46 protein-coding genes, 1 tRNA gene and 1 pseudogene (1 of these 48 running past the window's edge) are annotated in these 57,671 nt (G+C 37.9%); 34 read left to right on the forward strand and 14 right to left on the reverse strand.

The features are described from left to right. Positions 1-108: 108 nt before the first annotated feature. The 12 genes from ACFINC_RS07400 to ACFINC_RS07455 all read left to right on the forward strand — a co-directional run bounded on the left by ACFINC_RS07400 (position 109) and on the right by ACFINC_RS07455 (position 16,186). Positions 109-184 (forward strand) — tRNA-Trp (locus ACFINC_RS07400). A gap of 207 nt (positions 185-391) precedes the next feature. Next, on the forward strand, positions 392-604 hold the full coding sequence (gene secE, locus ACFINC_RS07405) for a preprotein translocase subunit SecE (protein WP_375608518.1): 213 nt from the start codon (positions 392-394) through the stop codon (positions 602-604). A gap of 20 nt (positions 605-624) precedes the next feature. Beyond that, entirely contained in the window at positions 625-1,155 is a 531-nt protein-coding gene (gene nusG, locus ACFINC_RS07410; protein ID WP_375616769.1) for a transcription termination/antitermination protein NusG, read from the forward strand. A 149-nt stretch (positions 1,156-1,304) separates the two neighbouring features. Further along, positions 1,305-1,733, forward strand: a complete 429-nt coding sequence (rplK, locus tag ACFINC_RS07415; protein ID WP_375616770.1) for a 50S ribosomal protein L11 — start codon at positions 1,305-1,307, stop codon at positions 1,731-1,733. A gap of 4 nt (positions 1,734-1,737) precedes the next feature. Next, entirely contained in the window at positions 1,738-2,442 is a 705-nt protein-coding gene (gene rplA, locus ACFINC_RS07420) for a 50S ribosomal protein L1 (protein ID WP_375616771.1), read from the forward strand. A gap of 357 nt (positions 2,443-2,799) precedes the next feature. After that, positions 2,800-3,318 (forward strand): 50S ribosomal protein L10, encoded by a 519-nt coding sequence (gene rplJ, locus ACFINC_RS07425; protein WP_375616772.1) that lies wholly within the window; start codon positions 2,800-2,802, stop codon positions 3,316-3,318. A 101-nt stretch (positions 3,319-3,419) separates the two neighbouring features. After that, positions 3,420-3,791, forward strand: coding sequence for a 50S ribosomal protein L7/L12 (gene rplL, locus ACFINC_RS07430; RefSeq protein WP_012755028.1), 372 nt, complete (start codon positions 3,420-3,422; stop codon positions 3,789-3,791). Positions 3,792-4,079: 288 nt separating this feature from the next. Further along, positions 4,080-8,231: a DNA-directed RNA polymerase subunit beta gene (gene rpoB / locus ACFINC_RS07435; RefSeq protein WP_375608557.1), complete on the forward strand. Its 4,152-nt coding sequence runs from the start codon at positions 4,080-4,082 to the stop codon at positions 8,229-8,231. A 168-nt stretch (positions 8,232-8,399) separates the two neighbouring features. Continuing rightward, entirely contained in the window at positions 8,400-12,611 is a 4,212-nt protein-coding gene (gene rpoC / locus ACFINC_RS07440; protein ID WP_375616773.1) for a DNA-directed RNA polymerase subunit beta', read from the forward strand. A gap of 556 nt (positions 12,612-13,167) precedes the next feature. After that, the gene (locus ACFINC_RS07445; protein ID WP_375616774.1) at positions 13,168-13,554 is read left to right on the forward strand and encodes a MerR family DNA-binding transcriptional regulator; all 387 of its coding nucleotides are present in this window, start codon (positions 13,168-13,170) and stop codon (positions 13,552-13,554) included. Positions 13,555-13,762: 208 nt separating this feature from the next. Then, a complete protein-coding gene (locus ACFINC_RS07450) occupies positions 13,763-14,452 on the forward strand; it encodes a nitroreductase (protein ID WP_375616775.1) in 690 nt (229 codons plus the stop codon). A 342-nt stretch (positions 14,453-14,794) separates the two neighbouring features. Continuing rightward, positions 14,795-16,186, forward strand: coding sequence for an L-serine ammonia-lyase (locus ACFINC_RS07455; protein WP_375616776.1), 1,392 nt, complete (start codon positions 14,795-14,797; stop codon positions 16,184-16,186). A gap of 131 nt (positions 16,187-16,317) precedes the next feature. Here ACFINC_RS07455 and ACFINC_RS07460 read toward each other — a convergent pair. The 3 genes and pseudogenes from ACFINC_RS07460 to ACFINC_RS07470 all read right to left on the reverse strand — a co-directional run. After that, positions 16,318-16,524, reverse strand: a pseudogene (locus tag ACFINC_RS07460) (Arm DNA-binding domain-containing protein); the annotation flags it as partial. An 898-nt stretch (positions 16,525-17,422) separates the two neighbouring features. Beyond that, the gene (locus ACFINC_RS07465; protein WP_375616777.1) at positions 17,423-17,701 is read right to left on the reverse strand and encodes a hypothetical protein; all 279 of its coding nucleotides are present in this window, start codon (positions 17,699-17,701) and stop codon (positions 17,423-17,425) included. 31 nt (positions 17,702-17,732) lie between these two features. Next, complete coding sequence (locus ACFINC_RS07470; protein ID WP_375616778.1) at positions 17,733-19,079, reverse strand: SPOR domain-containing protein; 1,347 nt, start codon at positions 19,077-19,079, stop codon at positions 17,733-17,735. A 230-nt stretch (positions 19,080-19,309) separates the two neighbouring features. On the opposite strand from ACFINC_RS07470, the gene clpS reads away from it, so the two are divergent. Together clpS and clpA are read left to right on the forward strand one after the other, a co-directional pair. Next, positions 19,310-19,681, forward strand: a complete 372-nt coding sequence (gene clpS / locus ACFINC_RS07475) for an ATP-dependent Clp protease adapter ClpS (RefSeq protein ID WP_375616813.1) — start codon at positions 19,310-19,312, stop codon at positions 19,679-19,681. 6 nt (positions 19,682-19,687) lie between these two features. After that, complete coding sequence (gene clpA, locus ACFINC_RS07480) at positions 19,688-22,039, forward strand: ATP-dependent Clp protease ATP-binding subunit ClpA (protein ID WP_375616779.1); 2,352 nt, start codon at positions 19,688-19,690, stop codon at positions 22,037-22,039. 7 nt (positions 22,040-22,046) lie between these two features. Here clpA and ACFINC_RS07485 read toward each other — a convergent pair whose 3' ends face one another. After that, positions 22,047-22,469 carry an HIT family protein gene (locus ACFINC_RS07485; protein ID WP_375616780.1) on the reverse strand — a complete coding sequence of 141 codons (423 nt, stop codon included), beginning with the start codon at positions 22,467-22,469 and terminating at the stop codon, positions 22,047-22,049. Positions 22,470-22,608: 139 nt separating this feature from the next. Beyond that, positions 22,609-23,070 carry a RidA family protein gene (locus ACFINC_RS07490; protein WP_375616781.1) on the reverse strand — a complete coding sequence of 154 codons (462 nt, stop codon included), beginning with the start codon at positions 23,068-23,070 and terminating at the stop codon, positions 22,609-22,611. Between the two features lie 145 nt (positions 23,071-23,215). Here ACFINC_RS07490 and ACFINC_RS07495 point away from each other — a divergent pair, with 145 nt between their 5' ends. From ACFINC_RS07495 to lpxB, 13 genes are all read left to right on the forward strand, one after another. Continuing rightward, positions 23,216-24,052: a cell envelope integrity EipB family protein gene (locus tag ACFINC_RS07495; protein WP_375616782.1), complete on the forward strand. Its 837-nt coding sequence runs from the start codon at positions 23,216-23,218 to the stop codon at positions 24,050-24,052. A gap of 167 nt (positions 24,053-24,219) precedes the next feature. Continuing rightward, positions 24,220-24,996 carry a 30S ribosomal protein S2 gene (gene rpsB, locus ACFINC_RS07500; RefSeq protein ID WP_375616783.1) on the forward strand — a complete coding sequence of 259 codons (777 nt, stop codon included), beginning with the start codon at positions 24,220-24,222 and terminating at the stop codon, positions 24,994-24,996. Between the two features lie 102 nt (positions 24,997-25,098). After that, positions 25,099-26,022, forward strand: a complete 924-nt coding sequence (gene tsf, locus ACFINC_RS07505; RefSeq protein WP_375616784.1) for a translation elongation factor Ts — start codon at positions 25,099-25,101, stop codon at positions 26,020-26,022. 157 nt (positions 26,023-26,179) lie between these two features. After that, positions 26,180-26,899: a UMP kinase gene (gene pyrH, locus ACFINC_RS07510; protein ID WP_375616785.1), complete on the forward strand. Its 720-nt coding sequence runs from the start codon at positions 26,180-26,182 to the stop codon at positions 26,897-26,899. A gap of 37 nt (positions 26,900-26,936) precedes the next feature. Then, complete coding sequence (frr, locus tag ACFINC_RS07515; RefSeq protein WP_375616786.1) at positions 26,937-27,497, forward strand: ribosome recycling factor; 561 nt, start codon at positions 26,937-26,939, stop codon at positions 27,495-27,497. A 717-nt stretch (positions 27,498-28,214) separates the two neighbouring features. Further along, positions 28,215-29,030: a phosphatidate cytidylyltransferase gene (locus tag ACFINC_RS07520; protein WP_375616787.1), complete on the forward strand. Its 816-nt coding sequence runs from the start codon at positions 28,215-28,217 to the stop codon at positions 29,028-29,030. Between the two features lie 15 nt (positions 29,031-29,045). Next, a complete protein-coding gene (locus ACFINC_RS07525; RefSeq protein ID WP_375616788.1) occupies positions 29,046-30,194 on the forward strand; it encodes an RIP metalloprotease in 1,149 nt (382 codons plus the stop codon). Between the two features lie 204 nt (positions 30,195-30,398). Further along, positions 30,399-32,795 carry an outer membrane protein assembly factor BamA gene (gene bamA / locus ACFINC_RS07530; protein WP_375616789.1) on the forward strand — a complete coding sequence of 799 codons (2,397 nt, stop codon included), beginning with the start codon at positions 30,399-30,401 and terminating at the stop codon, positions 32,793-32,795. Positions 32,796-32,860: 65 nt separating this feature from the next. Then, the gene (gene lpxD, locus ACFINC_RS07535) at positions 32,861-33,907 is read left to right on the forward strand and encodes a UDP-3-O-(3-hydroxymyristoyl)glucosamine N-acyltransferase (protein WP_375616790.1); all 1,047 of its coding nucleotides are present in this window, start codon (positions 32,861-32,863) and stop codon (positions 33,905-33,907) included. Between the two features lies 1 nt (position 33,908). After that, a complete protein-coding gene (gene fabZ / locus ACFINC_RS07540) occupies positions 33,909-34,376 on the forward strand; it encodes a 3-hydroxyacyl-ACP dehydratase FabZ (protein ID WP_375616791.1) in 468 nt (155 codons plus the stop codon). Positions 34,377-34,400: 24 nt separating this feature from the next. After that, the gene (gene lpxA / locus ACFINC_RS07545) at positions 34,401-35,225 is read left to right on the forward strand and encodes an acyl-ACP--UDP-N-acetylglucosamine O-acyltransferase (RefSeq protein ID WP_375616792.1); all 825 of its coding nucleotides are present in this window, start codon (positions 34,401-34,403) and stop codon (positions 35,223-35,225) included. Between the two features lie 2 nt (positions 35,226-35,227). Then, a complete protein-coding gene (locus ACFINC_RS07550) occupies positions 35,228-36,100 on the forward strand; it encodes an LpxI family protein (protein WP_375616793.1) in 873 nt (290 codons plus the stop codon). Beyond that, the gene (gene lpxB, locus ACFINC_RS07555; RefSeq protein ID WP_375616794.1) at positions 36,093-37,289 is read left to right on the forward strand and encodes a lipid-A-disaccharide synthase; all 1,197 of its coding nucleotides are present in this window, start codon (positions 36,093-36,095) and stop codon (positions 37,287-37,289) included. The genes ACFINC_RS07550 and lpxB overlap by 8 nt, the downstream gene beginning before the upstream one ends. A 20-nt stretch (positions 37,290-37,309) precedes the next feature. Here the strand turns inward: lpxB and ACFINC_RS07560 are convergent, their stop codons facing one another. The 7 genes from ACFINC_RS07560 to gltX (ACFINC_RS07590) all read right to left on the reverse strand — a co-directional run bounded on the left by ACFINC_RS07560 (position 37,310) and on the right by gltX (ACFINC_RS07590) (position 45,532). Next, on the reverse strand, positions 37,310-38,083 hold the full coding sequence (locus tag ACFINC_RS07560) for an amino acid ABC transporter ATP-binding protein (RefSeq protein ID WP_375616795.1): 774 nt from the start codon (positions 38,081-38,083) through the stop codon (positions 37,310-37,312). A 79-nt stretch (positions 38,084-38,162) separates the two neighbouring features. Further along, on the reverse strand, positions 38,163-38,870 hold the full coding sequence (locus tag ACFINC_RS07565) for an ABC transporter permease (RefSeq protein ID WP_375616796.1): 708 nt from the start codon (positions 38,868-38,870) through the stop codon (positions 38,163-38,165). Continuing rightward, positions 38,870-39,589, reverse strand: a complete 720-nt coding sequence (locus ACFINC_RS07570) for an ABC transporter permease (protein WP_375616797.1) — start codon at positions 39,587-39,589, stop codon at positions 38,870-38,872. Before ACFINC_RS07570 ends, ACFINC_RS07565 begins: the two co-directional genes overlap by 1 nt. Before the next feature lie 79 nt (positions 39,590-39,668). After that, positions 39,669-40,421: a transporter substrate-binding domain-containing protein gene (locus ACFINC_RS07575; protein ID WP_375616798.1), complete on the reverse strand. Its 753-nt coding sequence runs from the start codon at positions 40,419-40,421 to the stop codon at positions 39,669-39,671. Between the two features lie 493 nt (positions 40,422-40,914). Next, a complete protein-coding gene (locus ACFINC_RS07580) occupies positions 40,915-41,667 on the reverse strand; it encodes a transporter substrate-binding domain-containing protein (RefSeq protein ID WP_375616799.1) in 753 nt (250 codons plus the stop codon). Positions 41,668-42,541: 874 nt separating this feature from the next. After that, positions 42,542-43,837 (reverse strand): citrate synthase, encoded by a 1,296-nt coding sequence (gene gltA / locus ACFINC_RS07585; protein ID WP_375616800.1) that lies wholly within the window; start codon positions 43,835-43,837, stop codon positions 42,542-42,544. Positions 43,838-44,101: 264 nt separating this feature from the next. Then, positions 44,102-45,532 (reverse strand): glutamate--tRNA ligase, encoded by a 1,431-nt coding sequence (gene gltX, locus ACFINC_RS07590; protein WP_375616801.1) that lies wholly within the window; start codon positions 45,530-45,532, stop codon positions 44,102-44,104. Between the two features lie 111 nt (positions 45,533-45,643). Between gltX (ACFINC_RS07590) and ACFINC_RS07595 the strand changes: the two genes are divergently transcribed. The 7 genes from ACFINC_RS07595 (at position 45,644) to gltX (ACFINC_RS07625) (ending at position 55,961) form a co-directional block, all read left to right on the forward strand. Further along, complete coding sequence (locus ACFINC_RS07595; protein ID WP_375616802.1) at positions 45,644-47,926, forward strand: ComEC/Rec2 family competence protein; 2,283 nt, start codon at positions 45,644-45,646, stop codon at positions 47,924-47,926. Between the two features lie 458 nt (positions 47,927-48,384). Further along, complete coding sequence (gene rpiA / locus ACFINC_RS07600) at positions 48,385-49,089, forward strand: ribose-5-phosphate isomerase RpiA (RefSeq protein ID WP_375610643.1); 705 nt, start codon at positions 48,385-48,387, stop codon at positions 49,087-49,089. 106 nt (positions 49,090-49,195) lie between these two features. Beyond that, complete coding sequence (locus ACFINC_RS07605) at positions 49,196-49,753, forward strand: DUF2059 domain-containing protein (RefSeq protein ID WP_375610644.1); 558 nt, start codon at positions 49,196-49,198, stop codon at positions 49,751-49,753. 198 nt (positions 49,754-49,951) lie between these two features. Beyond that, entirely contained in the window at positions 49,952-51,343 is a 1,392-nt protein-coding gene (gor, locus tag ACFINC_RS07610) for a glutathione-disulfide reductase (protein ID WP_375616803.1), read from the forward strand. A gap of 68 nt (positions 51,344-51,411) precedes the next feature. Then, positions 51,412-52,791 (forward strand): class II 3-deoxy-7-phosphoheptulonate synthase, encoded by a 1,380-nt coding sequence (locus ACFINC_RS07615; RefSeq protein ID WP_375616804.1) that lies wholly within the window; start codon positions 51,412-51,414, stop codon positions 52,789-52,791. A 124-nt stretch (positions 52,792-52,915) separates the two neighbouring features. Beyond that, positions 52,916-54,577, forward strand: a complete 1,662-nt coding sequence (locus ACFINC_RS07620; protein ID WP_375616805.1) for an NAD+ synthase — start codon at positions 52,916-52,918, stop codon at positions 54,575-54,577. A 10-nt stretch (positions 54,578-54,587) separates the two neighbouring features. After that, the gene (gltX, locus tag ACFINC_RS07625) at positions 54,588-55,961 is read left to right on the forward strand and encodes a glutamate--tRNA ligase (RefSeq protein ID WP_375616806.1); all 1,374 of its coding nucleotides are present in this window, start codon (positions 54,588-54,590) and stop codon (positions 55,959-55,961) included. A 60-nt stretch (positions 55,962-56,021) separates the two neighbouring features. On the opposite strand, the gene ACFINC_RS07630 is transcribed toward gltX (ACFINC_RS07625), so the two are convergent. Further along, the gene (locus ACFINC_RS07630; protein WP_375616807.1) at positions 56,022-57,425 is read right to left on the reverse strand and encodes a DEAD/DEAH box helicase; all 1,404 of its coding nucleotides are present in this window, start codon (positions 57,423-57,425) and stop codon (positions 56,022-56,024) included. A gap of 146 nt (positions 57,426-57,571) precedes the next feature. Next, positions 57,572-57,671, reverse strand: the 3' end of a protein-coding gene (locus ACFINC_RS07635; RefSeq protein ID WP_375608554.1) for an NAD kinase. 674 nt of this gene lie beyond the right edge of the window; the window shows 100 of its 774 coding nt (coding positions 675-774); its start codon lies off the right edge, out of view — the gene reads right to left on this strand; its stop codon occupies positions 57,572-57,574.

Below are 57,671 nucleotides of genomic sequence, written 5' to 3' on the forward strand. Positions count from 1 at the left end.
TGCTATTCGTGAAGGTGGTCGTACTGTTGGTGCCGGTATCGTCTCTAAGATCATTGAATAAATAATGCTTGTTGAGCGCTTGTTAAAGGTATTTTAGTTTTAAGAATTAGGGGTATAGCTCAGTTGGTAGAGCGGCGGTCTCCAAAACCGCAGGTCGCGGGTTCAAGTCCTGCTGCCCCTGCCAAAGGGGAATAGGATTTAGATATGAGGTAGTAGATTTTTCTGCTTTTCCGCTTTTTTGCTTTTTTTTATATGGGGCTTGTTTTTTTGTGTGTGAAACGGTATTGAATAGAAAGTAAGAAAATTGCGTAAGTCTGGAAGTGGCTTTTGCATTTTTTCCTATTTATTTTGTTGTATAAAACACAATAGGGCGAGAGAGAGTAGTGTGACGATGGCATCTAGAACCAATCCGATTACCTTTATGAAGCAGGTTTATGCAGAAACAGTTAAAGTGAAATGGCCTACACGTCGTGAGACGGTTATTTCTACTATTATGGTTTTGTTGGTAACTGCATTGGCTTCAGCTTTCTTTTTTATTGTGGATCAGGTTATGCATTTTGGTGTTTGGCGGGTTATTGATCTTCTGAAATATCTTTTTAGTTGAGAATGTAAGGAAGTGGGACTGTGGCAGCTCGTTGGTATATTGTTCAGGCATATTCGAATTTTGAAAAGAAAGTAGCGGAAGCTATTGATAAGGAAGCAAAGCAGAAAGGACTTGATCATCTATTTGAAAAAATTTTTGTTCCAACAGAGCGTGTTGTAGAAGTCCGTCGTGGACGTAAAGTTGATACTGAGCGAAAATTTTTTCCTGGTTATGTTCTTGTTTGTGCTGAATTAACAGATGAAGTTTATCATCTTATTAAGAATACTCCTAAAGTGACAGGTTTTTTAGGGTCGGATGCGCGTCCTGTTCCTATTTCTGATCGAGAGGTTGAAAAGATTCTCAAACAAGTTCAGGAGGGGGTTGAGTCTCCAAAGTCCTCTGTGTTGTTTGAGGTTGGTGAACAAGTTCGTGTTGCTGATGGTCCTTTTGTTTCATTTAATGGAATTGTTCAAGAGGTTGAAGAAGAGCGCTCTCGTCTTAAGGTTGAAGTGCTTATTTTTGGGCGTCCTACGCCTGTTGATTTGGAATTTGGTCAGGTTGAAAAACTCTGATTGAATTTAGAGTAATTTTAATTACTTTAAGTAAGGAGTGGGAGGTGATTTATAGCTTTTGTCGGCTTAATGATCCGAACCACGTAACTGCAGCGGGTAGCAGGCAAAATAAATTGTCCGTATACCAGTGAAATTGAAGGCAGATTGTTATGGCAAAAAAAAGTATAGGTCAGCTCAAGTTGCAGGTTCCTGCAGGAGCTGCTACTCCATCTCCACCGATTGGTCCTGCTCTTGGGCAACGTGGTATTAATATCATGGAATTTTGTAAAGCGTTTAATGCAGCTACACAAGAAATGGAAAAGGGGGCGCCGATTCCAGTTGTTATTACATATTACCAAGATAAGTCTTTTACGTTTTCTCTTAAGACACCTCCTGTATCATTCTTTTTAAAGAAGGAAGCAAAACTGAAATCTGGTTCAAAAGAGCCTGGTAAAGTATCTGTAGGAAGCATTTCTCGCGATAAAATTCGTTCGATTGCGGAATCAAAAATGAAAGATCTTAATGCAAATGACATTGAGGCAGCGATGCGTATGGTTGAAGGTTCTGCTCGCTCGATGGGTTTGGAAGTGGTGGGCTAATATTATGGCAAAAGTAGCAAAGAGAATAAAAAATATCCGAAAAGATATCGATTTTAGTGAACTTTACGCTTTAAAAGATGCTGTTTTAATGGTTAAGGAGCGTGCTGTTGCTAAATTTGATGAAACAATCGAAATTTCAATGAACTTGGGTGTTGATCCTCGTCATGCTGATCAAATGGTTCGAGGTGTTGCTCATTTGCCTAATGGAACAGGAAGAAATATTCGTGTTGCCGTTTTTGCTCGTGGGGATAAGGCTGAGGAAGCTAAGGCGGCAGGAGCTGATATTGTGGGTGCTGAAGATTTGTTTGAAAGCATTAATAGGGGGGCGATTGACTTTGATCGTTGTATTGCAACACCAGACATGATGCCTCTTGTTGGTCGTCTTGGTAAGATTCTTGGTCCACGGAGTTTGATGCCGAATCCGAAAGTTGGTACTGTAACACTTGATGTTGCTGGTGCTGTCAAAGCGTCTAAGGGTGGTGCTGTTGAGTTTCGTGTTGAAAAAGCAGGTATTGTGCATGCTGGTATTGGTAAGGCTTCTTTTGGTGTTGAAAAAATCGTAGAAAATATAAAAGCCTTTGCAAGTGCAGTTATTAAAGCTAAACCGCAAGGTGCAAAAGGTGAGTATATTAAGCGCGTTGCTGTTTCTTCGACTATGGGGATTGGTGTTAAAGTTGATCCAGCAACAGTTCGTTCAGAGACAGTATAAGCTGATTTATAATTTTGTTTTGGGGTATGTGAACATCAAAATTGTATTTTAAATGCTGGTTTTGGTCGGTATTTAGCTATCTAAGCTTTATAGAGCTTAGGTTGTACCGGGAGAAATTCCGGAATATCCTGTCCGAGATTGTAGGTGATACTTTTAAGTATCTTAATCAGAAAAGCCTGCATGAGACTGGGGTAAAAACTGAGAGTTAAAAGACTTAAAGGGTTTGAGCCAGGGTTGCCTTTGAGCGCTGTGCGTGAAAAAGGGGACAGGATCCTCATCGGTGACATGAAATATTTTATGTTATCAAAGGTAACCAACAGGTTTGTTTTAAGCAGATCTGTTAAATGGAGAGAGACAGTGAATAGAGCGGAAAAACGCGAATTTGTTACATGGCTTAACGAGGCTTTTCGGAAGTCTGGTTCTGTTGTTGTTGCACATTATTCCGGTCTGACAGTTTCACAAATGAACGATTTGCGTTCGAGAATGGGTGAAGCTGGAGGTGCCGTTAAAGTCGCCAAAAACCGTCTTGCTAAAATCGCTCTTCAGGGCACGGAATCTGAATCGATAGTGGATTTGTTTACTGGACAAACACTTATTGCTTATTCAGAAGATCCAATCACAGCACCGAAAGTTGCTGTTGATTTTGCAAAAAGCAATGACAAATTTGTCATCCTTGGCGGTTCAATGGGTGCAACAAGTTTAACTGTAGATGCTGTGAAGTCATTGGCTTCATTGCCTTCATTAAACGAGTTGCGTGCAAAACTTGTGGGTATGGTTTCTACCCCTGCGACCCGTATTGCACAGGTTGTTAATGCTCCTGCTGGTCAGGTTGCACGTGTCATTGGAGCATATGCTCAGGAGGATAAGGCGGCTTAAGGCTGTTTGTATTCATGTTTATGGAAAAGCTTTAATGCTTTTCTGTTTTTTTGAATAAGTTTTAATAATGGTTCAAATCTTTTAATTGAAGGAATTTAAAAATGGCTGATCTAGAGAAGATCGTAGAAGACCTTTCTAATCTAACCCTTTTGGAAGCTGCTGAGCTTTCTAAGTTACTTGAAGAAAAATGGGGAGTTTCTGCTGCTGCTCCTGTGGCTGTTGCTGCTGTTGCTGGTGCTGCTGCTCCAGCTGCTGAAGAAAAAACAGAATTTGATGTTATTCTTGTTGAAGGTGGCGCACAAAAAATTAATGTTATTAAGGAAGTTCGTGCTCTTACTGGACTTGGTCTTAAAGAAGCTAAAGATCTGGTTGAAGGAGCACCCAAGCCTATTAAAGAAGGTGCTTCTAAAGAAGAGGCAGAGAAAATTAAATCTCAACTTGAAGCTGCTGGTGCTAAAGTTGAACTTAAGTAAATTTAATTTTATCGGCGAACATTTATGTTCGCCGATTTTCTTTCTTTTAATAAAGAAAGAAAATCGTGAGTAGAAAACCTTGTCCCAACGGTTTTGTAACAGTAATGGGATAGGTTTTAATTACTCATCCCGTCATCATAGAGTCAAAGAGATAAATGGCTTATGTTGGTGGGGAGGTTAGTGATGCTCATTATCGGGTGTCAAGTGAACTGGTCTGCATATGCAGGTTAATGATTATAAGGCTTTCAAGGTTGGTCTACCTTGAACAGTAAAGATCAAGGAGCGATGATGGCTCAGACTCTTGCAATGATGTCTCAATTCAATGGTCGTAAGCGGGTACGCAAATTTTTTGGTAAGATTCCTGAAGTGGCAGAAATGCCGAATCTTATTGAGGTTCAAAAAGCATCCTATGATCAGTTTCTCATGGTTGAGGAACCAGAAGGTGGGCGACCAGATGAAGGTTTGCAGGCTGTTTTTAAATCGGTATTTCCTATTTCAGATTTCTCCGGTACAGCTATGCTTGAGTTTGTTGGTTATGAATTTGATTTACCGAAATTTGATGTTGAAGAATGTCGCCAACGTGATTTAACTTATGCTGCACCATTAAAGGTCATATTACGTTTGATTGTTTTTGATGTTGATGAGGATACTGGCTCCAAAGATATCAAAGACATTAAAGAGCAGGGCGTTTATATGGGCGATATGCCTTTAATGACGACGAATGGTACCTTTATCGTTAATGGTACAGAGCGTGTTATTGTTTCCCAGATGCATCGTTCTCCTGGTGTCTTTTTTGATCATGATAAAGGGAAGTCGCATTCATCGGGAAAGCTTCTTTTTGCTGCTCGTGTTATTCCATATCGTGGTTCTTGGCTTGACATTGAGTTTGATGCTAAAGATATCATTTATGCGCGTATTGATCGACGGCGCAAGATTCCTGTTACCAGTCTTTTGATGGCATTAGGTATGGATGCGTCGGATATTTTGTCGACGTTTTATGATAAAGTGACTTATGAGCGTGATGGACAAGGATGGCGTGTTCCTTATTCTGTTGATCGCTTTAAAGGAATGAAGCTTATTTCTGATCTTATTGATGCAGATAGTGGTGAAGTTGTTGCTGAGGCTGGTAAAAAGCTAACAGTTCGTACAGCGAAGTCTTTAGAAGAAAAAGGTCTCAAGGCGGTTAAAGTTAGTGAAGATGATTTATTAGGTTGTTATTTGGCCGAAGATATCGTCAATTACGAGACGGGTGAGATTTACCTTGAGGCTGGTGATGAAATTGACGAAAAAGTATTGAAAATTTTGCTTGATGTCAGTGCTGATCAAATCAATATTCTTGATATTGATCACATGAATATTGGAGCATATATCCGCAACACTTTAAAGGTGGATAAAAATGAAAGTCGGCAGGATGCGTTGTTTGATATTTACCGAGTAATGCGTCCAGGGGAGCCTCCAACGATCGATACAGCAGAAGCAATGTTCCATTCGTTGTTTTTTGATCCAGAGCGTTATGATCTTTCAGCTGTTGGACGTGTTAAGATGAATTTGCGTATGGATCTTGATTGTCCAGATACAGTTCGCATTTTACGTCAAGAGGATATTCTTGCTGTTGTTAAGATGTTGGTTGAATTGCGTGATGGTCGTGGTGAAATTGATGATATTGATAATCTTGGCAATCGTCGCGTTCGTTCCGTTGGGGAGTTGATGGAAAATCAATATCGCGTTGGTCTTCTTCGTATGGAACGTGCGATAAAAGAGCGTATGTCATCGGTTGAAATTGATACAGTTATGCCGCAGGATTTGATCAATGCAAAGCCTGCTGCGGCAGCAGTTCGTGAGTTTTTTGGGTCTTCACAATTGTCGCAGTTTATGGATCAAACCAACCCATTGTCGGAAATTACCCATAAACGCCGTCTTTCTGCTCTTGGTCCAGGTGGTTTGACTCGTGAACGTGCGGGTTTTGAAGTTCGTGACGTCCATCCTACGCATTATGGTCGAATTTGTCCGATTGAAACACCAGAAGGCCCGAATATTGGTCTGATTAACTCCTTAGCAACCTTTGCTCGGGTTAACAAATATGGCTTTATTGAAAGCCCATATCGAAAAATTATTGATGGTAAAGTCACAAAAGAAGTTATTTATCTTTCTGCGATGGAAGAAGCAAAGCATTATGTAGCTCAAGCTAATTCTTCATTAGATAGTGAAGGCCGCTTTATAGAAGAGTTTGTTGTTTGCCGTCATGCGGGTGAAGTTTTAATGGCGCCACGCGATCATGTTGATTTGATGGATGTTTCACCAAAACAGTTGGTTTCAGTTGCAGCAGCGCTTATTCCGTTTTTGGAAAATGATGATGCGAATCGTGCGTTGATGGGATCGAACATGCAGCGTCAGGCAGTTCCTCTTGTACGCGCTGAGGCACCCTTTGTTGGTACGGGAATGGAATCCGTTGTTGCACGCGATTCAGGAGCTGCTGTGAGTGCAAAACGTAGTGGTATTGTTGATCAGGTTGATGCAACCCGTATTGTTATCCGTGCAACAGAAGATTTAGATCCTTCAAAATCAGGTGTTGATATTTACCGCTTACAAAAATTTCAGCGTTCTAATCAGTCCACTTGTATTAATCAGCGTCCTCTTGTGCATGTCGGTGATAGGGTAGAGAAGGGTGATATTATTGCCGATGGTCCATCCACGGATCTTGGTGATTTAGCTCTTGGGCGGAATGTTCTTGTAGCCTTTATGCCTTGGAATGGATACAATTACGAAGATTCCATTTTGTTATCTGAGCGCATTGTTGCTGATGATGTCTTTACTTCGATTCATATTGAGGAATTTGAAGTTGCAGCACGTGATACAAAACTTGGTCCAGAAGAAATTACGCGTGATATTCCTAATGTTGCGGAAGAGGCGTTAAGAAATCTTGATGAAGCTGGCATTATTTATATTGGTGCTGAAGTTCAACCAGGTGATATTTTAGTTGGAAAGATTACACCAAAGGGTGAAAGTCCTATGACGCCGGAAGAAAAGCTTCTGCGTGCAATTTTTGGGGAAAAGGCATCCGATGTTCGTGATACTTCTATGCGTATGCCACCTGGGACTTTTGGTACTGTTGTTGAAGTTCGCGTTTTTAATCGCCATGGCGTGGAAAAAGATGAACGTGCGATGGCAATTGAGCGTGAAGAAATTGAGCGTTTAGCAAAAGATCGTGATGATGAACAGTCTATTCTTGATCGCAATGTTTATGCGCGCCTCACCGATATGTTGACAGGTAAAGTTGCTGTAGAAGGTCCAAAAGGCTTTTCGGGTAGCAAAAAGCTTGATAGCGCGGTAATGGGGCATTATCCACGATCTCAGTGGTGGCAATTTGCTGTTGAGGATGAAAAGCTTCAAAATGAAATTGAAGCTTTGCGTAAGCAATATGATGAATCAAAAGAAGCATTACAACGTCGCTTTATGGATAAAGTTGAAAAAGTCCAAAGAGGTGATGAAATGCCTCCTGGTGTCATGAAAATGGTGAAGGTTTTTGTGGCTGTGAAACGCAAAATCCAACCAGGTGATAAGATGGCGGGGCGTCATGGGAATAAGGGGGTTGTCTCACGTATTCTTCCCATAGAAGATATGCCCTTTCTTGAAGATGGAACCCATGCTGATATCGTCTTGAATCCACTTGGTGTGCCTAGTCGTATGAATGTTGGACAAATTCTTGAGACGCACCTTGGTTGGGCATGTGCCGGGATGGGCAAGAAGATTGGCGATTTGTTAGAATTATATCAAGAAACTGGGGATATACTTCCTTTGCGCCAGCGTATTGAAAATCTTATGCCTGATGATAATCATAATGAGCCAGTCCGTCAGTATGATAATGAAAGCCTTTACAAATTGGCTTTACAGATGAAGAAAGGGGTTTCAATTGCAACACCTGTTTTTGATGGAGCACATGAATCAGATATTAACATGATGCTGGAAGACGCAGGATTAGATAGTTCAGGGCAAGTTACACTTTATGATGGTCGTACGGGAGAGCCTTTTGATCGCCCAGTAACGGTGGGATATATTTACATGTTAAAATTACATCACCTGGTTGATGATAAAATTCATGCACGTTCTATTGGTCCTTATTCACTTGTTACACAGCAACCATTAGGAGGTAAGGCGCAGTTTGGTGGTCAGCGTTTTGGTGAAATGGAGGTTTGGGCACTTGAAGCTTATGGTGCGGCATACACTTTGCAGGAGATGCTAACAGTAAAATCGGATGATGTAGCTGGTCGGACGAAGGTCTATGAAGCGATTGTACGCGGTGATGATACATTTGAGGCAGGTATACCTGAGAGCTTTAATGTGTTGGTGAAAGAAATGCGTTCACTCGCTCTTAATGTGGAGCTTGATGATGCGCGTGAACTTATTGCACAGCGCGTATTGTCTGACACAGCAGAACAATAATTCAAGGAGCGCACTGGAAAAGGCTGCGCTCTAATTAAATTTAAAAGGTTCAAAACCTTATTAAGATACTGCAGATCATTTTTAAAAATAAATGTATTTTAAAGAAGATCTGTTATAAAATAAATGAGATATTACAACAGGTTCTAAGAATCTTTGAAGGAGAACAGCATGAACCACGAGGTCATGAATCTTTTCAATCCTCAAGCGCCAGCGCAGACATTTGACTCTATTCGTATTTCTATTGCAAGTCCTGAGAAAATTTTGTCCTGGTCGTATGGTGAGATTAAGAAGCCTGAGACGATTAATTATCGGACTTTTAAACCAGAGCGTGATGGTCTTTTTTGTGCACGTATATTTGGCCCTATTAAGGACTATGAATGTTTATGCGGCAAATATAAACGCATGAAATATAAGGGCATTATTTGTGAAAAATGTGGTGTAGAGGTTACTCTTTCGCGCGTACGTCGTGAGCGTATGGGGCATATTGAGCTTGCGGCGCCTGTTGCGCATATATGGTTTCTTAAATCATTACCAGGCCGTATTTCTACACTTTTAGATTTGACTTTAAAAGATATTGAGCGGGTTCTTTATTTTGAGAATTATATTGTAACTGAACCAGGGTTGACATCTCTTAAGCTATACCAGCTTCTTTCTGAAGAAGAATATATGCTTGCTATTGATGAGTTTGGAGAAGATCAATTTACAGCTATGATTGGCGCTGAAGCTATTTACGAGCTTTTAGCTGGTATGGAGTTAGATAAAATTGCCAATGATTTGCGTCTCGAATTAGCTGAAACGACTTCAGAGTTAAAGCAGAAAAAATTGATTAAACGACTTAAGATCGTTGAAAATTTTCTTGAATCTGGGAATAAGCCAGAGTGGATGATTATGAAAACAATTCCGGTTATTCCACCGGATTTACGTCCATTGGTTCCACTTGATGGTGGGCGTTTTGCGACATCAGATCTGAATGATCTTTATCGACGTGTTATTAATCGTAATAACCGCTTGAAACGGCTAATTGAATTGCGTGCTCCTGGAATTATCGTGCGCAATGAAAAGCGTATGGTGCAAGAAGCTGTTGATGCATTGTTTGATAATGGACGGCGTGGGCGTGTGATTACTGGAGCCAATAAACGTCCGTTAAAGTCTCTTTCAGATATGTTAAAGGGTAAGCAAGGGCGTTTTCGTCAAAACTTACTTGGAAAGCGTGTTGATTACTCAGGACGTTCTGTTATTGTGACAGGTCCTGAATTAAAATTACATCAATGTGGCCTTCCTAAAAAAATGGCTCTTGAATTATTTAAGCCATTTATTTATGCGCGCCTTGATGCGAAAGGATATTCTTCAACTGTAAAACAAGCAAAAAAGCTTGTTGAAAAGGAGCATCCAGAAGTTTGGGATATCTTGGATGAGGTTATTCGTGAACATCCTGTTTTGCTCAATCGTGCGCCAACATTGCACCGCTTGGGGATTCAGGCTTTTGAACCTATCTTGATTGAAGGGAAAGCTATCCAGCTTCATCCGCTGGTGTGCACTGCTTTTAATGCAGATTTTGATGGAGATCAGATGGCGGTTCATGTTCCGCTTTCTCTTGAAGCACAGCTTGAAGCCCGTGTTTTAATGATGTCAACCAATAATATTCTTCATCCAGCTAATGGAGCCCCCATTATTGTTCCATCACAGGATATGGTTCTTGGTCTTTATTATCTTTCGATTGTTTCTGAAAAAGAACCAGGTGAGGGAATGGCTTTTTCTGATATAGGTGAGCTTCATTATGCTTTGGAAAATAAAGTTGTAACGCTTCATACGAAGATTAAAGGCCGTGTTAAGGATATCGGTAAGGATGGAAAAGAGGTTTCTAAACTTTATGATACGACACCTGGTCGTTTGATTATCGGTGAGCTTTTGCCAAGAAATCCGAATATTTCCTTTGATATTGTCAATCAAGAAATGACGAAAAAGAATATTTCTAAAATGATTGATCATGTTTATCGGCACTGTGGACAAAAAGAGACGGTTATTTTTTGTGACCGTATTATGCAGCTTGGCTTTTCTTATGCTTGTCGTGCAGGAATTTCATTCGGTAAAGATGATATGGTTATTCCTGATAGCAAGTCGCGTTTAGTTGCGGAAACAGAAGCTTTGGCTAAGGAATATGAACAGCAATATAATGATGGTTTGATTACCCAAGGTGAAAAATACAATAAGGTTGTAGATGCTTGGGGTAAATGTACAGACCGCGTTGCGGATGAAATGATGAAACGTATTCAAGCCATCGATTTTGATCCTAAAACAGGTCGTCAACGGCCAATGAATTCGATTTATATGATGTCGCACTCTGGTGCACGTGGTTCTGCTAACCAGATGAGACAATTGGCTGGTATGCGTGGATTAATGGCAAAACCATCGGGTGAAATTATTGAAACTCCCATTATTTCAAATTTTAAGGAAGGTCTGACGGTTAACGAGTACTTCAACTCAACTCACGGTGCGCGTAAAGGACTTGCTGATACTGCGTTAAAAACTGCCAACTCCGGTTATCTCACGCGGCGTCTTGTTGATGTTGCTCAGGATGCTATTATTTCAGCAGTTGATTGTGGTACAGCAAAAGGGCTTACTATGCAGCCCATTGTTGATGCAGGACAAATTGTTGCCTCTCTTGGGCAAAGAATTCTTGGTCGTACAGCGCTTGTGGATATTTTGCATCCCGTCTCTGGTGAGGTTATTCTTGAAGGTGGAGCGATGATTGAGGAAGCTGATGTCGCAAAGATTGAAGAAGCCGGAATTCAGTCAGTTCAAATTCGTTCTGCTTTAACGTGTGAAACACGTCTTGGTGTTTGTGCGAAATGCTATGGTCGAGATTTGGCGCGTGGAACACCTGTTAATCAGGGAGAAGCTGTTGGTGTTATTGCTGCTCAATCCATTGGTGAGCCGGGAACGCAGCTTACTATGCGTACTTTTCACTTAGGAGGAACTGCGCAGGTTGTTGATTCATCTTATTTAGAAGCATCCTATGAAGGTACGGTGGAGATTCGTAATCGTAATGTGGTTCGCAATTCTGAAGGCCATTTGGTTGTTATGGGGCGTAATATGGCTATCCTTATCAAGGATGAGTTAGGAAAAGAGCGCGTTGTGCATCGTGTTAGCTATGGTGCACACATTTTTGTTGATGATGGTGATATGGTTAAACGTGGCCAGCGTATAGCAGAATGGGATCCTTATACGCGTCCGGTTTTAACGGAAGTTGAAGGCTATGTAGGTTTTGAAGATATGGTTGATGGTTTGTCTGTCACTGAAACAGCTGATGAATCTACGGGTATTACGAAGCGTTTGGTGATTGATTGGCGCGCTAATCCGCGTGGTGCGGATCTCAAACCAGCCATTGTTATCCATGCAAATAAAGAAGGTGAATCCATTGCTAAATTGTATAAAGGAGGTGAAGCCCGTTATATGATGTCAGCGGAAACTATTCTTTCTGTTGAGCTTGGTGCTCATGTTAAGGCGGGTGATGTTATTGCTCGTTTACCAATGGAAAGTGCCAAGACGAAAGATATTACGGGTGGTTTGCCTCGTGTGGCTGAGCTGTTTGAAGCACGTCGTCCAAAGGATCATGCGATTATTGCTGAAGTAAGTGGTACAATTCGATTTGGCCGTGGTTATAAGAATAAACGTCGTATTATTATTGAACCAAATGATGAGACTCTTGAGGCAGTAGAATATTTGATTCCAAAAGGTAAGCTGTTTCACTTCCAAGAAGGCGATCAAATTGAAAAGGGGGATTATATCCTTGATGGGAATCCAGCTCCTCATGATATTTTGGCGATTAAGGGTGTTGAAGCTTTGGCATCTTACCTTGTTAATGAGATTCAGGAGGTTTATCGTTTGCAAGGGGTTCTTATTAATGACAAGCACATTGAAGTGATTGTTCGTCAAATGTTGCAAAAAGTTGAAATTACTGAATCTGGAGATTCTGGTTATATTCCAGGTGATAACGTTGATCGTATTGAACTTGATGAAATCAATGATAATTTGATTGCAGAAGGGAAAAAACCCGCATCTGGTAATCCCATTCTTCTTGGAATTACAAAAGCTTCTCTTCAAACGCCTTCTTTCATTTCGGCGGCATCGTTTCAGGAAACAACACGTGTTCTTACTGAAGCAGCAGTTTCTGGTAAAATTGATACTTTGCAAGGACTCAAAGAGAACGTTATTGTCGGTCGTCTTATTCCAGCAGGTACAGGTGGTACGATTTCTCAAATCCGCCGTATTGCTGCAGTTCGTGATGATCTGATAGTAGATGAGCAGCGTAAGTCTAGTAATAACGAAGTGGCTAAGGCTATGTTGACAAATATGACAACTGAATCAGTTGCTAAATAATTTAAATACAACATTCACATACTATAAAAGCGTCTGAATAGAAATTTCAGACGTTTTTTTATCTCAAAATGCAGAAATTGCATATTTCCCTGAAAAATATAATAATAAAAATTATAAGGTTGTAGTCGTTTCAAATATTCTGAGTAGTTTATTATTTGATAATGATACTGATTTTTTTATTGCGTCATTTTAAAGTTTTTTTATTTTTGAGGGTAGTATAGAAATTTTTTTTCAAGATACATGAAGTCAAAAAGCTATATTCCAAGAAAAAGAGTAGCTTATATATAAGTGAAATAACGACTAATTTCGAATTTTAGGAAAATTTTTGATTGGATATCTTCTATAAAGATTTAAAAGTCCTTATAATAGATGATTAGCAATCTTTCCTGTCATCTAAAAAAATAATTAATTTTTTACTGTATAATACTTATTTGACAAGAATGTATTTCTTCATATTTTAGAATGCAGGAAAGGAGAGGATAGAGTGCTGACTAAAGTTTTATAAAAATAGACATATTTCTTATAATAATGTGATCTATAAAGACAGAATGATAAAATGTACGAATATTATTCAATTGGAGAATTGACACGTGAGTTTTCAATAACAGCTCGAACTTTGCGTTATTATGAAGAAGAGGGACTTCTTATCCCTTTCCGGCGTGGAAGTACACGGCTTTATACACAAACGGATCGTCATAAGTTAAAACAAATACTGCGTGCTAAAAGAGTTAAATTTTCGTTGTCTGAAATATCTGATATGTTGGCTATGGTTGGAAAACCACCTGATGATGAGAAAAAACTTAAGAAATTAATTGCAGGAATTAATAAAAAACGATCTGATTTAAAGAAGATGCAACGTGATATTGATGATCTTCTACAGGATTTAGAACGCATTGAGGAGACTTTTTTTGAGAGCTTAGCAGAGTTGGGGGTTAATCGTTGATTGTGAGATTTATTTCATCTGCTTTTAGGCAATTTCTTTTCTATTAAAAAAGATAGCCATCAGTATTGCTAATGGGAGTTTTTGACACTGCGTGAAATGTGTAAATCATTTGAAGAAATAGAGGGTGTGAAAAAAGCAGCAAAGGTATTTTCACACTATATTGTCCTTGATAGGCAAAAAAATATTTTTCACAGAGAAAGAAAAGACAATGGCAGTTTCTTCTATTAGTGTTTTTCAATCTATTTTGTCGCGAAAGTCAATTCGAGCTTTTACCAACCAGCCAGTTAGTTTGGAAACAATCAAAAAAATCTTAACACTTGCAGCACGTGCACCATCTGGAACCAATATTCAGCCATGGCAAGTGATTGTGCTTACGGGAAGTGTATTACAGAAAGTAGGGCAAGAGCTTTCACAACTTGTTCTTTCGGGTGTAAAAGGGGAGCGTGAATATAATTATTATCCACGTCAGTGGCGTGAACCTTATATTTCAAGGCGTCGAAAAGTTGGTTTAGAACTTTATCAGAGTCTTGGAATAAAAAAAGGAGATGAAGAAAAAATGCTTCATCAAAAAGCACGAAATTTTTTATTTTTTGATGCACCTGTAGGACTCTTATTTACAATGGATCACGATATGGAAATAGGGAGTTGGCTTGATTTGGGTATGTTTATGCAGACCATTATGTTAGCAGCACGTGGATTTGGATTGGATACCTGTCCCCAAGCAGCTTTTGCTGATTATCATAAACAAATTCGTACGCTCTTATCTGTACCTTCTGATCAGAATATTATCTGTGGTATGGCACTTGGTTATCGCGATATGAGTGCTCCAGAAAACAATTTTGAGACAGAACGAGAACCGTTAGAAAACTTTGTACGTTTCATCGAAGCATGTCCATAAAATGTTTTATATCATTAAGCATATACTTTGAAGAACTTGGTGCATTATGAAAAATATGCTTGGTAGAATTTTTTCATTCTTATTAAATTATGATGTTGCATATTAACACTTATTTTACTACGTTCGAAACATTAAGAGAGTGATGACTCTAAGGGCATTGTTCGTTTTGAAGGTTGGCTAATGGAAAGCACTATAGAAAGAGGGTGTTGGGTGGTAGCAAGACGAGCAACATTCGTGTTTATTGCTATCATTTTTTTACTCTATCTCGCAATTTGATTTTAAACAGGACAAACGTTATAGAAAAGCGTATACTCAGACCATATTGGAGTTTTGAGGTGGTTCGTGTTTTTATCTGTTTTTGAACTTTTTAAAATTGGTATTGGTCCTTCTAGCTCACATACGATGGGGCCGATGACAGCGGCTAATATGTTTTTGCAAAGGATACGAGATTTTTCTCAGTTATCTGACAACCAAGTTTCTCGTATACGTGTTTATCTTTATGGTTCTTTAGCTTTCACAGGTATTGGTCATGCGACAGATAGAGCTATCATATTAGGACTTTTAGGAGAAAAAGCGTCTACTGTTGATCCTGATAGCATGGGATTCCTGTTAGAAAAAGTTATACGTGAAAAAAAAGTGCAACCAGAAGGCCATCCCGTTTATCAGTTTGATTCGCAACGTGATCTTATTTTTGAACGAAAGGAAATTCTCCCTGGTCATACGAATGGACTAGCATTTGAAGGGCTTGATACTGATGGGAATGTTCTTTTGCGGCAGATTTATTATTCTATTGGTGGTGGCTTTGTTGTAACTGAGGATGAATTAAGACACATGAATGGTAATATAGAATCAGAAGTGTCTGAGGTGCCATATCCATTTGATTCTGCTCGTACAATGTTATCAATGGCAGAAAAATCAGGACTTTCAATTGCTGAAATGAAGCGCTTAAATGAAGAAATAAAAATAGAGCGTTTTTCTCTTGATGCTGGGCTTGATGAAATTTTTTCAGCGATGACAAATTGCATTAATAGAGGTCTTTCACAAGAAGGTGAGTTGCCTGGTGGATTACGTATTCCAAGGCGTGCTAAAAAACTGCATGATACGCTTTTGGAAAATCAAAAGAAAAATTGCAATTATCCACTTTGGGCAAACGATTGGCTTTCGGTATATGCTATAGCAGTCAATGAGGAAAATGCAGCAGGTGGTCGTGTTGTTACAGCACCAACAAATGGGGCTGCTGGTGTTGTCCCAGCTGTTTTGCGTTACTATCTTCAGTTTAATGATGGTTCAGATCGAAAGGGAATACATAATTTTCTATTAACGGCAGCAGCTATTGGCGGTGTTATCAAACATAATGCCTCTATTTCTGGTGCAGAAGTTGGGTGTCAAGGTGAAGTTGGAACGGCATCTTCAATGGCTGCAGCAGGGTTAACCGCGGCGTTAGGTGGAACACCAGCTCAAATTGAAAATGCAGCGGAAATTGCGCTTGAACATCATTTAGGAATGACATGTGATCCTGTTGCAGGTCTTGTACAAGTTCCTTGTATTGAGCGTAATGCAATGGGGGCTGTTAAGGCGGTAACGGCTTCTTCTCTTGCATTACATGGTAATGGAAATCATTTTGTTTCTCTTGACGCTTGTATAGAAACAATGCGCCAGACTGGTCATGATATGAGTGAACGCTATAAAGAAACAAGTAAAGGTGGCCTTGCAGTCAATGCGATATCTTGTTAAGAGCTGGACATTCTTCAATCCATAACTGAACTATTGTGAGAGGGATGGCCTTGTTTTCCTGATAAAGCTTATATTTTTTGTTACTTATAAATCAACATTCAAATTTAAATTCAGCAGCATGCTTGAGATAAATTTGAGACGGGTTCAGTGGTTTTTAAAGAAACATCTCTTAAGGCACCCAATCCCATTTCACAACGACGCCCGTGAATGGTATAACGGTAAATCCATTGAGCACCTCCATCTTTACGCTTATGAAGTAGCAAGCCGGCACCATCATTATATTTACCAGCTCCTAATGTTGCGACGGATCTTGCATTAAGACGGCTCATAAGAGCCATATTTAGTCCTTTCTTATACAAATTTGATCCACACACTCATCTCACTTGTTATGTGCAAATGAGTGGTTTTGATTGATGCAAGATAAACAGATTTGAAATGAGAGAATCTTACGTTATTCGAGGGTCTAATTCAATATGAATAACGCTAAATTATCATTATAAATCAATATATTGTATTTTTAATGATTCGTAGCTTTTTGCGTGCAAGATTGGAGGGAGAGTATTGCCTCTATTGTGGTATCTAAGGCAAATTTGTTTTAAACCTGAACGATTATGATGAGATGCAAGAGAGCTTTAAAGATTTTAGTTTTTTAGAAATGAAGATCTTTTGGGCATCTGGTATGGTGAAAAAATATCTTGAAAAGAAACATCTCTCAATCTGAAATCTATTTCACAACGATACATATAAATAGTATAATGTGAAGTTTCTATGAATGGTATAAAGTCTATTGAGCATGAGCATTTTTATTTATAAAGGAAGCAAAACGAGCACTATCATTCTTTTGTCAGCTCTCAATGTTATAACGAAAATTCTTGGGGCTTAAGACTCTTTATAAAAGGCGTTTTTACGTTTTTTTCATCGATAGTATTTGTATTTTAAAATTGCTTTGCGTATTGGAGTTTAAAAAGCTTAGGAAATTTGTACAGCGCTTATGTTATAGGGAGAATTGAAGCGTTATGAAGGATAATTTTTGATATTAAATCAAAAAGTGAAGAAATATCTGGTATTTTTGTGCTCTAAAAAATGGTTTGATTGGAAGCTTGAAGGTGTCTCTAGGGATAGTTGGAAAAGCCGTTAGAACGATTCCTCCGACTTAAGAAAAAAGCATGAGTATCAAAGGATTTTTAAGATTCTAGATAATAATACAATAATTTTTTGAGATGATAACCTGTAGAGTTAAATATTTGTTGCTCCTAGACGGATTTTAATAGGCACATTACCAGTTTGACTTGCAACGCGTAAATGAATGCGTACAGGAGGCATTGTGAGACGACGATTACGCATTATTTGACAAATAAGAAGATTAACAAGAGATTGTGTATCTAATGCAGTTGAATTATATTTTAAACCAGTAAGTCTTGCAGCAGCATCGTGAAGAGAACGCAATGAAAGGAAGGATGATTGCTTCAATAAGATTTCTTTTTCATGGAATGAAGCAAAAGCATTATCTGTCATAATACTATCCTAACGCAGAATTCAAAAACTTTTAGTAGACTACAGTATAGCAGTTAAAATTTGCTTTCTTTAATGTAGAACAAGCATCAAAAGCAGATTTTTTTGATTGAAATCCTGTAAATCGTGCTCGGTAATAACGCTGCCCATTTTTTTCAAACAGCTGCATGTGTGAAGATACATCCTTTAAAGCAGAAAAAGCTGTATTTTTTGCTTTTAAAAGCAGAATTTTTGCTTGTTCTTGATTGGGCAGGGAACCAATTTGGATAGCCCATCCGGCGTTTGTGGATAAAGAGGCCGTTACAATTTTATGTGCCTCAACCGGTATAGCTTTTTGAGGGTTAGGTATTGGTATAATTACTTTATTTACAGCAGTTATTGCGATATTCGAATTTTTAGGTTGTTCTGCAAATGCTGTTAACATAGTCGAAATTTCATCGTCAAAATTACTTGGAACAGCTTTAATGGTCGGTATAGGGGTATTTGCGCCAGTGGGTAAGTGATAGTGTACAGAGGTCAAACGTTCACCACTTTTCATTTGGCTTGCTTTTGGCAAATATTGATTTAATAAGCTAGCCATATGCTCATCACGTGCAATAGATGATTTACCTCCCATAACAACAGCGACGATAGAACGCCCCTCAAGACGCATCGAAGTTGCTAAATTAGAACCTGACATTTGTGTGTATCCTGTTTTAATTCCATCGACACCTTTCATTATTTTTACGAGTTTATTGTGGCTGTTAATCGTATGCCCACGGAAATTAAAACTTTTTATTCTAAACAATTTATATTGTTTTGGAAAATTTTTCCTTAAAGCTAATGACAAAGTAGCTATATCTCGTGCGGTAGAATAATTGTGCACGTCTGGAAGCCCTGAAGCATTTGCGAAATGTGTATGTTTCATACCAAGTTTACGAGCTTTTGCTGTCATCATTTGAGCGAATTTTTTCTCACTACCCCCAAGATACTCTGCAATGGCAGTAGCAACATCATTTGCCGATCTTGTAATGAGTGCTTTAGCTGCTGCTTCTGCAGAAATTGTTTGACCTGCTTTAAATCCAATTTTTGTCGGTGGACGCATTGCAGCATAATGTGAAACAGGAATTGGTGTATTTGGTGTTACCCGACGCATCTGCATAGCTTCAAAGAGGAGGTACAATGTCATCATTTTTGTTAAAGAAGCAGGGTAACGCTTCAATGTTGCATTGGCTTGAAATAGAGTTTTTCCTGTAGTGGCATCTATAACAATAGCAGCATACTTATCAGGATAGGCTCCTTGAGGTGTAGCTGATGCCCAACAGTGAGAAAAAGCTAACATAACAAAAGAGATTGCTATTTTTTTATAGCAGCGCATAATTTTTTGATAGTTAATATACACTTGCAGTATCCTATTTCTCCATTTATCCTAAAAAACCTCTATAAAGCTTCCTTTTCTGTAATTTGTTGATGTAGTTTAGACGAATGGTATTACTAATTTGTTTACAGAAGTTATTTTATAAGTGACTTAAATCTAACCATAGGGGGGAAGTTTTTTCTTATAAAACAGGTATTGCAATAATTATGAAAGAACTTAAAATTAATAAAAAATACGCTGCATGGAAAACGATCATGGAACAGACGCTCACGGTGGACTCTATACCTCATATGATGCATTATGAAAAGGGCAAAAATTGGGAAGAAGGTAGGTATGGTGCGGTTGTAATACCTAAGGCTAGAGCAAAACTCCAAAAACCTAAATTATATCGCGTTTTTTTACTCAATGATGATTACACACCTATGGATTTTGTTGTTTTCATTTTGAAGAACTTTTTTAAAAAAAGTTTCGAAGAAGCAACACGGATTATGTTAAATGTTCATCACAATGGGATAGGCGAATGTGGAACCTATACTTATGAAGTTGCTGAAATGAAAATAGTACAAGTGAGGGAATGTGCACGTCAAAATGAACATCCGTTACAATGTGTAATGGAACAGAAGTGAGGAATTATGCCATCTTTTACACCTAGTCTTGAAGAGGTTTTGCATCGTGCATTAACAATTGCCACTCAAACACGGCATGAATATGCAACATTAGAGCATCTTCTCCTTGCCCTGTTAGATGATGCTGATGCAAATTCCGTTATTCAGGCATGCCAAGTAGATGTAGAAGAATTACGAGAGCGCTTAACCAATTATCTTCGCTCAGAGCTAGATGAACAGATTAGAGCTGATGAGGATACAAAGCCTACAGATTTTTTCCAGCGTGTTATCCAACGCGCGGTGATCCATGCTCAATCTGCTGGAAAAGATGAAGTATCGGGAGCAAATGTTCTTGTGGCAATTTTTTCTGAACGCGAAAGCCATGCAGCATATTTTCTTCAAGAGATGGGAATGACACGCTATGACGCTGTACGTTTTATTTCACATGGTATCACGCGTGATGATGGATTATCTATGTTACTTGAAGGACTTGAAGAGCAATTAGATCAGCAGATTTCGGACAATAATGAAAGGGTAACAAGTGCTTTAACGAGTTATTGTGTTGATCTCAATTGTAAAGCACGTAATGGGAAAATTGATTTATTAATTGGCCGTGAAATAGAAATTTCACGCATGATTCAGATTTTATGTCGCAGGTCAAAAAACAATCCGCTTTTGGTTGGTGATCCTGGAGTGGGGAAAACCGCTATAATTGAGGGATTGGCAAAGCGCATTGTTGATGGGCAGGTGCCTGAAGTTTTATCAAATGCAACAATATTTTCTCTTGATATGGGGGGGCTTGTTGCTGGTACACGTTATCGAGGTGATTTTGAAGAACGCTTAAAGCAAGTTATTAAAGAGTTTGAGCTATATCCAGATGCTATTTTATTTATTGATGAAATTCATACCTTAATTGGAGCAGGAGCGACATTAGGGGGAAATATGGATGCAGCAAATCTTTTAAAACCTACATTATCTTCTGGAGCTGTGCGGTGTATTGGTTCGACGACTTATAGAGAGTATCGCAAATTCTTTGAACAAGATCGTGCTTTAGAACGCCGTTTTCAGAAGATTGATATTCATGAACCTTCTATTACTGATGCAATTAAGATTCTGCAGGGGATGAAGCCTTATTTTGAAGGTTTTCATCAGATTAAATATACAGATCAGGCGATGAAAGCATCTGTAGAATTATCTTCACGTTATATAATTGATCGTAGGTTACCTGACAAAGCAATTGATATTATTGATGAAAGTGGCGCAGCACAAAAGCTCTTGCCACAAAAACAGCGCAAAAAGAGTATAGGTGTTAAAGAAATTGAAGCGACTGTTGCTAAAATTGCAAGGATTCCACCAAAAACAGTTTCTCGGGACGATCAAAAGATACTGAGTAAGCTTGAAAAAGAGCTCAAGCAGGTTGTCTATGGGCAGGATCAGGCAATTTCCGTATTAGTTTCGTCAATTAAATTGGCGAGAGCAGGTTTACGCGAACCAGATAAACCGATAGGAAGTTATTTATTTTCAGGACCAACAGGTGTAGGAAAAACTGAAGTTGCAAAACAGCTTGCCTCATCTTTAGGCATTGAATTATTGCGTTTTGATATGTCAGAATATATGGAACGGCATACGGTAGCGCGCTTAATCGGAGCACCTCCAGGTTATATAGGATTTGATCAAGGTGGTCTCCTTACCGATGCAGTTGATCAGAAACCTCACGCAGTTCTCTTGCTCGATGAGATTGAGAAAGCACATCCAGAGTTATTTAATATTTTATTGCAGGTAATGGATTATGGTAGATTAACAGACCATAATGGCAAGAAAATTGATTTCCGCAATATTATTTTGATTATGACAACCAATGCTGGTGCTTCAGATATGGCAAAATCAGCTATTGGATTTGGGAAAGTACATCGTGATGGTGAGGATATAGAAGCAATCAATCGACTCTTTACACCAGAATTTCGTAATCGATTAGATGCAATTATTCCGTTTGCGCCTTTATCTCACTTAATCATTAATCAGATAGTGCAAAAATTTATTTTTCAGCTTGAAGCACAATTAGCTGATCGGGGGATTGGTTTTGAATTAAGCCCTGCTGCAACTTTATGGCTTTCCAATAAAGGATATGATTCTCAGATGGGAGCACGCCCACTAGGGCGTGTTATACAAGAATATATTAAAAAGCCATTAGCTGATGAAATTTTATTTGGAAAGTTACGCAATGGTGGAATCGTTCACGTATTGACAGAAAAATCAAATGGCGAAAAAGAAAGATTACAGTTAAAAATTTCATCTCCCGATGTATCTGTTGGTTCAAAGAAAAGTAAAATGAAAAATTTTACAAAAAAACGTGTAGGAAAAAAAAGCACTACGACTTAAGAGTGTGTTATAAGGCTGCACGGATTTTTTTTGCATTCTCTTCAAGTATTTCTGTAGGCGTTATCATATCATTATGGGGGGTAAGTTCTACTCCTTCCATACGCGGTATAATATGGAAATGGAGGTGATAAACGGTTTGTTGGCTCGCTGCTTCATTAAATTGCATGACAGTTATGCCATCTGCTTGAAAGGCTTTTTTGACGGCATTTGCAATTTTTTGAACAGCTTTAATAACAGGAAATAATGTTTCAGTATCTGCATCAAGTAAGTTTCTAGAGCCTTTTTTAGGAATGACCAGCGTATGACCTGGTGCTTGTGGCATGATATCCATAAATCCAATAACATCATCATCTTCGTAGACACGAACAGAAGGGATTTCATTGCGAATCAATTTAGCAAAAATATTGTTATTGTCATAAGCTTGTTTCATACAAATGTTTCCTTTTATTATAGGTTTAGAATTTTAATTTCAAAACAAGAAAGTGCAAGTTTTATCAAAGTTATAAGACAAAGAAGTATTTTGGATTCAGTTATATTTAGCTAGGGTGATGCACTGTCTTTATGAAGATTTAGATTTCTATGATGGCTTCAACTTCTACAGGAACATCCATGGGAAGAGAGGCAACACCAATAGCAGAACGAGCGTGCTTTCCAATTTCACCAAGAATATTGACAAATAAATCAGAAGCTCCATTGGCAACAAAAGGGATATCGGTAAAATGAGAATCTACCGCCACAAAAACAGTAATTTTTACCATGCGTTTTATTCTATTTAAGTCACCCAGAGTTGCTTTGAGTTGAGCGAGAATATTGAGAGCGCAAGCTTCAGATGCTTTTTGGGCTTGTTCGACATTCACAGTTGCACCAACTTTACCGATGGCTATAGGTTTTCCATTAATGAGAGGAAGCTGTCCAGAAATAAAGAGTTGATTACCACTTTGCGAAGTGGTGATGTAATTGGCAAGGGGGGGGATTATTTCAGGAAGAGTGATACCGAACTTTTCTAGGTTTCTTTCAATTCCATTGGTCATAATTTAAACTCCATAGTTGTTCTATAATACATTCATTGCATATCCTATTTTTTGATTTAAGGAAATGTGTGGTTAATTGAGAAATTAGCCTTTTTTGCCTTATTGTATGATGTTATGCAACGGGGATAGAGTTTGGAAGTTGGGAATGATAAGATCATTATTTATAATAATTTTATATATTGTTTTTTTATGTACTGCGAAAGCTGAAGAGCCCATTTTTATTGTGCCTCATCGAGCAGTTTATGATTTTCATCTCGATAACGTTTCGCATGAAATGACAATTTCTGGGATGACAGGGCGAATGGTTTACGAGCTTACTGGTTCGGTATGTCAGGGTTATAACACACGTTTTCGTTTCATTAGCCGTATGAACATTGAAGGTATGCCGGTACGTTTAACGGATCAACAGACGACGAGTTATGAAACAGGGGACAGCCGTACATTTCGTTTTGATATTACAGATCAAGAGGGAGAAGAGGTTGCGCATCGTGCCGAAGGGGTCGCAGAGCGCACTCCGGATGGTATTACAGTTACATTAAAAAAGCCAAAGGAAAAAGAGTATAAGCTTGCAATGGCTGAATTTCCAGTAATGCAACTAAAAAATATTATTCGCCATGCAAAAGAAGGGCATCATTTTTACAATGTTACGGTATTTGATGGGACGAATAAAGCAGATAAAGTTATAAAAGAAAGTGTCGTTATAGGGGAAAAGAAGGCGCTTTTATCTGATAGCGAAACGGAAAAAATGAAAAAATTGGATGAAGAAAAATATTGGCCTGTTACAATCTCTTATTTTGATGATGAAGAAAATAAAAATGGTTTGCCGATTTATCGTAGCAGTTTTCTCTTACATGAGAATGGTGTTATGCGTGATCTTCATATGGATTATGGAACTTTTTCTGTGCGTGCCAAATTGAATAGTCTCGAATTCCTCGAACTTGGAAAAGATCTTGATCAATGTGAAAATGCAAATATTAAATGATTGAAGAAAATGACTTGAAAAAGAATCAAATAATAGTATGTTTGCGCTATTCCACACGCGGAGTTTGGGTGTTTGCAAATAATCTGTGAAAAGAGTCTAGCAAGCATCCGCCGGTAGTAGGTTTTCCTGCTTTTTCCGCGGAGGTTGAACCGGAAAGGATAAAATTTATGGCACTACCCGATTTTACTATGCACCAGCTTCTAGAAGCAGGTGTACATTTTGGTCATCAGACTCATCGCTGGAATCCCAAAATGACACCCTATATTTATGGTCAGCGTAATAATATCCATATTATTGATCTTGCTCAGACTGTTCCACTTTTGCACCGAGCACTTAAACTTGTCTCAGATACTGTTGCGCGCGGTGGTCGTATTCTCTTTGTTGGTACGAAACGGCAAGCATCTGACATTATCGCTGATGCGGCCAATCGTTCTGCCCAATATTACGTTAATGCGCGTTGGCTTGGTGGCATGCTCACAAATTGGAAAACGATTTCCAATTCGATACATCGTTTGCGTAAGCTTGACAAAATTCTTGCCGCTGAAGCACAAGGCTTTACCAAAAAGGAACGTTTAAATCTTGAACGTGATCGTGAAAAGCTTAATCGTGCGCTTGGTGGTATTAAAGATATGGGATCTGTTCCAGATCTTATATTTGTTATCGATACAAATAAAGAAAATATTGCACTCCAAGAAGCAAAGCGTTTGGGTATTCCTGTAATTGCTATTATTGATACCAATTGCGATCCTGATGATGTAACGCATCCAATACCAGGAAATGATGATGCTTCGCGTGCAATTTCTCTTTATTGCGATCTTTTTGCTCGTGCTGCTCTTGATGGTATTGCACGCCAGCAAGGTGCCATGGGTATTGATTTGGGAGCTCAAGTTGATGCACCTGTGGAGCCTATTTTGGAAAATGCGGTTTCAGAAGTTTCTGAGTAATATAAAACGCCTAACTAAGGTATTTTTATTTTCTAAAGAAGAGGTTACTGGCGTGCAGAGGAAATTTGCACGCTTTCACTGTTACAGAATAAAGAGGCAAATATGAGCATTACTGCTGCACAAGTAAAAGAACTTCGAGAATTATCTGGCGCTGGTATGATGGACTGTAAAGCCGCTCTAGCAGAGACTAATGGTGATATGGAAGCTGCTGTTGATTGGCTTCGTAAAAAAGGGATAGCTAAAGCAGATAAAAAGGCGGGTCGTACAGCGGCTGAAGGATTAATCGGAGTCGTATCAAAAGATTTAAATGCGGTTTTGGTTGAGATTAATTCTGAAACAGATTTTGTTGCACGCAATGATGGATTTCAAGAGATTGTGCGCAATATAGCAACAGCCGCCTTGGATACGCCAGGTGATGTTGAATCTGTTTCTGTTTCTCTTTATCCTGGTTCTGAGAAGACTGTAGAGCTTACAATTAAAGATGCAATTGGTACAATTGGTGAAAATATGACATTTCGTCGTTCCGCTAAATTATCTGTTGAGAATGGTGTTGTTGCGACTTATATACATAATAGTGTGGCTGACGGTCTTGGTAAGCTTGGTGTTTTGGTGGCAATTGAAACAACAGGAAATAAAGAAGCTGCTCTTGCTTTTGGTCGTCAGGTTGCGATGCATATTGCAGCAACCAATCCGTTAGCACTTACAGCACAAGATGTTGATGCTGGTGCTATTGAACGTGAAAAAGCGATTTTTTCAGATCAAGCACGTCAGTCTGGAAAGCCTGAAAATATCATTGAAAAAATGGTAGAAGGGCGTATGCGTAAATTTTTTGAAGAGGTTGTTTTGCTTTCACAGGCTTTTGTTATGAATCCTGATGTGACTGTTGAGGCAGCTTTAAAGGACGCTGAGAAATCAATTGGTGCACCAGCAAAAATCACAGGCTTTATTCGTTTTGCACTAGGTGAAGGTGTAGAAAAAGAGGAGTCTGATTTTGCTGCAGAGGTTGCTGCTGCTGCAAAAGGTTAGTTATTGCAAACTCTTAATCAGAGATTTAAAATCATATCGTTGAGTATAGAATCTCTGAAGGGACCAATGTAATTGTTGAGAGGGCGTCACGTGAAAAAAGTGGTGCCCTTCGTGGTGTTAAAAGCAAAAAGTAAATGTGCTTTTGGGGAGATTATTAATGGCATTAGCACTTCCGTATAAACGTATTCTTTTAAAGGCTTCTGGTGAAGCTCTTATGGGGGGGCAGAGTTTTGGCATTGATGTTTCTGTTGTAGACCGCATTGCCGCTGATATTGCAGAAGTGCGCGCAATGGGGATAGAGGTTGCTGTTGTGATCGGTGGGGGAAATATTTTTCGTGGCGTTGCTGTTGCTTCGCATGGTGGGGATCGAGTGACAGGTGATCATATGGGAATGCTTGCAACGGCTATTAACTCTTTAGCATTGCGAACATCATTGACAAAATTAGGAGTTGAAACGGTTGTTCTCTCTGCGATTGCTATGCCACAAATTTGTGAAAGTTTTTCGCAACGTAAAGCAATAGCTTATATGAATCAGGGAAAAGTTGTTATTTTTGCGGGCGGTACAGGAAATCCATTTTTTACAACTGATTCTGCTGCCACTTTACGCGCAGCAGAAATTGGTGCGGACGTTCTTCTTAAAGGAACACAAGTTGATGGTATTTATTCAGCAGATCCAAAGTTAGACCCTACGGCTAAGCGTTTTGACCAATTAACGCATGTTGAAATTTTGCAATGGGGATTATCTGTTATGGATTCAACGGCGGTCACTTTAGCACGTGAGAACAATGTGCCGATTATTGTGTATTCCATTCATGAAAAAGGCGGTTTGGCTAAGGTCTTGAATGGAACAGGATGCTTTACAATAGTATCGGAATAAGGGTAAGCTTCAAAGGACAATTGAAGGAGACAGAAATATGGATGTTACATCAATTATGGATGATCTGAAACGTCGCATGGATGGTGCTATTACGGCTTTTAAACATGAGTTGGGTGGTTTGCGGACTGGACGAGCATCGGCCAGTTTATTAGAACCGTTGACTGTTGAAGCTTATGGTTCTGTTGTGCACATAAATCAAGTTGCTAATATTTCTGTTCCCGAACCTCGGATGCTTTCTGTTTCTGTATGGGATAAAACGATGGTAGGAGCTGTAGAGCGTGCTATTCGCGATTCTGGTCTTGGTTTAAATCCCATAACTGATGGTACGAATTTACGTATTCCTTTGCCTGAGTTGAATGAAGAGCGCCGTAAAGAACTTGTAAAAATTGCGCATCACTATGCAGAGCAAGCGCGTGTTGCTACACGTCATGTTCGTCGGGATGGTATGGACAATTTGAAAAAGTTAGAAAAAGATGGTGAAATTGGACAAGATGAAGCCCATGGTTTGTGTGAGAAAGTTCAAAAACTCACAGATGAAACTATTGCTGATATTGATAAAATTTTAGCCGTAAAAGAATCTGAAATTATGCACGTTTAAGACGGTTTTGTCGCTAGAAAAAGGATGTTATACTCCTGCCTGTAAATTGTTTCTATGGATAATAGTAAGGGGTGGTGTGCTCTGTGATAGCAAGGTGTGATACAAGAAGGTGTTTTATCGTTTTATCATCTTGATATGGGAGAGATTGATTTGAAAGGGAAGATGTTTTAATTTTTTAATCTGCATGGTAGATCATGCCTTTTGCTGGAAGACACTATTTAACAGCATGCTAAAGGCTCCTAGTCAGCATGTCTTTGTTAAACTGTATAATGAAAACATTATTAGAAATTATTTAAATATTCTAAGATGAAGGTTGGGGAAAGAATATAACACACAAAATAAGCCTAATCTTTCTCTTATTTCCCATTATAAAATATGCGAGTAGAATCGATCAAGCAGATGTTATGTGGCATAATTTTCTTTTAGATGACGAACAGTTGATAGAAGAATGTTTTTAACCTCTATTAGTTAATTTGTATAGGGCATAGATAGCCGCTTTTTCATTTTATGTTTGAGAAAATATTTAAAAACATATTTTAGGATTAATTTTAAGAGGGGATTTTTGAAGCTGTTTTCATTGATTATTCGTCTTATAAGCACTATCTTGGTAGACTGGATTATTTATGGTAAATTATAAGAGAAGTTTGTACAAGTGTGAAATAAAAATACTACAATTTTAGAGCTTGTATTTTCTATTTTTATTGTGTGGATGTTGTTTTGTCTAATTTGGTTTATCGTGTTCTGACAGCTTTTGTGTTTGGCGTTATTGCATTGTATCTAACGTGGTTGGGAGGAACCATCTTTTTTTTGTTTGTATGGTGTATTGGCGGTTTTATTCTCTATGAGTGGATGAGTATTACTAAAGAGAAGTGGTGTGTTTTACAAAAAATATTAGCAAGTATTTTTTATTTGTTTTTCGGCTTTTTTTTAGTGTTGAGTGTATCTGCTTCATTAGATTTTTGTGTTTTAATCGTTTTGGCTGCGGTGTTGGCTATTATATCTATAAAAAGGGGTGGTTGGGTTTTTTGTGGTTTTTTATATGCCTCTTTTCCTGTTGTTGCTTTATGCTTTTTACGGGATCATGAGATGTTGGGGTTCCAAGTTGTTATTTTCTTATTTACGATAGTGTGGGGGACAGATATTGGTGGGTATTTTATTGGACGTGCCTTAGGGGGGGCTAAATTAGCACCACAATTTTCTCCTAATAAAACATGGTCAGGAGCATTTGGTGGCACATTTATCGGAGTTTTCGGCGGTATATGGGTTGCTTTTGGATTTTTTGATATAAATTTAACAAGTTTTTTTGTGCCACTCCTTACACTTATTTTATCAATTGCTTCACAATTGAGTGATTTAGGACAATCATGGCTCAAAAGGCGGTTTTCTGTTAAAGATTCTAGTTCTTTATTACCTGGACATGGTGGCTTTATGGATCGTATGGATGGATTGGTAGGGGCCGCTTTTCTTCTTTATTTAATTGGGGCGTTTATATCTGATATGAATGCACCTTTTAATCTTTTTAGTATGATTTAATTGGGAGTAGATATTTTGGGACTTTTAAATCATATCGTCACTATGGGTGATTTTCTTTTAAGAAGTTTGAGTATTTTTTTCATCATTATGATTATCATTTTTGTGCACGAACTTGGGCATTATCTCATTGGTCGGTGGTGTGGTATTAAGGCGTTAGTTTTTTCACTTGGATTTGGTCCACAAATAGCGAGTTACACAGATAAGCATGGCACCAAGTGGCGCTTAGCGCTTATTCCCTTAGGAGGTTATGTAAAGTTTGTTGGAGATGAGGAAAAAATTGATACGGTATCATCCCAATCATCTCCGATAGTTGATGGTTCATTTGCCAGTGTGCATGCTTGGAAAAAAGCAGCAACTGTTTTTGCTGGTCCCTTTTTCAATGTCCTTTTTACTGTTGTTATTCTGACACTTTTTTTCTTTATTTACGGTCGTGTAGCCATTGAACCGGTTGTTGGTTCTTTAGTAAAAGATAGCCCTGCTGTTCAGTCTGGTTTGGAATTAGGTGATCGTTTTGTTGAAATGGATGGTCGACGGGTTGAAAGTTTTGAAGATTTGATGAACTATGTAACTTTTCACGGAAAAGAACCTATAGAGTTTAAGATAGAACGCATGGGGCGCGTGTTTACAACGGTTATTACTCCGAAAGTAGTTGAGCGAGATGATGGATTCGGTAATCGGACACAAAGTGCTATGATAGGTGTAGGTGTTCCTGTTGATTCAAATAATCCTACGCGTTTAGATCCAACTTATATAAAACATATTCACTATGGTTTTTTAACAGCTGTAAGAGAAGCATTAAACCGTACTGCGTTTATTGCCACTCAAACTGTTCTTTTTATGAGTCGTTTAATAGAAGGAAAAGAGGATCGTTGTCGGTTAAGTGGACCTTCTAAAACCGTTAAAATTGCTTGGAAAGTGAGCGAGGCAGGTTTTATTTCTTTGTTGAATTTGGCAGCTTTTCTTTCAATAAGTGTTGGGCTTATTAATCTTTTTCCGATTCTACCGCTTGATGGTGGGCATCTTTTATGTCATGTCATTGAAGTTATTACTGGGAAGACAATATCCACTAAAATTCAGGGAATTGTTTTTCGTTTAGGTTTCTCCATTCTTCTCCTTTTTATAATTTTTGTCTTTTTAAATGATTATTTTTGTTGGTTTAGCTAATTAAATTATGGAAAATACTTTATGAATTGGGTAATAATAGCAAAAATAAATTGAAGGTTGTTTACCATGTCTGCAAAATGTTGTGGCGTTGTACATTATAATGAGTAATTAAGGGATGACAAAGTTTCGCTGTAAAAAGGTTGTTGTGGCAGTTAGCTTTTTAAGGCGTTGTGTCCAAGGAATAAGAGTAAGGTAAAAGAGCCAATGACTACGAATTCAAAGTTTTTAAATGCAGCATCTGCGTTGGTGTTAAAGATGGGGATGATTGTTCCAGTAACGGCTTTTATGTCAATTGCTGCGGTTGGAGAAATGCAAGCGTCTGTAGTCCGTTCTATTGAGGTTCGTGGGAATAAGTTTGTAAGTTCTCAGGCAATTCGGGACAATATGGGTATTAAGGCTGGACAAGGATTTTCCAGTGGTGATGTTGATAATGCTGTGAAAAACCTTTTCGAATTAGGTTTATTTTATGATGTTAAAATAAATCAAGTAGGTGATAAATTGGTCGTATTCGTAAAAGAATATGAGGTTGTCAATCAAATATTGTTTCAAGGAAATAAATCTTTTAAAGACCCAGATCTTAAACGGTTTATTTCTTTGAAACCAAATGAACCTTTTAACTCTGCTAAGCTTTCTGCTGATATAAATACAATTCGTGAAGCTTATAAAACTCTTGGTCGTAATAATATCACGGTTAACGTTCAAACCATTAATCTTGGAAAAGGGCGTGTGAATGTGGTCTTTAATGTTGTTGAAGGAAAAAAGACAAAGATTAGTGATATCACTTTTAAGGGAAATAGTGTCTTTGGAAGTCGCCGTTTGCGTGATGTGATTTCAACAAAATCTTCAGGAATTTTTTCCAAGTTGTTAGGAGGCGATGTTTACAGTGAAGAGCGCCTCGCTGTTGATGAAGAAGCTTTACGTCGCTTTTATTATAATCGTGGTTATGCAGATTTTCGTGTAGTCTCTTCTAAAGCAACTTTTGATGCAGCAAGCAATACGTATAAAATTTCTTTTATTCTTGATGAAGGGGCGCGTTATAAAATTAGTGATATTCAAGTTGAAAGTGATGTCGATGGAATTGACGTTCAATCTGTAAAAAGGATGCTTAAAACCCAGCCAGGTGATGTTTATAGTGCAGAAGAGATTGAACAGTCTGTTGCAATTATTAATAACAAGGTTGCTGATTCGGGCTATGCTTTTGCTAAAGTTGAGCCACGGGGAAACCGTGATTTGGCAAATCATACAATTTCAATTTTATATAATATTGAACAAGGTACACGTGCTTATATTCAGCGTATTGATATACGTGGTAATGAGAAAACGCGTGATTATGTCATTCGCCGTGAGATTGATTTGAATGAAGGAGATGCCTACAATCAAACTTTATTACAGCGGGCAAAACGTCGTCTAGAAAGTTTAGGTTTTTTCAAAGCCGTTAATATTTCAATGGTTCCTACCGAACAATCTGACCAAGTTGTTTTGGTGATAGATGTCGTTGAAGCTTCAACAGGAGATCTCTCTCTTTCAGGGGGGTATACAACGGGGGGGACAAGTCCTGGTATGTCACTTGAAGTTTCTGTTACTGAGCGTAATCTTGGCGGACGTGGTCAGTATGTTCGTTTAGGATTAGGAGCGGGGCAAGAAAAATCCCGTAATTATAATTTATCATTTATTGATCCTTATTTCTTAGGGTATCGTTTATCTGCTGGCATTGATCTTTTTCGTAGTACTTACCGTGCTGATAAAGCTTATGATGTACGACAGACAGGCGGGTCATTACGGTTTTCGTTGCCTATTAATAATCAATTGTCTGCTAATGTAGCTTATTCTTATGTGCAGGAAGAATATGATTTTGGCGGAGAGTATAATTTCGATAAAGAGAGTGACATAATAGAATTATACGGGAAATATTCTGGTGCGATTGTTCAAGCTGCAAAGCAGAGCCCTTGGAAACGTTCATCGATTAGTTATGGTTTTACCTATAATACAATTGACGATATGAAAGCCCCTCATGATGGGTGGTACGTGAATCTTCTTCAGGAATATGCAGGGCTTGGTGGGAGTGCAAAGTTCTTGAAGACTACGGGTAAGGCGATGATGTACAAGACTCTTTCTGAGCAGAAAGATATTGTTGGTTTGCTTTCTTTTGGGGGCGGGTATATCCACGAAATAGGTAAAGAAGGTGTTCGTATTTTCGATATGTTTAAGGCGAATACTGATATGATCAGAGGGTTCAAATATAATGGGATAGGCCCACGTCAGGTTTCCAATAAGGGTGAAGTTTATTTCTTAGGGGGAACAACATATATGAATGCGACTGCTGAAGTACAGTTTCCTATTCCTGTTGTGCCTGAAGGTTTCGGATTGCGCGGTGCTTTATTTGCGGATATTGCCACGCTTTATGGCAATAATTATAAGGCAGTTTTTAAAGGTGAACCGCCTGTTACCAATACCAAAAGTGCTTGGCGCTCATCTGCAGGTGTGAGTTTGATGTGGGATTCTCCGTTTGGTCCTTTGCGTTTTGATTATGCTTGGCCAATAATGAAGCAGGAGGGGGATCGTGTGCAGCAATTGAATTTTGGTATTTCTACAAAGTTCTGATTTGAGCAGTTTTAAGAAGGAAAAACTTGAAGAGAATAGCTTAAGCTGGGAGAGAAAGTGTTTTGATGGCGGATACGTTTTTTTTTACGCCGTCCCGGCGATTGACAGTTGCAAATGTTGCTGAGTTGACGGGTGCAAAGCTTCTTAATCCAGAGTTTTCTCATAAAGTTATCAATACTCTTTCTTCACTTGAGAGTGCTGTGGAAGGTTCTCTTGTTTTTGTGGAGCACCGGAGGTTTTCTGATGCTTTACTAAACAGTTCTGCTGTTGCTGTTTTTTGTACGCATGAGATTGTTTTTAAAGTTCCTGAAACTATGGCAATTTTGGTGACATCCACACCGCAGCGGGATTTTGCTCAGATTGGTCGTATTTTATTTCCTGATTCTGTCAAGCCAATGCCTTGGTTGGGGCAGAAGGGGATTTCGTCGCATGCGCATATTCATCCAACGGCTAAGTTGGCACATGATGTGTGTATTGAAGCGGGAGCTGTTATTGGTAAAAATGTTGAGATTGGGGCAGGAACTCTTATTTCATCCACAGCTGTTATCGGTGAAAATTGCCGTATTGGATGTGACTGCTATATTGCTCCTAAGGTAACAGTTCAGTGTTCTATAATAGGTGATAAGGTTCAGCTTTATCCTGGTGTTTGCATTGGGCAAGATGGTTTTGGTTATGTTGGGGGCGTTTCTGGAATTGAGAAAATTCCACAGCTTGGTCGCGTTATTATTGAGGATGGTGTAGAAGTTGGTGCGAACACGACAATTGATCGTGGGACATTTCAAGATACTGTTATTGGTGAAGGAAGCAAGATTGATAATCTTGTACAAATTGCCCACAATGTAAAAATTGGCCGCTATTGTCTTATTGCCGCTCAATGTGGCATTGCGGGAAGTACATCTATAGGGGATATGTCTCAGCTTGGCGGAAGTGTGGGAGTAGCTGATCACATCATAATAGGTAAATCTGTTCAGATTGCTGCGCGTAGTGGTGTTATGAATGACATTCCGGATGGCGAAAAATGGGGAGGTAGTCCAGCGCGACCATTTAAACAATGGTTTCGTGAAGTAGCGGCGTTGCGCAGTATGGGAAAAGTTAAAAAGGAGAAACGCTGATATGATCAGCAGTGAAAAAACTAAAAACTTAGAGGCTGTCGATATTGAAAAACTATTATCAATATTACCGCACCGTTATCCATTTTTATTAATTGATCGTATCGTTGATATTGATGGTGAACAAGAAGCGATTGGTATTAAAAATATAACGATTAACGAGCCACATTTTACGGGACATTTTCCCTCAAAGCCTGTTATGCCTGGAGTTTTGATTTTAGAAGCTATGGCACAAACGGCAGGAGCAATAGCACTTTTAAATTTAGGCAATAAGCAAACAAATCTAGTTTACCTTATGACGGTTGATAATGCAAAATTTCGTAAGCCGGTTATGCCTGGTGATCAGCTCAAGATTCATGTTCAGCTTTTGAAAAAAAGATCTGGTATGAGACGTTTTTCATGTGTTGCAAAAGTAGAAGATGTCCGCGTCGCTGAAGCAGAAATTGCTGCGATGATTGTCGAAGAAGAATAAACGATATTTGATGGGAATTTAAAAATGTCCGGTACGAAAATCCATCCAACTGCTCTTGTGGAGAAGGGAGCGCAGCTTGGTGAGAATGTACGCGTTGGGCCGTTTTGCCATATTAGTTCAGAGGCTGTTATTGGTGATGAATGTAGTTTGACAAGTCATGTTGTAATAACGGGAAAGACAACGTTAGGAGCTAAGAGTAAAGTGTTTTCTCATGCAGTTTTGGGAGCTGAGCCGCAAAATAATAAACATAAAGGGGGAGCTACGACTCTTTCTATTGGTAAGAATTGTACGATTCGTGAAGGCGTAACAATGCATAGAGGTTCTGATTCGAGTGCGGGGATGACGGTTGTTGGTGATAATTGCCAATTTTTTTGTTATGCGCATATCGCTCACGATTGTCATGTAGGTAATCATGTAACATTTGCCAATAACGCAATGATTGCTGGTCATGTTACTATTGGTGATTATGTGATTATTGGTGGTGGTGCTGCTGTTCATCAATTTGTTCGTGTTGGACATCATGCATTTATCGGCGGCGTATCTGCACTGGTTGGTGATCTGATACCTTATGGAACAGCTGTTGGTGTGCAGGCAAAACTTGCTGGTCTCAATATTATTGGCATGAAGCGTGCAGGACTTGAGCGTCAAGATATTCACGCACTCCGTCATGCGGTTGCGATGCTTTTTGATCATAGCAAACCATTTAAAGAGCGTGTCAGTGATGTTGCGTCTTTCTATTCTTCTTCTCAGTCTGTTTCTGAAGTTGTTAATTTTATTAAAGAAGAAGGAAAGCGTTTTTATTGTACACCAAAATTTGAAGGTGATAGAATAAAAGAACATAAGGATTAAAAATGCCTATTTGGGGAGCCAGAAGTTTTCTTTCCGGCCGTACTGCCGTTATAGCAGGAAATGGTGTTTTACCGATTACTGTTGCGCAGGCTCTTGAGAAGAATGGAGAGAATCCTTTTCTTGTGCTTTTGCGTGGTGAGGCAGATTCTGTTCTTTATCGTTATGAGCATTGCGAGCTATCAATTGTAGAGTTAGCGCGACTCGTTAAAATCTTAAAAGAGGCTGAAGTTTATAATGTTGTTTTGGCAGGTGGTGTGAAAAAGCGGCCACTTCTTAAACAATTGCGACTGGACTGGACAACATTTTTAGCTCTTCCTAAGTTAATCGGAGCTTTGAGGAGGGGGGATGATGCGTTATTAAAAGCTTTTATACGGGTTATTGAAGCGCATGGTTTTTGTGTTATCGGTGCCCATGAAATAGTACCAGATCTTTTAGCTCCCATAGCATTTAATTTAACAATACGGCGTGCTACGCCAAAAGAGAAAAAAGATATTTTTTTAGCAGCAGAAGCAGCAAAGCTTTTAGGTCAATTGGATATTGGACAAGCCGTTGTTGTTGTTCAGGGAAGGGTGGTTGCTTTGGAGGGCGCTGAGGGAACTGATAATATGTTGTGGCGTGTTTGTGAAATGCGAGAAAGAGGGCAAATTCCCTCTAAGGGTGGTGTTCTTGTAAAATGTGCAAAACCACAACAGGATAATCGCGTTGATTTGCCATCAATTGGTCCCGTGACAATAATGAATATTGCAAAGAGTGGTTTATCTGGTGTTGCGGTAGAGGCAAATAGAAGTCTAATATTATCAGTTAAAACAACAATAGAAAAAGCCAACAAATATTCTCTATTTATAGAGACATTTGAGAAGTTTGGTCATGAATGATTGTTGCTTAAAAATTGCTGTGGTTGCTGGTGAGGAATCTGGTGATTTGCTTGGGGCAGATTTAATTTCTTGTTTATCACAACAGATGGGATGCGACATTCATTTGATTGGTATTGGGGGGAGACATTTAAAAGCATTAGGTTTAAAAAGCTTTTTTGATTCCCATGATATTGCTTTAATAGGTTTAAAGGAGGTGTTGAAAAAACTACCGTTGTTGTTGCTACACATTCGCAGTTTATCTAAATTTATCGCACAAGAGAAACCTGATTGTTTAATTATTATTGATAGTCCTGATTTCACGCATCGTATTGCAAAAAAGGTACGTGCTTTAGCGCCTTCTATTCCTATCATTAAATATATTGCACCAACCGTTTGGGCATGGAGGCCAGAGCGTGCAAAAGCTATGTGTGGATTTGTTGATCATGTTTTAGCGGTTTTTCCTTTTGAAGAAAAGATTATGCAAGATTTGGGAGGCCCTGCTACGACTTATGTTGGACATCGTCTTTTAACATATCCTCCCCTTTTGAGAGTTCAGTCAGAAAAAAAAAGCCAATTAGAACAAAGAAATTTGATCAATACACAAACATCATCACCTACATTGGTTATTTTGCCAGGATCACGCAATTTAGAGATTCGTTCTTTAATGCCTATTTTTCGAGAAACAGTAGAGATTCTTGTACAACGTATTCCTCATTTACAGATTATTTTACCAACTTTACCCCATTTGGTTGATAAAATCCGTGATTTTGTGCAGGGCTGGAAAAACAAAGTAGAAATTGTTGTTGGTGAAGATGAAAAATGGCAAGCTTTCGCACAAGCAGATGTTTCTCTTGCTGCCCATGGGACGGTTTCACTTGAATTAGCCTTAGCAAAAGTTCCTATGGTTCTTTGCTATAAACTTGATTATTTTTCTAAATTATTCATTTTTCCTAAAATGATGTTATGGAGCGCTGCTCTTCCGAATATTATTGCTGATAAGCCTATTATTCCAGAATATTTGAATGAATTTTTGCGTCCTGGCATGTTAGCAAGACAGCTAGAACAACTTTTGTGTAATCCTTTATTACGACAGGCACAACTCGATGCTTTTGAAACGGTGGAACAAAAAATGAAAACTGAAGTACCATCGGGAATGGTGGGGGCGCAAATAATAACTACTCTTTTAAAAAGCAGAAATAAAATTATATAAATAAATCAATATCTTGACGATTAATGTTTAATTTTAGCAAGAAACTCACAAGCACGTTGGCTTTTAGGATTGGTAAAAAATTTTTCAGACGCTGTATCTTCAACAATTTTTCCGTTTTCTAGAAAGAGTATTCTTTCTGAGACTTTCCGTGCGAAGCCCATTTCATGAGTAACACAAAGCATTGTGATTCCTGTATCTGCTAATTGAGCCATTACTTGCAAAACTTCTCCTACACTTTCTGGATCAAGAGCAGAGGTTGGTTCGTCAAAAAGCATTACTTCAGGTTCCATACAAAGTGCACGGGCAATCGCAACACGCTGTTGTTGCCCACCAGAGAGTTGTAAAGGATATTTTTCACAGTGTTTTTCAATACCGACATGCGTTAAGTAATGAATTGCTCGTTCTTTTGCTTGTTGTTTGGAAAGTCCTTGAACTGTCATAGGGGCTAAAATACAATTTTGTATAACGCTCATGTGGGGGAATAAATTAAAGTTCTGAAAGACCATTCCTATCTTACGGAGAACATTTTTTTGCTGTTGTACAGGGGCGGTATGGATATCAACGTTATGGATATGGATCGAACCTTTTTGTGCTTGTTCTAATTGATTAATACAACGAATTAACGTTGATTTTCCAGATCCGGATGGCCCACAAATAACGATATGTTCACCAGTTTGAACATCAAAGTTAATATCATGTAGAACCTGAAAATTTCCGTACCATTTATTGAGGTTTCGAATGGAGATCACAGGGTTTTTATTGGGAGAGATCGATTGATTATTTTTCAAATTCATCTTGTTTTATTCTTTCATTGATGAATGAATTTATTAATTCAACATTTTGATTTGGTAAAGTTCTTTTATGATCATTTATTTATCGTAAATATCGAGTGAGGCGATGTTCAATAAAAACAATAAAACGATGAATGAGTTCAACAATAAAAAGATAGATAAGGGCTGCCCAAACGTAAACTTGAAAATCGAATGTACGTGAATAAGTGAGTTTAGCAATCCCCATTAAATCATAAACAGTAATAAGTGAGGCAATGGCACTGGATTTAATCATTAAAATCAACTCATTGCCTAGAGGGCGTAATGCTATAATCATTGCTTGTGGAAGAATAACTTTAAAAAATGTGACAGAGTTGCTTAGACCTAAAGCTTTTGATGCTTCACGTTGCCCAGTTGTTACGGATAAAAAACTTCCTTTAAAGATCTCAGATTGATAGGCAGCAGAATTGAGTGTAAAAATAAAAAGACAACAATACCACGCGTTTTGAAAAAACCACCATAGACCAACCTGTTGCCAAAAATTGTTCATTGAACCAAGCCCATAATAAAAAAGGAAGAGTTGGGCTAACAAGGGAGAGCCGCGAAAAAAATAAACATAAGCATTTGCAAAATATTGTAAAAACGTATTCTTTGATAAACGCGCAAAAGCGATAAGCATACCAAGGAAAAAACCAAGAGAACAAGAAATAGAAACAAGCTCAACAGTAACAATAAAGCCATCAATAAATTTTGGTCCATAACGGCTTAAAAGATCAGGATTAAAAAGGAAATAAAGCCACTCCGGAATCATTAACCTAGCACCTTTTTATAGCCTATTTGAGTGTATGTTTCCACATAGCGTAATATTGTAGCAAAAAACGCTGAAAATAATAAATAGAGTAAGCATGCTACAAGATAAAATAGCATGGGTTTATTGGTCGCCGCGACAGCTAAATTCGTTTGTCGCATGAGGTCAACAAGCGCGATAGTTGAAACGAGAGATGTATCTTTCAATAAAGTAAGCCAATTATTAGAAAGTCCTGGTAAGGCATTTCGGATGAGCTGAGGAAAGACAATACGAAAAAATGTGGTTGATCGTGAAAGTCCTAAAGCTTTGGCAGCTTCATATTGACCTTTATCAAAAATATTAAATGCTCCAAGCCAAACTTCACAAGAGAAAGCAGCAAAAACCAGGCTGAGTGCAAGGACACCAGCAACAAAAGCATTGATGCTGAACATGACTTCAAGATTAAAATAGTCAAAGGCATTTTGAATAAGGTTTTGTAACCCATAGTAAACTAAAAACAGAGTTAAAAGCTCTGGTAATCCACGAAATACCGTTGAAAAGAGACGTGCTAGAGCTTTAGCTATCTTAATATTGGATCGAATCATTACTGCATTTAGAAGACCTAAGGGAAGCCCTAGAAGGCCACAACATAACGCCAATGACAATGTCATTCCTGCACTGGAAAGTATAACCGCTCCCCATCCACCATTGCTAAATGATAGCAATGCTAAATTTTCAATCATTCTTGTGTTCCTCATGAAAGAGTTAGATAATGTTTTTTAGAAATAGACAGTAGGTCACATTTAAATATCATATTGATATTTAATAAACATCATTTGTAAAATATTTTCTCATAATTTTCTCATAAGTTCCATCCAAACGGATTTCTTTTATTGCTTCATTGAACTTATTTTTAAGATCATTATTATTTTGACGGATTGCAATTGCAACAGGAAACTTTGTTTCTTCCAGAGTCCCTAGGAGGAAACAGCAATCTTTTCCTTCATTTTTAAGCCAATTTAATGCTTCTAATTTATCAACAATAATCATATCAAGTCGATGATTTAAGAGGTCACGATTCATTTCTATTGTGGAAGGGTAGAGTTTGATTTTTACCTCTTTAGAGGCATAATGATCTTCCGCATACAAAGCTTGTGTTGTATTGGATTGCACACCAAGATTTTTACCTCTAAAGCTTTGTGTTGAGAGTTCCTTAATTCCTGAATCTTTAGTAACAATGACAGCCAGTGCTGTTTCATAGTAAGGATCTGTAAAGTCAATTTTTTGTAAACGCTCTTGTGTCTGAGAGAGAGAAGCAACAATAGCGTCATATTTTTTTGCAATAAGTCCGGGGATCATTCCCTCGAAATCTTGCGTGACAATAGTACATTCAACATTCATTTTTTTACAAAGTGCATAAGCTATATCAATATCAAACCCCTGCAGTTTATTATTTGAGTCAATATAACTGAAGGGAGGATAGGTGCCTTCACTCGCAATTTTTAATATTTTCGCATCAGCCAATTGGGCGAATAGCGCGGCGCTTATTATAAGAGCTCCAGCTAATAGTTTCATGATATTCTCCTATTGGATAAGCGGGCAAATATGAAATCGTCACGTTTTATAATCTGTAAGCTTTTTGGGAGCAATGCAAAAATTTATCGGCGTTTATTTTAGATCATTATGTTGCAGATTATTATCAAAAAATTATCTTTGTTTATTGATTTAAAGAAAATAAATATCTTATTGCTTGTATGATGGCTTAATTTTCATGAAATGATTGCTTGCATTATCTCATAAATAAAAATCGAGAAATTTTCTTTAAAAATAAGGCTATTCAATTTGAATACGAAGAAAAAATTAGATTTTTATAAAATAAAAATACAATCTCAATTATTATTAGATTCCATGAAAGGTTTAAATATCGAGAAACACTTAAAAATTGACTTTTTATAAATATAAATTTTTCTTATAAAAACACTGGATTTTCAATCATACTTGCATGTTCAACAAAGAGTTTAAAAATATTCCTTAAATATAAAGCTTCAAGTTTAATTCATAGTGATATTTAATCAATGTCGAATGCAAAATACTTTCTCATAATTTCATCATAGGTTCCATCAGCGCGGATTTCCTCTATTGCTTTATTGAACTTATTTTTAAGATCAGTATTATTTTGGCGGAGTGCAATTGCAATAGGAAATTTTGTTTCTTCTAAAGTTCCTAGCAACTCGCAGCAATCTTTTCCTTCATTTTCAAGCCAATTTAATGCTTTTAATTTATCAAAGATGATTATATCAAGCCGATGGCTTAAAAGGTCACGAGTAACTTCTATTGCTGTAGGATAAAGTTTGATATTCACTTCTTCAGAGGCATAATGGTCTTCTGAATATGCAGCCTGTGTTGTATTTGATTGTACACCAAGGTTTTTACCTTTAAAACTTTGTGTTGAGATCTCTTTAATTCCCGAATTTTTGCTAACAATAACAGCGAGTACTGTGTTGTAGTAAGGATCTGTAAAATCAATTTTTTGTAAGCGCTCTTTTGTAGGAGAAAGGGAAGAAACGATAGCATCGTATTTTTTGGCAATAAGTCCGGGAATCATTCCCTCGAAGTCTTGCATGACGATAGTGCATTCAATATTCATTTTTTTACAAAGTGCATAAGCTATATCAATATCAAACCCTTGAAGTTCGTTATTTGAGTCAATATAACTAAATGGCGGATAAGAAGCATCACTTGCAATTTTCAGCGTTTGAGAATTGGCCGATAGAGTAAACAGTGTTGCGCTTATTATAAGAGCTCCTACTAATAATTTCATTATGTTCTCCTATTAGATAAGCTGGCAAATATGAAACCATTATGCATTTTTATAATCTTTAAGCTCTTTGGGAGCAATGTAAAAAATAGAGTTGTTTTCATTATGCTAGATATTATTATCAAAAAAATGATTTATTTTTATCAAGTATGAGAATAGAAAATACAGGAAAGAAGGTCACCTCTTATCGCTTATACAATGAATTTTAATAATTTTATTAAAAATCAGTAAATTATCTTTAAAAGAAAAACTATTAATTTAAATACAAAGAAAATTTTAGCCCTTAACAGGATAAAATATTATTATTTCCACTTTTTATATGAAATGCAGAATGTCAAAATAAATTTATTTTCTAACGACTGTGAAAATTTTCTTCTAAGAAGCTTGATTTTAGCCGATGATGTTTAAGATGAATGCCTGTATAGGATATAATCATTATAATAAGTTGATCTTTATAGCTATTCCTATAGAAAGAGTCATTTTTCATAGAAAATTTTAAGAGTGCATTTCATTTTCATTCTAATCTACTGTATTTGAAGAAGATAGAGAGTGAAACTCTAACATTGCTAAGTTTTAATATGTAATAAGGGTTTTAGATATGAGGGAATCATAGAAAATACGTTTCATTGAAAATAATGAGAATTATAGGGTAAAATTTTCAATTTCTTTTTACTAAATGTGTAGCTAATTTTCAAAAGAGTATTATCAATTTATTGACAGAGCCAAAATTTAGAATTTTTTCGTAAATTTTTATAATGATGTTCTCTGGCGAGAAAGAGCTTTAAAATTAGGTTTTATAAAAATCCTTAAAAGATGCTTTTTGATCACTTTCAATAAAGCCTCAGTAAACTGAAGCTTTATTGATTGATTTATCTCTTTAATTTACACGTTCATCCATAGGAACATAGTCACGCATAGCATAACCTGTGTAAAGTTGTCGAGGACGACCAATTTTTTGGGCAGGGTCTTCAATCATTTCTTTCCATTGTGCCACCCACCCAACACTGCGTGCTAATGCAAAAAGAACAGTAAACATTTCGGTTGGAAAACCTAAAGCTTTTAATGTAATGCCGGAATAAAAATCAACATTGGGATAAAGCTTTTTCTCAATAAAATATTCATCACTTAAAGCAATTTTTTCAAGCTCTATTGCAATATCAAGAAGCGGGTCATCTTGAATGTTGAGTTCTTTTAAAACTTCATGACAAGTTTTTTGCATGATTTTTGCACGTGGATCATAATTTTTATAGACACGATGCCCAAAGCCCATAAGGCGGAAAGGGTCATTTTTATCTTTTGCACGTGCAATAAATTCAGGAATTCTTTTAATAGAACCTATTTCTTGTAGCATTTTTAGACATGCTTCATTGGCACCACCATGTGCTGGTCCCCAAAGGCATGCAACACCTGCTGCAATACAGGCAAACGGATTAGCACCTGAGGATCCAGCAAGACGCACTGTAGATGTAGAAGCATTTTGTTCATGATCTGCATGAAGGATAAAGATTTGATCCATCGCCCGGGCAAGCACTGGGTTTATTTTATATTCTTCACAAGGAACAGCAAAGCACATATGGAGGAAATTTGCAGCATAACTAAGATCATTGCGTGGATAAACAAAGGCTTGCCCGATACTGTATTTATAGGCCATAGCCGCAAGCGTTGGAACTTTTGAGATAAGACGTACAGAAGCAATCATTCTCTGGTGAGGATCTGTAATATCAATAGAGTCGTGATAGAATGCAGACATAGCACCAAGGCAGGCAACCATGACGGCCATGGGATGAGAGTCACGACGGAAGCCGTGGAAGAAACGTGAAAACTGCTCGTGAACCATGGTATGCTGCATAATACATCGATCAAAGTCGTTTTTTTCTTTCTGTGTTGGGAGTTCACCATAAAGGAGAAGATAACAACTTTCGAGAAAGTCTCCTTTTTCAGCCAATTGGTCGATAGGATAACCACGATAAAGCAATATGCCTTTATCACCATCAATATAAGTAATTTTTGATTCACAAGAAGCTGTTGAAGTAAAACCAGGATCATAAGTAAAAATATCGGTTTTTTTGTAGAGAGAAGCAATTTCGATGACTTCAGGTCCACTTGTGCCTTTACGCAGGGGAAGTTCTACTTTTTTATCATTCACAATAAGATGTGCGCTATTCTCAGACATTCGGTATTCCTTTCAGATCCTTCGCTTCTAAAAATTAAGACTCTGCTTCATCAGAGTAGGAGATATACAATAACTGAAGCTTTTCTTACTTATACTAAGGGCAGATTGCCTCTAAAAGTGAGTACATGCAATCTAAAATATTTCCTTAGTGATCATTATTACTCAATACAAATTGTATTTCAATGATATAACATAAAAAACTCTTTTAGATAGCGTTGAAATATTTGTATAGAGACCCGTTTGAGGAGATATACTCAGTACATATCATGAGTATATTGTTGTGATAAGTTGGTCTTTGATGCGATGAAGGGATTCATCGCGTCCTAATAAAATAAGGATATCTAAAACACCTGGCGATGTTGCACATCCTGTAAGAGCTGCGCGAAGTGGTTGGGCGATAGATCCAAATTTAAGATTTTCTGTTTGGGCATAAGAGCGAAGAGTTTCATCTAAAGCTTTTGTATCCCAAGAGGGGCAAGCTTTCAGAGCAAGATAAAGAGTGTTTAAAATGGTTCGTCCATTTTTATCTAAGAGCATTTGTGCTTTTTCATCAAGCTGTAATGGTCGTTGCGTAAAAATGAAGGCGGCATTATCAATCAATTCGCACAGTGTTTTTGAACGTTCTTTCAAATGTGGGATTGCTTTTAAAAATTGAACACGGCGTTTTTCATCAAGTCTTTCAATGGTTTGTACTCCCCTATTGGTTTCTGGTAGAATATCAAGAGCGGCATCAAAAAGGTCTTGATCATTGCTCATGCGCATATAGTGTCCGTTAATGGAATCGAGCTTTTTGAGATCAAAACGAGCAGCGCCTTTGTTAATATCCTCAATATCAAACCAAGAAATCATATCTTCAAGTGATATAAGTTCGTCATCCCCATGACTCCACCCTAAACGGACAAGGTAATTGCGCAAAGCAGCAGGAAGATATCCCATGGTTCGGTAAGCATCAACACCAAGCGCACCATGCCGCTTTGATAATTTTGCGCCGTTTTCACCGTGGATAAGAGGAATATGTGCCATAACAGGAATATCCCATCCCATTGCTTTAAAGATGATTGTTTGTCGGGCTGCGTTGGTAAGATGATCGTCTCCACGTATAATATGTGTGATGCCCATATCATGATCATCAACGACAACAGCATGCATATAGGTAGGTGAACCATCAGAACGCAAAATAATAAAGTCATCGAGATCTTTATTAGGAAAACGAACATCACCTTGAACACGGTCATGTACTATCGTTTCTCCCTCTTGGGGGGCTTTGATGCGGATAACAGGCTTAACACCTTTAGGAGCTTCAGAACGATCACGGTCCCGCCAACGTCCATCATAACGTGGTGGGCGCCCTTCTGCACGGGCTTTTTCACGCATTTCAGCTAATTCTTCAGGTGAAGCATAACAATAATATGCTTTGCCATTCTTGACCAACTGCTCGGCAATTTGGCGGTGACGTTCTGCGCGTTGGAATTGTGAAATGGGGAGACCATCATAACTAAGACCCATCCAGTGCAAGCCATCTATTATGGCTTTTACAGCTGCTTCTGTTGAACGCTCCCGGTCTGTATCTTCAATTCGTAAAAGCATTTTTCCACCGGTATGTTTTGCATAAAGCCAATTAAAAAGAGCAGTACGAGCACCACCAATGTGAAGGAAGCCAGTGGGTGAAGGGGCAAAACGAGTAATAACAGACACGAATATTTTCCTTTAAACTAAGATATTACTTATGGAACTTTATAGAAAAGTCATGTTAGCATAAGTGATGGGGCGTGCAATAGCCGTATTGCGAGTTAAAGTGGGGGGCTGATGTTTTATAAAAGTAAAGTTAAAGAGGGTTTATCCGAAAAATCTGTTACAGAAAGAAAAAAGCCATGTCAGATAGGGCAGAGTGTTTTTTTTAGGTATGATGATGCAAAGAACGGTAGCTATAATCAACAAAAACTTTTTTTATTGACACTCTTAAAAGAAGTAATCATTTTTTTTCGCAAATGGTTAGCGGATTGTATCAATAAAGAGGTTGCTTTTGGTATCCGTTTTTCGTTGATTTTAGTCTTTTTTTCTCTAGGAATCATTTTTTATTTTCATTTAGAACAGGAGCCAACTTGGGGACAATTGGGGGCGTTGGTCAGTATTTTTCTGGGAATATTTTATGGTGCACGTTTTTATCGAAAAATATGGATTCCCGTGGGATTTCTGTTTTGTATTATATTGGGTGCTTTAGCGGCAAAAATAGAAACGTGGCGTATTGCAACACCCATGTTAAGCAGTGACATTGTCACTACATTGACGGGAAGAATTGTTTCTATTGAGTCAGGAGCCAAAGGAGGATTTCGTTTAGTTTTGGATATTTTGAGCACAGAAAAGCCCATATTACGCCGTAGTCTTCATCGTGTTCGTTTATCAGCAAAATATTTGCCATCTGGCTTAGCGGTTGGTGATGGACTGCGTGGAAAAGTTAAGATTCGTGCATTCTCTGGGCCGGTGCGTCCAGGAGGCTACGATTTTAGTTTTCATAATTATTTTAAAAGAATTGGGGCACAAGGCGTTTATTTAGGAAAACCAAGAAAAATATCCGTTTCGCAGCCTGATGGAATATTCGCTATCATTTTACAGAAAATTGAAAATTTACGCACGAAGATGACACAAAGAATCCGTATAGCCCTTGACGGAGAAAAGGGGAGTGTTGCAGCTGCTCTCATAACAGGGCAGCGTGCTGGTATTTCAAATGAGACAAATGAAGCATTACGTACAGCTGGATTAGCCCATATTTTATCAATATCAGGTTTACATATGGCGTTGTTAAGCGGCATAGTTCTTTTGAGTATCCGTAGTTTTTTAGCATTTTTTCCAGTTTTTTCTTCCTATTATTCCAGTAAAAAGTTTGCTGCTATCGTTGCGTTTATGATAACAGCTTTTTATTTGTTATTGTCGGGCTTAGCAATATCAGCGCAAAGAAGTTTTGTGATGATTGCTGTTATGTTGGTTGCTATATTGTGTAATCGCTCTGCTATAACAATGCGTAATTTTTCCATTGCAGGGTTGATAACTCTGGCAATGACACCCCATGAAATATTAGGTCCTAGCTTTCAAATGTCCTTTTCTGCGACTGCTGCTTTGATTGCTTTTTTTGATTGGTGGAGTGGAAGATCATTTTTTCGTAAAGGAAAAACAACTTCCTCTTATGTTGGAGGAGGAGTGATAAATTTTGTTTTCTTATCGATTCTTTCAACGTGTGCTTCTTCCTTTGTTGCAGGGAGTGCAAGTGGAATTTATGCTGCTTATCATTTTTCTAATATGGCATCTTTGAGCATTATCAGTAATGCTTTTGCTTTGCCTGTCATCTCAATTTTTGTTATTCCATTTGGATTAATCGCAGTTCTTGCAATGTTAGGAGGATTTGAATGGCTTCCCCTTCAAATTATGGGGTTTGGAGTTGATCTTGTGATAAAGATTGCACATGCTATCAAGGCTATTTCTCCTGATTTGAATCCTGGTTTTATGCCGTTATCTGCGTTGATCTTACTGAGTATAGGCTTGGTTGGATTGACTTTTTGCAAAACACCTATCCGACTCTTTTTTAGTTTTTTTATTTTGGTTGGTATTTGTATTTGTGTGATGCATTCACCTGTACAACTGATGATCGCAGATAATATGCGTCTGGTGGGTGTTATCCATGATAAAAAGTTATATATTGATCGTTACCATATTTCTAAATTAACGTCATCCGTATGGAAAAAGTCATTCCGTGTGAATGAAATGATTAAACCAACAAAGTATGGGCCTTCATTGCACGGACAATTTATTTGTGATCGTCATGTTTGTGCATCCTTATTGGATAATGGATTAAAAGTTATCGTTTTACAGAGAGAAACAGATCAATGCGTAGAGGCAGATATTCTTATTCAAACATTTACAATTGCGATGCATAATCCAGTATGTCACAAGAAGGCAAAAATAATATTTACCCCTCAACAATTGTTATCACGAGGAAGCGTGATGATGACCAAAAGTGGGGATATTATTTGGTCTTCTCTAGGGTTTCATAGACCATGGAATATGCATAGACGGTATGCACAAAAAAATATATAATTTAATCGCATTTTTCTTCATATCTGGACGATGACAAAACGGAAAAGAATAGAAGACTTTTTTGATAATATTTTACGGTATTTAGATTGGTAAATTTATCAATGTCATTGAAACGAAATAATAATCTACAGTTTCTAGAAATAGATGATTTTTATATCTGATCATTTTAAATTTTTCAAAAAAATTGCTATGTACATCTTTGTACATCCTATTGATAGCACAAGATAAATCAAAAATTCTTATTGAATGAGAAAAATGCTAACAAATTTTCTCAGAGAAATAAAAAAGATAATTGTTGATTATTCTATTTTATTCTTATCATATATTTCTATAATGAGTAACATCTGTTCAAGCAAAAATAACGGTAAGTTTAGAAGATTGAGTCAGGTAGTTACCTTTTATTATCGGCGGTAATAGGGGGAGTGAGTACTGCTTGCGGATAAAAGGTGAAGTCATTCATGAATGTTCAGCAGTTAAAAAAAATGGCAGCTGTTAGAGCGCTTGAATTTATTGAGGATGGTATGCGGCTTGGTATCGGATCTGGTTCGACAGTCAATGAATTTATTCGTCTTCTTGGTGAGCGTGTTGCGGATGGTCTGCGTGTGACTGGTGTTGCTACCTCACGATATTCTGAACAGCTCTGTCGTAAGTTTGGAGTTCCTGTTAGCACTTTAGAAGAAATACCTGAATTGGATCTTGATATTGATGGAGCAGATGAAATTGGTCCTCAGATGATGCTCATTAAAGGAGGAGGTGGAGCATTGTTGTATGAAAAAATTGTGGCATCGGCATCCCGTGAAATGCTTGTCATTGCTGATGAAACCAAGATAGTAAAAAGACTTGGTGCTTTTGCACTACCGATTGAAGTTAATTCATTTGGTATCCATACAACACGCAAAGCCATCGAAAAAGTTGCTGATGATTTCGGACTTTCTGGAGACATTATATTGCGAATGAATGGAAAAAATCCTTTTGAAACAGATGGTGGTCATTTTATTCTTGATGCATTTTGGGGATGCATTCTGCAACCCCAATTATTATCAGAGGCGCTTCTTGCCATTCCTGGCGTTGTTGAGCATGGTCTTTTTTTGGGGTTGGCTTCACGTGCAATTGTTGCTATGGCTGATGGACAAACAAAAGTTTTAGAACCATTTGATTTTTAGAAAAGATATTTACATGATGATATACTAGCACAATAAAAAAGGGTCTTAAAGACTTTAGGTAGAATAACAAATTTAAATTATAATTAACTATCAGGGTAATCATTAAATGAGAATAATATTTTCTTTTCCGCGTTTTGTCGCATATTGGGGTGCAATTACCATTTTTGTTGTGAATATTGGAATGGTTCATGCACAAGGTGTGAGTGATCAACATTTGGATTCAGCGCGAAAGGCGATCAGATCCATTCATGCAACGGATCAATTTGATAATTTTTTACCAAATGCGGTTCATGATTTCAAAAATGAACTAATCAGTGATGATCCGAATTTGGCAACAGCTATTTCTGATATTGTTGATAAGCAAGCGCTTGCTTTAGTTAAAAGGCGCTCTGATCTAGAAAAAGAGATTGCTCATGTGTATGCAAAATATTTTACTCAAAAAGAGCTTGATGCCATTACAGCATTTTATAATTCTGATACCGGTAAAAAGTTTTTGACAGAAGTCCCCAATATTGCACGTGATTCCTATTCTGCATTTGATGTATGGCGTTCTGCTCTTATGCAAGATCTTGTAGAAAATGTGAAAAAAGAGATGTCTGAAACACTTAATTTGAATAATTCTACTATACCTACAAAATCAGGATCTCCAGAAAACAAAAAATAGTTTGATTGATATCATGACTGCAATAGGCGATTTCTGATTTTTGTAATAGCGGCGGTTTTTCCGCCGTTTTTAATCTTTTAATAAGAATAAATCCTTTAAGAATATTGCTTAAAATGCTTCTTCAAAAGAAAAAAGACTTTTATTTGATAATAAATGATCTTAGCCTATTGTTTGTAGATATGTGAGAAGGATTAGTTCGTGGGTTCTTTTGATTTTGATTTATTTGTTATTGGAAGTGGTTCTGGTGGGGTGCGTGCAGCACGGCTTGTGGGAGCTCTTGGTAAGCGTGTCGCTATAGCTGAGGAGTATCGTATAGGGGGCACTTGTGTTATTCGTGGTTGTGTTCCCAAAAAACTTTATGTTTATGCGTCACAATATGCCAAAGAATTTAAGAAAAGTGTTGGTTTTGGGTGGGAATATGCGGATCCAATTTTTAGTTGGGAAAAGTTGGTTGCAGCTAAAAATAAAGAAATATCAAGGTTAGAAGGGCTGTATCGTAAGGGATTAGAAAATAACAATGTGCATATTTATGAAAGTCGTGCTACTTTTATAGATGATCACACATTAGAGCTTTCTGCCACGGGTGAGCGGGTAAGTGCAGAAAAAATTTTGATTGCAACAGGGGCAAAACTTGCACCAAATACGTCCATAGAAGGCGGTGAATTTTGCCTTACTTCTAATGAGATTTTTGATCTTAATCAACTCCCAAAATCAATAGTGATTGTTGGTGGAGGGTATATTGGTGTTGAATTTGCTAATATTTTTCATGAATTAGGTGTAAAAACAACACTCCTTCATCGTGGTGATTTAATCCTTCGTAATTTTGATCATGATTTGCGGCAATTGCTCAGCGATGCAATGATTGAAAAAGGGATTTCTATTCTCTATGGTATAACAATTTCTAAAGTACAGGCTGCAGAAAATTGTTATGAAGTTGTTTTGTCAAATGGGAAAATAATCAGTGCCGATCAAATTATGTTGGCTACGGGGCGTGTACCAAATACAACGGGTTTAAGACTTGAGCGGGCAGGTGTTAAGGTGAATGAATTTGGTGCAGTTGTTGTTGATGAGAAAATGACAACAAATATCCCCCATATTTGGGCTGTTGGTGATGTAACAGGTCATATTCAATTAACACCCGTTGCGATACATGATGCAATGTGTTTTGTTAAGACAGCATTTGAGAATATTCCCACAACACCTGATCATGATTTAATTACAACGGCAGTTTTTTCTCAACCAGAGATTGGAACGGTTGGTCTTTCAGAAGAGGAGGCGGTAAAGCGTTATAAGCGTCTTGAAATTTATCGTACAGTTTTTCGTCCTATGCGTAATGTTCTTTCTGGTAGTTCAGAGAAAATGCTTATGAAACTCATTGTTGATGGTGAAAGTCGTATTGTTGTGGGCGCTCATATTTTAGGGGAAAATGCTGGTGAGATGGCTCAGCTTATAGGGATATCTCTCAAGGGTAAGCTGACGAAGGATATCTTTGATGAGACGATGGCAGTGCATCCAACGATGGCAGAAGAATTGGTAACGATGTATAAACCAAGTTATATATATGAAAATGGAAAGAAAATAGAAAATTAAGCAGCATATATTCTGGTGAAAAGTTTTTGATATGCCAAGCTGTAAGTTTAGTCTTTAGAGAGGGTGTAATGATAAAAGAATGGGGGCCTGGCTCTTGGAGAGAAAGGCCAATTAAACAAGTTCCGACTTATCCGGATAAGTCTATGTTAGAAGATGTTGAACGAAAACTGAGAAGCTATCCGCCTTTAGTTTTTGCCGGTGAAGCACGTGATTTAAAAAATGAATTAGCAGCTGTTGCAAAAGGACAAGCTTTTTTATTGCAAGGTGGTGATTGTGCCGAAAGCTTTGCAGAACATGAAGCTGATAATATCCGAGATTTTTTTCGTGTATTTTTGCAAATGGCGATTGTTTTAACCTTTGGTAGTTTTAAGCCTGTTGTTAAAATTGGTCGTATTGCTGGTCAATTTGCAAAGCCACGCTCTTCTGATATCGAAAGTAAAGAAGGGGTTGAACTTCCTGCTTATCGGGGGGATATTATTAATGGCATTGAATTTAGAGCCGATTCTCGTATTCCGGATCCGCAACGGATGTCCATGGCTTATCGCCAATCTGCGGCAACACTTAATCTCTTGCGTGCTTTTTCACAAGGTGGCTATGCTAATTTAGAAAATGTTCACACATGGATGTTGAGTTTTGTTTCTAACAGTCCGCAGGGGGAACGTTATGAATTATTGGCAGAGCGTATTTCTGAAGCAATTGATTTTATGCGTTCTATAGGGATTACATCTAAAACGCATTCTTCATTGCGTGAAACATCTTTTTATACCAGTCATGAAGCACTTTTACTTGGTTATGAAGAGGCTTTGACGCGAATTGATTCAACTTCAGGAAATTGGTATGCAACATCTGGCCATATGTTATGGATTGGAGACCGTACACGTCAGATTGATCATGCTCACGTTGAATATTGTCGTGGTATCAAAAATCCTATAGGATTAAAGTGTGGCCCTTCCATTGAGCCTGATGAGCTTTTAAGATTAATTGATATTCTAAATCCTGAAAACGAGCCAGGTCGGCTTACCCTTATTACGCGCTTTGGTTATGATAAGGTTGAAAGTTATCTACCTAAACTCATCCGCGCCGTTGAACGCGAGAAGCGTGCGGTTATATGGTCATGTGATCCAATGCATGGCAATACAATTACTGTTAGTGGTTATAAAACGCGTCCCTTTGATTATGTTTTAAAAGAAGTCGAGAATTTTTTTGCTGTGCATCATGGAGAGGGAACTTATCCAGGAGGCATTCATATTGAGATGACAGGTCGTGATGTCACTGAATGTACCGGTGGGGCACATGCTATTTCTGTGGACGATTTATCTGATCGTTATCATACGCAATGTGATCCACGATTAAATGCAGATCAATCGTTAGAATTGGCGTTTCTTGTTGCGGAACTCCTTAAAAAAAATCGTGCCACTGACCCGTTAGCAATTGCCACTGGTGGATAGCAAAAATTTGCCTAATATTTTTATTTTAGGTCATATGACAGAAGAGAATTTTTAAAAAAGCAATATTTCCGATGATTAAAAATAAAGTTGTGGTTGCCAAACTGATGAAGTGATAAAAAGACTTATGAAAAATGATTTTCGGGTAGCAATTGCCCAATTAAATCCTATTGTCGGTGATATTGAGGGGAACTTTTCTCTAGCTGTTATGGCACACCAAAAGGCTAAAGAAGAGGGGGCTGACCTTGTTTTATTGTCGGAGCTTTTTATAAGCGCTTATCCACCAGAAGATCTTGTTCTAAAATCTGCTTTTACAAAAACATGTGAAGAAGCTGTTAAAAATTTAGCAAAAATAACCGTAGGCGGACCAGGAATTGTCATTGGTCTTCCATTAAGGCGTAATGGCAATGTTTACAACGGTCTCATGCTTCTTGATGAAGGGCGAGTTATTGCTGAAAGCTTAAAGTTTGATTTACCTAATTATGCCGAATTTGATGAAAAGCGTTTATTTTCTTCAGGTCCACGTCCTGAGCCTATTGTTTATCATGGAATCAAATTAGGAATAGTCATTTGTGAGGATCTATGGAATGATTTCTCTCTGAGTACAGAGCTTAAAGATAAAGGAGCGGAAATTATTCTTGTCCTTAACGGATCTCCTTACTATCGTAATAAAACTTTAAAACGTATAGATGTTGTTCATACGCAAGCTCTACGATCTGGGGTACCAATTATTTATGCTAATCAAGTTGGTGGTCAAGATGAGCTCGTTTTTGATGGCGGGTCTTTTGCCTTGAATGGGAAAGGCAAAAAAGTGTTTCAAATGAAACACTTTGAAAGGCAGATAGCTTTGAGCCATTGGCAACGAACAACGACGGGATGGAACTGTGTTTCAGGTCCTGATGAAAGTCTTCTCAATGGATTAGCAGCCGATTATCAAGCTTGTGTTTTAGGCTTGAAAGATTACGTTAATAAAAACGGCTTTAAGGATGTTATTCTTGGCCTTTCAGGAGGAATTGATTCAGCCCTGTGTGCAGCAATGGCGGTGGATGCTCTTGGTGCTGAGAGGGTTCGCACCATTATGATGCCTTATCATTTCACTTCGCAAGAATCATTGAAAGATGCCAAAAAATGTGCTGATCTTTTAGGATGTCATTATGAAATCATACCGATTGCACAACCTGTTGAGGCTTTTTTAAAGACAATGGCACCTGTTTTTTCAGGGTTACCCTCTGATGTAACAGAAGAAAATCTTCAAAGTCGCATACGCGGTACACTTTTGATGGCTCTTTCGAATAAATTCGGATCAATGGTGGTAACGACAGGCAATAAGTCAGAAATGGCTGTAGGATATGCAACACTATATGGGGATATGAATGGCGGATTTAATCCTCTTAAAGATGTTTATAAAATGCAGGTTTATGCATTAGCTGAATGGCGCAATAAAAATCACTTGCACAATTTGAGAGGACCAGAAGGACTTGTCATTCCATCCAATATTATAGAAAAAGCGCCTTCTGCAGAGCTGCGAGAAAATCAAAAAGATGAAGATTCTCTTCCGCCTTATCCTATTTTAGATGATATATTACAATCTCTTGTAGAAAATGACATGAGTATTGGCGATATTATTAAACGTGGGCATCCACGGGAAACTGTTGAGAAAGTTGAACAGCTTCTTTATGGTGCCGAATATAAAAGACGACAATCTGCACCCGGTGTAAAAATCAGTTACAAAAATTTCGGACGCGATCGTCGCTATCCCATAGTCAATCATTTTCGCGATAAAAATTGAGTATTATTTTATGGTTAAAGTTCGTTTTGCTCCCTCTCCAACAGGTTATATTCATATTGGCAATATCCGTATTGCGCTTTTCAATTGGCTTTATGCGCAAGCGCATAAAGGAGAATTTATTTTGCGCTATGATGATACAGATGTTGAACGTTCTAAACAAGAATATATTGATGCTATTGCTGTTGACCTTGAATGGCTTGGTATTCAACCAGATTCAATTTATTACCAATCTAAGCGATTTAATCGATATGATGAAGTTGCGGAAATTCTCAAACAACGCGGGCTTCTTTATCCCTGTTATGAGACTGCAGAAGAATTAGAGCGGCGTCGTAAAATCCAGCTTTCACGCAAATTGCCTCCTATTTATAACCGTGCAGCATTAAAATTGACAGCAGAAGAGAAAAAAAACTTTGAATCTCAAGGCCGTAAACCCCATTGGCGTTTTCTTCTTCCTAATTTTGAAAGTGATCCTTTACAAACAAAGCGAACAGAAGTTTGCTGGAATGATGCAATAAAGGGAAAGCAGACGATTGATTTGGCTTCTCTTTCAGATCCTGTTCTTATTCGTGAAGATGGAAGCTATCTTTATACATTGCCGTCTATTGTTGATGATGTAGATATGGCTATTACGCATATTATTCGTGGGGATGATCATATTACAAATACAGGCGCTCAAATTGCTCTTTTTAAAGCTCTTAATGCAGAATTACCGATTTTTGCTCATACCAATTTATTGGCGACAGTTTTAGGAAAAGGATTTTCAAAACGTAATAATGATCTTTCTATTCGTTCTCTACGGGAAGAAGGATTTGAATCTATAGCTGTTCAATGCCTCGCCGTTTTGATTGGGACATCACAAAATGTACATCCCTATCCCCATCAAGCAGCGCTTTTAGAGCATTTTAATTTACAAGATACATCAAAATCTGTTGCAAAATTTGATATTGCTGATCTTCTTTCTTTGAATAGTCATCTTGTTCATGAACTAAGTTATAAGGACGTTAAAATGCGCCTTAAAAAACTTTCTATTGAGGGAGATAAGGCGGAATATTTCTGGAACGCGATAAGAAGTAATATTGATAAAGTCAATGATGCTGTTTTATGGTGGAAAATCATTCATGATGAACAGAATTTTGATACAGTAGCACTAGAGGATCGTGCATTTATGCATCAATCACTCGATTTCTTACCTGAAGGTGCTTTGAATGAGGAAAGTTGGAAAATTTGGACAACAGCATTAAAAGAAAAAACAGGTCGGAAAGGAAAGTCTTTATTTATGCCATTGCGTCAAGCGCTTACGGGCATGGATCATGGACCTGAAATGGGAAAGCTTTTGCAACTTTTAGGGCGTGAAAAGGTAATAAAAAGACTCTCTAAGAAATAAGGGAAACTTTTAAAAGACATCTTTTATTTACTTTATGCTTACAGAGAGTAAAGGACGAGTCTATCTACGCGTTTTTATAAGCATGAATGCAGGAATATCATCACCAAATCCAAGAGGCGTGTAGTTCTTATTTTTTCGTGAGCGTTGTTGCTCAGATGGCTTCTCCTTATTATTTGCATTTTTGATATATTCTGTTTTATTCTCTTCTACAGATTTTTTAGTGTGAGCAACAGGCTCTTGTGGAGCAGTTTTCTTTGATGATTTTAAGGGCTTTTTCTTTACAACAATATCTTCTGTTTGATCATCTGTTATTAAAGTCGAGAGATCTCCATTGAGCCATTCAATTTTTTCATTACTCATTTCCTCAATGGCATTGATATATTTTTGATCAGCTTTTGTGACGATTGTAAAAGCTTTTCCGCTACGATTTGCACGCCCTGTACGACCAATTCGATGGATATAGTCTTCAGCATGTGTAGGAACATCATAGTTAAATACGTGGCTTACGGCTGGAATATCGAGACCACGGGCTGCAACATCAGAAGCAACCAGAAGTGTAAGTTTATTATTTTTAAAATTGGCTAGGGTGTTCATACGTGAATATTGGTCCATATCCCCATGCAATGCACCTACATTAAAGTTATGTTTAATGAGTGATCTAAGAAGTTCAGAGATATCCCTCTTGCGATTACAGAAAATAATAGCATTTTGAAGCTCGGCACCTTCATTTTGGATAAGTTCTCGTAAAACTGCTCTTTTGTCCCATGATTTATTTCCAGATTTAACAAGCCGTTGTGTAATTGTGGTCGCTGTTGAGGAAGCTTTTGTAACTTCAACAGATACCGGAGAATGTAAAAATTGTTTCGTTAGTTTTGTAATTTCTGGTGCCATTGTTGCAGAAAAGAACAAAGTTTGACGTGTAAAAGGTGTTAGTTTACAGATGCGTTCGATATCAGGAATAAAGCCCATGTCCAACATGCGATCAGCTTCATCAATAACAAGGATTTCAACGCCCATCAGGAGCAATTTACCGCGCTCGAAATGATCAAGAAGGCGCCCTGGTGTTGCTATAAGAACATCAGCTCCTCGTTCAAGTTTGCGATCTTGGAGTTCAAAAGATACCCCACCAATCAAAAGAGCAACATTTAAACGATGATTTATTCCGTATTTATCGAAATTTTCTTCAACTTGAGCTGCAATTTCTCTTGTTGGTTCTAAGATGAGCGTACGGGGCATTCGTGCTCTTGCACGACCTTTTTCAAGGAGAGTGAGCATAGGCAATACGAAAGAGGCGGTTTTACCCGTTCCCGTTTGAGCGATTCCTAGAACGTCTTTTCTTTGAAGGACGTGAGGAATTGTTTCACTTTGAATAGGTGTTGGAGTTGTATATCCCGCTGATTTTACAGCGTTAACAACCTTTGCGGAAAGACCTAAATCATCAAAACTGTTTAAAGATGGTATCATTTTTTTATCAATTGCTCTGTGATTTTAATTTTGCTATCTAAATGATGAGTATAACCAATATCCCCCACTCTTAAAGAGTTTTAAGATGCTTTCACAAAAAAACTAACTATAACAACCATATACACATAAAACGCACAATACAATCATTAATAGCGAAATTGTTCTGATAAAATGCGTTCATCCCATGAATGATTTGAGTCAAAAAGGATTGAAGCTGTTACTTCTGTTGCCATTGAAATAGTAACT

This window comes from Bartonella sp. AP58NXGY (assembly GCF_042195785.1).
Taxonomy (GTDB): domain Bacteria; phylum Pseudomonadota; class Alphaproteobacteria; order Rhizobiales; family Rhizobiaceae; genus Bartonella.

Bases quoted from the DNA above. Each gene is read 5' to 3' on its own strand.
- secE (WP_375608518.1), top strand. From the start codon at position 392: ATGGCATCTAGAACCAATCCGATTACCTTTATGAAGCAGGTTTATGCA.
- rplK (WP_375616770.1), top strand. From the start codon at position 1,305: ATGGCAAAAAAAAGTATAGGTCAGCTCAAGTTGCAGGTTCCTGCAGGA.
- rplA (WP_375616771.1), top strand. From the start codon at position 1,738: ATGGCAAAAGTAGCAAAGAGAATAAAAAATATCCGAAAAGATATCGAT.
- rplL (WP_012755028.1), top strand. From the start codon at position 3,420: ATGGCTGATCTAGAGAAGATCGTAGAAGACCTTTCTAATCTAACCCTT.
- rpoB (WP_375608557.1), top strand. From the start codon at position 4,080: ATGGCTCAGACTCTTGCAATGATGTCTCAATTCAATGGTCGTAAGCGG.
- rpoC (WP_375616773.1), top strand. From the start codon at position 8,400: ATGAACCACGAGGTCATGAATCTTTTCAATCCTCAAGCGCCAGCGCAG.
- ACFINC_RS07445 (WP_375616774.1), top strand. From the start codon at position 13,168: ATGTACGAATATTATTCAATTGGAGAATTGACACGTGAGTTTTCAATA.
- ACFINC_RS07450 (WP_375616775.1), top strand. From the start codon at position 13,763: ATGGCAGTTTCTTCTATTAGTGTTTTTCAATCTATTTTGTCGCGAAAG.
- ACFINC_RS07465 (WP_375616777.1), bottom strand. From the start codon at position 17,701: ATGACAGATAATGCTTTTGCTTCATTCCATGAAAAAGAAATCTTATTG.
- clpS (WP_375616813.1), top strand. From the start codon at position 19,310: ATGGAACAGACGCTCACGGTGGACTCTATACCTCATATGATGCATTAT.
- clpA (WP_375616779.1), top strand. From the start codon at position 19,688: ATGCCATCTTTTACACCTAGTCTTGAAGAGGTTTTGCATCGTGCATTA.
- ACFINC_RS07485 (WP_375616780.1), bottom strand. From the start codon at position 22,469: ATGAAACAAGCTTATGACAATAACAATATTTTTGCTAAATTGATTCGC.
- ACFINC_RS07490 (WP_375616781.1), bottom strand. From the start codon at position 23,070: ATGACCAATGGAATTGAAAGAAACCTAGAAAAGTTCGGTATCACTCTT.
- ACFINC_RS07495 (WP_375616782.1), top strand. From the start codon at position 23,216: ATGATAAGATCATTATTTATAATAATTTTATATATTGTTTTTTTATGT.
- rpsB (WP_375616783.1), top strand. From the start codon at position 24,220: ATGGCACTACCCGATTTTACTATGCACCAGCTTCTAGAAGCAGGTGTA.
- tsf (WP_375616784.1), top strand. From the start codon at position 25,099: ATGAGCATTACTGCTGCACAAGTAAAAGAACTTCGAGAATTATCTGGC.
- pyrH (WP_375616785.1), top strand. From the start codon at position 26,180: ATGGCATTAGCACTTCCGTATAAACGTATTCTTTTAAAGGCTTCTGGT.
- frr (WP_375616786.1), top strand. From the start codon at position 26,937: ATGGATGTTACATCAATTATGGATGATCTGAAACGTCGCATGGATGGT.
- bamA (WP_375616789.1), top strand. From the start codon at position 30,399: ATGACTACGAATTCAAAGTTTTTAAATGCAGCATCTGCGTTGGTGTTA.
- lpxD (WP_375616790.1), top strand. From the start codon at position 32,861: ATGGCGGATACGTTTTTTTTTACGCCGTCCCGGCGATTGACAGTTGCA.
- fabZ (WP_375616791.1), top strand. From the start codon at position 33,909: ATGATCAGCAGTGAAAAAACTAAAAACTTAGAGGCTGTCGATATTGAA.
- lpxA (WP_375616792.1), top strand. From the start codon at position 34,401: ATGTCCGGTACGAAAATCCATCCAACTGCTCTTGTGGAGAAGGGAGCG.
- ACFINC_RS07550 (WP_375616793.1), top strand. From the start codon at position 35,228: ATGCCTATTTGGGGAGCCAGAAGTTTTCTTTCCGGCCGTACTGCCGTT.
- lpxB (WP_375616794.1), top strand. From the start codon at position 36,093: ATGAATGATTGTTGCTTAAAAATTGCTGTGGTTGCTGGTGAGGAATCT.
- ACFINC_RS07560 (WP_375616795.1), bottom strand. From the start codon at position 38,083: ATGAATTTGAAAAATAATCAATCGATCTCTCCCAATAAAAACCCTGTG.
- ACFINC_RS07565 (WP_375616796.1), bottom strand. From the start codon at position 38,870: ATGATTCCGGAGTGGCTTTATTTCCTTTTTAATCCTGATCTTTTAAGC.
- ACFINC_RS07570 (WP_375616797.1), bottom strand. From the start codon at position 39,589: ATGATTGAAAATTTAGCATTGCTATCATTTAGCAATGGTGGATGGGGA.
- ACFINC_RS07575 (WP_375616798.1), bottom strand. From the start codon at position 40,421: ATGAAACTATTAGCTGGAGCTCTTATAATAAGCGCCGCGCTATTCGCC.
- ACFINC_RS07580 (WP_375616799.1), bottom strand. From the start codon at position 41,667: ATGAAATTATTAGTAGGAGCTCTTATAATAAGCGCAACACTGTTTACT.
- gltA (WP_375616800.1), bottom strand. From the start codon at position 43,837: ATGTCTGAGAATAGCGCACATCTTATTGTGAATGATAAAAAAGTAGAA.
- ACFINC_RS07595 (WP_375616802.1), top strand. From the start codon at position 45,644: ATGTTTTATAAAAGTAAAGTTAAAGAGGGTTTATCCGAAAAATCTGTT.
- rpiA (WP_375610643.1), top strand. From the start codon at position 48,385: ATGAATGTTCAGCAGTTAAAAAAAATGGCAGCTGTTAGAGCGCTTGAA.
- ACFINC_RS07605 (WP_375610644.1), top strand. From the start codon at position 49,196: ATGAGAATAATATTTTCTTTTCCGCGTTTTGTCGCATATTGGGGTGCA.
- ACFINC_RS07615 (WP_375616804.1), top strand. From the start codon at position 51,412: ATGATAAAAGAATGGGGGCCTGGCTCTTGGAGAGAAAGGCCAATTAAA.
- ACFINC_RS07620 (WP_375616805.1), top strand. From the start codon at position 52,916: ATGAAAAATGATTTTCGGGTAGCAATTGCCCAATTAAATCCTATTGTC.
- gltX (WP_375616806.1), top strand. From the start codon at position 54,588: ATGGTTAAAGTTCGTTTTGCTCCCTCTCCAACAGGTTATATTCATATT.
- ACFINC_RS07630 (WP_375616807.1), bottom strand. From the start codon at position 57,425: ATGATACCATCTTTAAACAGTTTTGATGATTTAGGTCTTTCCGCAAAG.